At 63.2% G+C, this 54,278-nt stretch carries 61 protein-coding genes (1 of these 61 cut by a window edge); 35 read left to right on the forward strand and 26 right to left on the reverse strand.

The features are described 5' to 3' along the window. Positions 1-420 carry the 3' portion of an AAA family ATPase gene (locus SAZ10_RS02915; RefSeq protein ID WP_318607648.1) on the forward strand. 159 nt of this gene lie to the left of the window's left edge, so 420 of the gene's 579 nt are visible here — the last part of the coding sequence; its start codon lies beyond the left edge, outside the window; it ends in the stop codon at positions 418-420. A 112-nt stretch (positions 421-532) separates the two neighbouring features. On the opposite strand, the gene SAZ10_RS02920 is transcribed toward SAZ10_RS02915, so the two are convergent. Then, positions 533-1,747 (reverse strand): multidrug effflux MFS transporter, encoded by a 1,215-nt coding sequence (locus SAZ10_RS02920; protein ID WP_318607649.1) that lies wholly within the window; start codon positions 1,745-1,747, stop codon positions 533-535. Between the two features lie 197 nt (positions 1,748-1,944). Here SAZ10_RS02920 and SAZ10_RS02925 point away from each other — a divergent pair, with 197 nt between their 5' ends. From SAZ10_RS02925 to SAZ10_RS02940, 4 genes are all read left to right on the forward strand, one after another. Beyond that, the gene (locus SAZ10_RS02925) at positions 1,945-2,619 is read left to right on the forward strand and encodes a TetR/AcrR family transcriptional regulator (protein ID WP_318607650.1); all 675 of its coding nucleotides are present in this window, start codon (positions 1,945-1,947) and stop codon (positions 2,617-2,619) included. A 90-nt stretch (positions 2,620-2,709) separates the two neighbouring features. Beyond that, a complete protein-coding gene (locus SAZ10_RS02930) occupies positions 2,710-3,267 on the forward strand; it encodes an SspB family protein (RefSeq protein WP_318607651.1) in 558 nt (185 codons plus the stop codon). A gap of 8 nt (positions 3,268-3,275) precedes the next feature. After that, the gene (locus SAZ10_RS02935; RefSeq protein ID WP_318607652.1) at positions 3,276-3,455 is read left to right on the forward strand and encodes a DUF4169 family protein; all 180 of its coding nucleotides are present in this window, start codon (positions 3,276-3,278) and stop codon (positions 3,453-3,455) included. 103 nt (positions 3,456-3,558) lie between these two features. Beyond that, positions 3,559-3,771: a ribbon-helix-helix domain-containing protein gene (locus SAZ10_RS02940; RefSeq protein WP_318607653.1), complete on the forward strand. Its 213-nt coding sequence runs from the start codon at positions 3,559-3,561 to the stop codon at positions 3,769-3,771. A 39-nt stretch (positions 3,772-3,810) separates the two neighbouring features. Here the strand turns inward: SAZ10_RS02940 and SAZ10_RS02945 are convergent, their stop codons facing one another. The 6 genes from SAZ10_RS02945 to SAZ10_RS02970 all read right to left on the reverse strand — a co-directional run bounded on the left by SAZ10_RS02945 (position 3,811) and on the right by SAZ10_RS02970 (position 14,104). Further along, positions 3,811-7,764, reverse strand: coding sequence for an AsmA family protein (locus SAZ10_RS02945; protein ID WP_318607654.1), 3,954 nt, complete (start codon positions 7,762-7,764; stop codon positions 3,811-3,813). A gap of 110 nt (positions 7,765-7,874) precedes the next feature. After that, on the reverse strand, positions 7,875-8,798 hold the full coding sequence (locus SAZ10_RS02950) for an aminoglycoside phosphotransferase family protein (protein ID WP_318607655.1): 924 nt from the start codon (positions 8,796-8,798) through the stop codon (positions 7,875-7,877). Continuing rightward, positions 8,795-9,811, reverse strand: a complete 1,017-nt coding sequence (locus SAZ10_RS02955; RefSeq protein WP_318607656.1) for an ABC transporter permease — start codon at positions 9,809-9,811, stop codon at positions 8,795-8,797. Before SAZ10_RS02955 ends, SAZ10_RS02950 begins: the two co-directional genes overlap by 4 nt. Continuing rightward, positions 9,808-11,388, reverse strand: coding sequence for a sugar ABC transporter ATP-binding protein (locus SAZ10_RS02960; RefSeq protein WP_318607657.1), 1,581 nt, complete (start codon positions 11,386-11,388; stop codon positions 9,808-9,810). The genes SAZ10_RS02955 and SAZ10_RS02960 overlap by 4 nt, the downstream gene beginning before the upstream one ends. A gap of 94 nt (positions 11,389-11,482) precedes the next feature. Continuing rightward, positions 11,483-12,430 carry a substrate-binding domain-containing protein gene (locus SAZ10_RS02965; protein ID WP_318607658.1) on the reverse strand — a complete coding sequence of 316 codons (948 nt, stop codon included), beginning with the start codon at positions 12,428-12,430 and terminating at the stop codon, positions 11,483-11,485. Between the two features lie 258 nt (positions 12,431-12,688). Next, complete coding sequence (locus SAZ10_RS02970) at positions 12,689-14,104, reverse strand: FAD-binding oxidoreductase (RefSeq protein ID WP_318607659.1); 1,416 nt, start codon at positions 14,102-14,104, stop codon at positions 12,689-12,691. A 131-nt stretch (positions 14,105-14,235) separates the two neighbouring features. Between SAZ10_RS02970 and SAZ10_RS02975 the strand changes: the two genes are divergently transcribed. After that, positions 14,236-15,027, forward strand: a complete 792-nt coding sequence (locus tag SAZ10_RS02975) for a hypothetical protein (RefSeq protein WP_318607660.1) — start codon at positions 14,236-14,238, stop codon at positions 15,025-15,027. Between the two features lie 11 nt (positions 15,028-15,038). Continuing rightward, positions 15,039-15,521, forward strand: coding sequence for a thioesterase family protein (locus SAZ10_RS02980; protein WP_318607661.1), 483 nt, complete (start codon positions 15,039-15,041; stop codon positions 15,519-15,521). Here SAZ10_RS02980 and SAZ10_RS02985 read toward each other — a convergent pair. Then, the gene (locus SAZ10_RS02985; protein ID WP_318607662.1) at positions 15,505-16,029 is read right to left on the reverse strand and encodes a hypothetical protein; all 525 of its coding nucleotides are present in this window, start codon (positions 16,027-16,029) and stop codon (positions 15,505-15,507) included. The two genes, SAZ10_RS02980 and SAZ10_RS02985, sit on opposite strands and share 17 nt — an antisense overlap. Positions 16,030-16,076: 47 nt before the next feature. After that, on the reverse strand, positions 16,077-16,553 hold the full coding sequence (locus SAZ10_RS02990; RefSeq protein ID WP_318607663.1) for an Lrp/AsnC family transcriptional regulator: 477 nt from the start codon (positions 16,551-16,553) through the stop codon (positions 16,077-16,079). 89 nt (positions 16,554-16,642) lie between these two features. Here SAZ10_RS02990 and SAZ10_RS02995 point away from each other — a divergent pair, with 89 nt between their 5' ends. Then, a complete protein-coding gene (locus SAZ10_RS02995; RefSeq protein ID WP_318607664.1) occupies positions 16,643-17,533 on the forward strand; it encodes an EamA family transporter in 891 nt (296 codons plus the stop codon). A 3-nt stretch (positions 17,534-17,536) separates the two neighbouring features. Here SAZ10_RS02995 and SAZ10_RS03000 read toward each other — a convergent pair whose 3' ends face one another. Together SAZ10_RS03000 and SAZ10_RS03005 are read right to left on the reverse strand one after the other, a co-directional pair. Further along, entirely contained in the window at positions 17,537-17,875 is a 339-nt protein-coding gene (locus SAZ10_RS03000) for a DUF86 domain-containing protein (RefSeq protein ID WP_318607665.1), read from the reverse strand. Further along, positions 17,865-18,161 (reverse strand): nucleotidyltransferase family protein, encoded by a 297-nt coding sequence (locus SAZ10_RS03005; protein WP_318607666.1) that lies wholly within the window; start codon positions 18,159-18,161, stop codon positions 17,865-17,867. Before SAZ10_RS03005 ends, SAZ10_RS03000 begins: the two co-directional genes overlap by 11 nt. A 153-nt stretch (positions 18,162-18,314) precedes the next feature. Between SAZ10_RS03005 and SAZ10_RS03010 the strand changes: the two genes are divergently transcribed. The 6 genes from SAZ10_RS03010 (at position 18,315) to SAZ10_RS03035 (ending at position 21,521) form a co-directional block, all read left to right on the forward strand. Then, entirely contained in the window at positions 18,315-19,199 is an 885-nt protein-coding gene (locus SAZ10_RS03010) for an alpha/beta hydrolase (RefSeq protein WP_318607667.1), read from the forward strand. Positions 19,200-19,341: 142 nt separating this feature from the next. After that, positions 19,342-19,665 carry a metalloregulator ArsR/SmtB family transcription factor gene (locus SAZ10_RS03015; RefSeq protein ID WP_318607668.1) on the forward strand — a complete coding sequence of 108 codons (324 nt, stop codon included), beginning with the start codon at positions 19,342-19,344 and terminating at the stop codon, positions 19,663-19,665. Further along, positions 19,662-20,093: an SRPBCC domain-containing protein gene (locus tag SAZ10_RS03020; RefSeq protein WP_318607669.1), complete on the forward strand. Its 432-nt coding sequence runs from the start codon at positions 19,662-19,664 to the stop codon at positions 20,091-20,093. The genes SAZ10_RS03015 and SAZ10_RS03020 overlap by 4 nt, the downstream gene beginning before the upstream one ends. A gap of 58 nt (positions 20,094-20,151) precedes the next feature. Beyond that, a complete protein-coding gene (locus SAZ10_RS03025) occupies positions 20,152-20,379 on the forward strand; it encodes a hypothetical protein (RefSeq protein WP_318607670.1) in 228 nt (75 codons plus the stop codon). Between the two features lie 5 nt (positions 20,380-20,384). Further along, on the forward strand, positions 20,385-20,864 hold the full coding sequence (locus SAZ10_RS03030; RefSeq protein WP_318607671.1) for a DUF1801 domain-containing protein: 480 nt from the start codon (positions 20,385-20,387) through the stop codon (positions 20,862-20,864). 186 nt (positions 20,865-21,050) lie between these two features. Continuing rightward, positions 21,051-21,521 carry a DUF1801 domain-containing protein gene (locus SAZ10_RS03035; protein ID WP_318607672.1) on the forward strand — a complete coding sequence of 157 codons (471 nt, stop codon included), beginning with the start codon at positions 21,051-21,053 and terminating at the stop codon, positions 21,519-21,521. A 136-nt stretch (positions 21,522-21,657) separates the two neighbouring features. On the opposite strand, the gene SAZ10_RS03040 is transcribed toward SAZ10_RS03035, so the two are convergent. Then, complete coding sequence (locus tag SAZ10_RS03040) at positions 21,658-22,536, reverse strand: dienelactone hydrolase family protein (protein WP_318607673.1); 879 nt, start codon at positions 22,534-22,536, stop codon at positions 21,658-21,660. A gap of 89 nt (positions 22,537-22,625) precedes the next feature. Between SAZ10_RS03040 and SAZ10_RS03045 the strand changes: the two genes are divergently transcribed. Next, positions 22,626-23,702, forward strand: coding sequence for a serine/threonine protein kinase (locus SAZ10_RS03045; RefSeq protein WP_412535145.1), 1,077 nt, complete (start codon positions 22,626-22,628; stop codon positions 23,700-23,702). Here the strand turns inward: SAZ10_RS03045 and SAZ10_RS03050 are convergent. Next, positions 23,699-24,043, reverse strand: a complete 345-nt coding sequence (locus SAZ10_RS03050) for a hypothetical protein (protein WP_318607675.1) — start codon at positions 24,041-24,043, stop codon at positions 23,699-23,701. The two genes, SAZ10_RS03045 and SAZ10_RS03050, sit on opposite strands and share 4 nt — an antisense overlap. A 278-nt stretch (positions 24,044-24,321) precedes the next feature. On the opposite strand from SAZ10_RS03050, the gene SAZ10_RS03055 reads away from it, so the two are divergent. From SAZ10_RS03055 to SAZ10_RS03070, 3 genes are all read left to right on the forward strand, one after another. Beyond that, entirely contained in the window at positions 24,322-25,011 is a 690-nt protein-coding gene (locus SAZ10_RS03055) for a L,D-transpeptidase (protein WP_318607676.1), read from the forward strand. Positions 25,012-25,049: 38 nt separating this feature from the next. Then, positions 25,050-25,607, forward strand: a complete 558-nt coding sequence (locus SAZ10_RS03060; protein ID WP_318607677.1) for an OmpA family protein — start codon at positions 25,050-25,052, stop codon at positions 25,605-25,607. A 420-nt stretch (positions 25,608-26,027) separates the two neighbouring features. Next, positions 26,028-26,471, forward strand: coding sequence for a hypothetical protein (locus tag SAZ10_RS03070; RefSeq protein ID WP_318607678.1), 444 nt, complete (start codon positions 26,028-26,030; stop codon positions 26,469-26,471). Positions 26,472-26,596: 125 nt separating this feature from the next. On the opposite strand, the gene SAZ10_RS03075 is transcribed toward SAZ10_RS03070, so the two are convergent. Next, positions 26,597-28,912, reverse strand: coding sequence for a glucose/quinate/shikimate family membrane-bound PQQ-dependent dehydrogenase (locus tag SAZ10_RS03075; protein WP_318607679.1), 2,316 nt, complete (start codon positions 28,910-28,912; stop codon positions 26,597-26,599). A 202-nt stretch (positions 28,913-29,114) separates the two neighbouring features. Between SAZ10_RS03075 and SAZ10_RS03080 the strand changes: the two genes are divergently transcribed. Next, the gene (locus SAZ10_RS03080) at positions 29,115-31,802 is read left to right on the forward strand and encodes an ATP-dependent helicase (RefSeq protein ID WP_318607680.1); all 2,688 of its coding nucleotides are present in this window, start codon (positions 29,115-29,117) and stop codon (positions 31,800-31,802) included. 26 nt (positions 31,803-31,828) lie between these two features. On the opposite strand, the gene SAZ10_RS03085 is transcribed toward SAZ10_RS03080, so the two are convergent. From SAZ10_RS03085 to SAZ10_RS03120, 8 genes are all read right to left on the reverse strand, one after another. After that, complete coding sequence (locus tag SAZ10_RS03085) at positions 31,829-32,101, reverse strand: CopG family antitoxin (protein ID WP_318607681.1); 273 nt, start codon at positions 32,099-32,101, stop codon at positions 31,829-31,831. A 1-nt stretch (position 32,102) separates the two neighbouring features. Further along, entirely contained in the window at positions 32,103-32,381 is a 279-nt protein-coding gene (locus SAZ10_RS03090) for a toxin (RefSeq protein WP_318607682.1), read from the reverse strand. Between the two features lie 70 nt (positions 32,382-32,451). Then, positions 32,452-33,381, reverse strand: coding sequence for a phosphatidate cytidylyltransferase (locus SAZ10_RS03095; protein WP_318607683.1), 930 nt, complete (start codon positions 33,379-33,381; stop codon positions 32,452-32,454). Continuing rightward, positions 33,378-33,989: a lysophospholipid acyltransferase family protein gene (locus SAZ10_RS03100; protein WP_318607684.1), complete on the reverse strand. Its 612-nt coding sequence runs from the start codon at positions 33,987-33,989 to the stop codon at positions 33,378-33,380. Before SAZ10_RS03100 ends, SAZ10_RS03095 begins: the two co-directional genes overlap by 4 nt. Continuing rightward, the gene (locus SAZ10_RS03105; RefSeq protein WP_412535154.1) at positions 33,986-34,597 is read right to left on the reverse strand and encodes a CDP-alcohol phosphatidyltransferase family protein; all 612 of its coding nucleotides are present in this window, start codon (positions 34,595-34,597) and stop codon (positions 33,986-33,988) included. Before SAZ10_RS03105 ends, SAZ10_RS03100 begins: the two co-directional genes overlap by 4 nt. Positions 34,598-34,821: 224 nt before the next feature. Then, positions 34,822-35,397 (reverse strand): hypothetical protein, encoded by a 576-nt coding sequence (locus SAZ10_RS03110; RefSeq protein WP_318607685.1) that lies wholly within the window; start codon positions 35,395-35,397, stop codon positions 34,822-34,824. Between the two features lie 398 nt (positions 35,398-35,795). After that, entirely contained in the window at positions 35,796-35,975 is a 180-nt protein-coding gene (locus tag SAZ10_RS03115) for a hypothetical protein (protein ID WP_318607686.1), read from the reverse strand. Between the two features lie 151 nt (positions 35,976-36,126). Continuing rightward, positions 36,127-36,537, reverse strand: coding sequence for a hypothetical protein (locus tag SAZ10_RS03120; RefSeq protein ID WP_318607687.1), 411 nt, complete (start codon positions 36,535-36,537; stop codon positions 36,127-36,129). Between the two features lie 144 nt (positions 36,538-36,681). Between SAZ10_RS03120 and SAZ10_RS03125 the strand changes: the two genes are divergently transcribed. Beyond that, on the forward strand, positions 36,682-37,353 hold the full coding sequence (locus SAZ10_RS03125) for a Crp/Fnr family transcriptional regulator (protein ID WP_318607688.1): 672 nt from the start codon (positions 36,682-36,684) through the stop codon (positions 37,351-37,353). 458 nt (positions 37,354-37,811) lie between these two features. Continuing rightward, positions 37,812-38,279: a PIN domain-containing protein gene (locus SAZ10_RS03130; RefSeq protein WP_318607689.1), complete on the forward strand. Its 468-nt coding sequence runs from the start codon at positions 37,812-37,814 to the stop codon at positions 38,277-38,279. Positions 38,280-38,345: 66 nt separating this feature from the next. Here the strand turns inward: SAZ10_RS03130 and SAZ10_RS03135 are convergent, their stop codons facing one another. After that, a complete protein-coding gene (locus SAZ10_RS03135; RefSeq protein WP_318607690.1) occupies positions 38,346-38,624 on the reverse strand; it encodes a hypothetical protein in 279 nt (92 codons plus the stop codon). A 138-nt stretch (positions 38,625-38,762) separates the two neighbouring features. Here SAZ10_RS03135 and SAZ10_RS03140 point away from each other — a divergent pair, with 138 nt between their 5' ends. Beyond that, positions 38,763-39,635, forward strand: coding sequence for an SDR family NAD(P)-dependent oxidoreductase (locus tag SAZ10_RS03140; protein ID WP_318607691.1), 873 nt, complete (start codon positions 38,763-38,765; stop codon positions 39,633-39,635). Between the two features lie 7 nt (positions 39,636-39,642). On the opposite strand, the gene SAZ10_RS03145 is transcribed toward SAZ10_RS03140, so the two are convergent. Next, the gene (locus SAZ10_RS03145) at positions 39,643-40,275 is read right to left on the reverse strand and encodes a DapH/DapD/GlmU-related protein (protein WP_318607692.1); all 633 of its coding nucleotides are present in this window, start codon (positions 40,273-40,275) and stop codon (positions 39,643-39,645) included. A gap of 231 nt (positions 40,276-40,506) precedes the next feature. Continuing rightward, entirely contained in the window at positions 40,507-40,995 is a 489-nt protein-coding gene (locus SAZ10_RS03150) for a CreA family protein (protein ID WP_412535146.1), read from the reverse strand. A 223-nt stretch (positions 40,996-41,218) separates the two neighbouring features. On the opposite strand from SAZ10_RS03150, the gene SAZ10_RS03155 reads away from it, so the two are divergent. From SAZ10_RS03155 to SAZ10_RS03170, 4 genes are all read left to right on the forward strand, one after another. Next, complete coding sequence (locus SAZ10_RS03155; protein WP_318607693.1) at positions 41,219-41,797, forward strand: SCO family protein; 579 nt, start codon at positions 41,219-41,221, stop codon at positions 41,795-41,797. A 187-nt stretch (positions 41,798-41,984) separates the two neighbouring features. Then, positions 41,985-43,106: an NAD(P)/FAD-dependent oxidoreductase gene (locus SAZ10_RS03160; protein WP_318607694.1), complete on the forward strand. Its 1,122-nt coding sequence runs from the start codon at positions 41,985-41,987 to the stop codon at positions 43,104-43,106. Positions 43,107-43,138: 32 nt separating this feature from the next. Beyond that, complete coding sequence (locus tag SAZ10_RS03165) at positions 43,139-44,014, forward strand: 50S ribosomal protein L11 methyltransferase (RefSeq protein ID WP_318607695.1); 876 nt, start codon at positions 43,139-43,141, stop codon at positions 44,012-44,014. A 121-nt stretch (positions 44,015-44,135) separates the two neighbouring features. Beyond that, a complete protein-coding gene (locus SAZ10_RS03170) occupies positions 44,136-45,974 on the forward strand; it encodes an aminopeptidase P family protein (RefSeq protein ID WP_318607696.1) in 1,839 nt (612 codons plus the stop codon). On the opposite strand, the gene SAZ10_RS03175 is transcribed toward SAZ10_RS03170, so the two are convergent. Further along, positions 45,971-46,336, reverse strand: coding sequence for a hypothetical protein (locus tag SAZ10_RS03175; RefSeq protein ID WP_318607697.1), 366 nt, complete (start codon positions 46,334-46,336; stop codon positions 45,971-45,973). The two genes, SAZ10_RS03170 and SAZ10_RS03175, sit on opposite strands and share 4 nt — an antisense overlap. Positions 46,337-46,446: 110 nt before the next feature. Here SAZ10_RS03175 and SAZ10_RS03180 point away from each other — a divergent pair, with 110 nt between their 5' ends. From SAZ10_RS03180 to SAZ10_RS03220, 9 genes are all read left to right on the forward strand, one after another. Further along, positions 46,447-47,154: a FadR/GntR family transcriptional regulator gene (locus tag SAZ10_RS03180; protein WP_318607698.1), complete on the forward strand. Its 708-nt coding sequence runs from the start codon at positions 46,447-46,449 to the stop codon at positions 47,152-47,154. Continuing rightward, positions 47,154-48,170: a zinc-binding alcohol dehydrogenase family protein gene (locus SAZ10_RS03185; protein WP_318607699.1), complete on the forward strand. Its 1,017-nt coding sequence runs from the start codon at positions 47,154-47,156 to the stop codon at positions 48,168-48,170. The genes SAZ10_RS03180 and SAZ10_RS03185 overlap by 1 nt, the downstream gene beginning before the upstream one ends. Before the next feature lie 2 nt (positions 48,171-48,172). Next, positions 48,173-48,955: an SDR family NAD(P)-dependent oxidoreductase gene (locus tag SAZ10_RS03190; protein ID WP_318607700.1), complete on the forward strand. Its 783-nt coding sequence runs from the start codon at positions 48,173-48,175 to the stop codon at positions 48,953-48,955. 56 nt (positions 48,956-49,011) lie between these two features. Next, positions 49,012-49,986 carry a C4-dicarboxylate TRAP transporter substrate-binding protein gene (locus tag SAZ10_RS03195; protein ID WP_318607701.1) on the forward strand — a complete coding sequence of 325 codons (975 nt, stop codon included), beginning with the start codon at positions 49,012-49,014 and terminating at the stop codon, positions 49,984-49,986. Positions 49,987-50,104: 118 nt separating this feature from the next. Then, positions 50,105-50,575 carry a TRAP transporter small permease gene (locus SAZ10_RS03200; RefSeq protein ID WP_318607702.1) on the forward strand — a complete coding sequence of 157 codons (471 nt, stop codon included), beginning with the start codon at positions 50,105-50,107 and terminating at the stop codon, positions 50,573-50,575. After that, a complete protein-coding gene (locus SAZ10_RS03205) occupies positions 50,572-51,846 on the forward strand; it encodes a TRAP transporter large permease (protein WP_318607703.1) in 1,275 nt (424 codons plus the stop codon). The genes SAZ10_RS03200 and SAZ10_RS03205 overlap by 4 nt, the downstream gene beginning before the upstream one ends. 12 nt (positions 51,847-51,858) lie before the next feature. Next, on the forward strand, positions 51,859-52,557 hold the full coding sequence (locus SAZ10_RS03210) for an RraA family protein (protein WP_318607704.1): 699 nt from the start codon (positions 51,859-51,861) through the stop codon (positions 52,555-52,557). Beyond that, positions 52,557-52,895 (forward strand): UxaA family hydrolase, encoded by a 339-nt coding sequence (locus SAZ10_RS03215; RefSeq protein ID WP_318607705.1) that lies wholly within the window; start codon positions 52,557-52,559, stop codon positions 52,893-52,895. The genes SAZ10_RS03210 and SAZ10_RS03215 overlap by 1 nt, the downstream gene beginning before the upstream one ends. Continuing rightward, positions 52,892-54,106: a UxaA family hydrolase gene (locus SAZ10_RS03220; protein WP_318607706.1), complete on the forward strand. Its 1,215-nt coding sequence runs from the start codon at positions 52,892-52,894 to the stop codon at positions 54,104-54,106. Before SAZ10_RS03215 ends, SAZ10_RS03220 begins: the two co-directional genes overlap by 4 nt. Positions 54,107-54,278 lie beyond the last annotated feature (172 nt).

Raw genomic sequence — 54,278 nt, forward strand, 5'->3', positions numbered from 1 at the left:
CACCAGAACAATCCCGCGCTGTTCGCCGAGCTGATGCTATCCTTCGACATGCAATCATATCGACACGCGGTTGATGAAACAGGTCCGGTTTTCTTCGACCGGGGGATCACGGAGCTTGTCGGCTACCATGGCATGATGGGCATGCCCGTACCCGCTCACTTCCGGACCGCAGCCGAAAAATTCCGGTACAACGCAAAAGTCTTCGCAGCGCCACCCTGGCCCGAGATCTTCGCGAACGACAGCGAGCGGAAACAGTCGCTTGGCGAAGCCGTGCGGACCCACGATGCCGCGGTGAGGACCTATGCCGAGTTCGGCTACGAGATCGTGGCGCTGCCCGAGACCTCCGTCGAGGAGCGGTTGCGCTTCATCCTGGCCGAGACCGGTCTCGCAGCTCCATTTTGCGGCAGGAAGCCACTTTGAGACTGTGGGAGGCAGTGCGCGTCGCACTGCCTCCCTTGCGGTCGGCGATGGAACGGGAGGACCTATCGCCTGACGATCACGCGCGCCCTTATGCCAGCACGGACGTCTCCTTTTACTCAGCCGGCACCTCGGCCTCGATCTCCGCCACACGGCGCCGCCCGAGCGTCACTTGCGCAAATAGGAAGGCGATCACGGCACAACCGGCGATGCCTGCCACCATCGGCAAAGGCTTGCCGTTGAAGAAAAGGCTGGCGACCGCCATCGCGACCACGCCGGTAGCGAAGTGCAGCGTGCCCATGAGCGCAGACGCGGTGCCTGCGATCTCGCCGTGATCCTCCATCGCGAGCACCGACGTCGTCGGGATCACCAGGCCGAGGAAGCCGTAGCCGATGAAAAGCAGTGACGCCATGACCGCTAGGCTTTCGATGCCCGAAGCCATCACTGCCAACAGCACCACCATGGTCGTCGCATAGGCGGTGACCGCGGCCCGAACGACGCGCTTCAACCCGAAACGCTCTGTCAGCGCGCCGGTCAATTGCGACATCGAGAAGAAGGCGATCGCGTTGATCGAGAAGAAGACGCTATAGACCGTCGGAGACAGCCCATAATAGTCGATCAGGATAAAGGACGAGGTCGACAGGTAGACGAAGAAGCTCGAAATTCCGAAGCCCGCGATCAAGGTCAGTCCCAGGAAGTTGCCGTCGCCCATCAGGAAACGATAGCCGGCCAGCGCTTTGCCTAGCGAGCTGCCAGCGCGTTCCGTCGCAGGCCTGGTCTCCTCGAGCGAGGTCGCGATGAGGATCACTCCGATCACTGCCGCACCCGTGACGGCCCAGAACACGGCCCGCCAGCCGACCGTCTCGATGATCACACTTCCGGTCAGCGGCGCGAGAATAGGCGAGATGCTGAACACAAGCATCAGCAGCGACATCAGCCGCGCCGCATCGGTGCCGGTGTGCAGGTCGCGTACGATCGCACGCGGCACGGCCATGCCGGCGCAGGCGCCGAGCCCCTGGATAAAGCGAAAGGTGATCAGCCACTCGACCGAAGGCGCGAGCGCAGAACCGATGCCGCCGATGATGAACAGCAGCAGTCCACCATAGAGCGGCACCTTGCGCCCGATCATGTCGGAGATCGGGCCGACGATGATCTGCCCGAAGCCCATCGACAGGAAGAAAATCAGGAGGCTCATCTGAACGGCCGCCGTGCCGGCTTGCAGATCCTCACCGATGGAAGGCAGCGCAGGAAGGTACATGTCGATTGCAAAGGGGCCGATGGCCGACAACAGGCCGAGCACCACCGCATTGCGGAGGAATTTGCGCGTCATTGGCAATTGTCTTTCGATAGCCGTTGCGGCAGCAGCGGCGCCTGATTCGGTGGATGTCTTGTGCCTGGGTGCGACGATAGTTCCGCCTGCCCCCTATGACCATATTTCTAGACACGCTTGTCCAAAATGGTCAACCAGATGTATCATCAATTATGATGATTGCTGACAAGCGTGCCGCTGATGAGAACCGCAAATCCATGACTGTCATGCCTGCGCCGGGGAGCCATCTTGCCAAACGGCAGTCGATCCTCGACACCGCCGCCTGCGTGTTCTGCCGCGAGGGATACGGGGGCACTAATATCGACATGATCGCCTGCGAGGCAGGCGTGTCGCGACAGACGGTCTACAACCACCATGGCGACAAGGACAGCCTGTTCCGTGCCGTGGTCCACGAGGTGACGGAGCGCGTCAATCATCGCGTGTTCGAGACACTGGCCACGTTTCCCGACCAGCCGCGAGACCTCGGAGCGGACCTCGCCGCCTTCGCAGTGCGCTTCAATAAGAACTGCATCTACGACCGCGATGGCAAGTTCCTGCGGCGGCTGGTGGACACCGAAGGCGAGCGCTACCCTGAGCTTTTCGCGGAATGGCGCGAACAGGGGCCGGGCAAGACCTGGGCCGCGCTGGCTGCCCGTTTCGCCCGGCTGGCGCATGCCGGCTACCTGGAGATCGAGGACCCGGACCTTGTGGCGCGCCAGTTCCTCGCCTTGATAAACGCCGATTTCAAGGTCGCGACACTGCTTGGCGAGATGCCGAGTGATGAAGAAATCGAGCGCTCGTCGGCAAATGCCGTCTCCATGTTTCTGCGCGCTTATGCGTGCCGCCCATCCGGAACTGCTGCCGCGCGCGACAAATCGGCTCTCAAAGCTTGATGCCGCTTGCCGCGCACCACATCAAGGTTTACGGCGGCGCGTCGCTTGATTAAATCTAGGGCGACGATTCAACCGCCTCGGCAACGGTGCATGGCTGACGACCACATTCGCTACGATATTCTGGCCCAGGACGCATTGCGTGGCGTGATGCGCAAGGTTCTGGCTGAGGTCGCGCGCACCGGCCTGCCGGGCAACCATCATTTCTTCATCACTTTCCTGACGAACGCACCGGGCGTGCGCGTCTCGAACAGGCTGCGCGAGCGCTATCCCGAGCAGATGACGATCGTGCTGCAATTCCAGTACTGGGATCTGAAGGTGACCGAGACCGGCTTCGAGGTCGGGCTCTCCTTCTCCGATGTTCCGGAGAAGCTCGAGGTGCCGTTCGCGGCCGTGCGCGGTTTCTACGACCCGTCGGTCAATTTCGAGCTCGAGTTCGACGTGAAGCCGGAAAGCACTGCCAACCTGCCTGCAGAGGCGGCGCCGGAGCCCAAGCCCGAGCCGTCGTCGACAAAGGCCCCGGCAGCAAGCACGCGCAAATCCGAATCGAAGGCGAAGTCCGAGCCTGCAGAGAAGCCTGCCGAAACGACATCGGAAACCGGCCAGAAGGGCGCCGACGTCGTCTCGCTCGACGCCTTCCGCAAGAAATAGCTCGCCTGATGGCCGAGACTGTCAATCTCCGCCAGTTCCGCAGACAAAAGGCGCGGGCAGACGCTGAAAAGCGCGCCGAGCAGAACCGTGCCGTCTCAGGCCGCACAAAGGCGGAAAAGCAGCGCGATCGGCTTGAGAAGGATTCTGCACGCAGCTTCCTCGACGGCCATCGCCGCGATCGGTCCTAAGCAGGTTCCGCAAAAGTGTCCCACGATTTTGCGATGAGAACCTGCGACAAGGAACCTAAGCAGGCATTCGTGGGCTGTCCACGAATGCCTGCTTAGTCGACAAGTGAGCTACGTCGTTAAGCGGTCGGTCACGATCAAGGGCCACCGTACCAGCTTTTCGCTCGAGCAGCCTTTTTTCGAGGCGCTGACGGCGATTGCAGCCAGGCGCGCCCTTTCACTCGCCGCGCTCGTAGCCGAGATCGATAGCAACCGGCCTAAGGGTGCCAACCTTTCGTCGGCGCTCAGGGTATACGTGCTGGAGGACGCTCGCAGTTAGAGCGGCAGGCGATCCTATCCGGACGCGACGCTCTACCGCTCAATTGTCGAGCGACTTCAGGATATCGCTGATCGCGTCGGGGTTGAAAGGCTTCAGAGCCGGCTGCGAAGGGGCTTGCAGTGGCGGGAGCGGCGCACGTTCTATGTCCGATTTGCCGTCTGATTTCTGCTTGGCCGCGTCATTGGCGACGTCGGTTTCAGAGCCCGCCTTGATCTTCTGCTGCTCCTCGGCCTTGCGCTTTTCTTCCTCCACCCGGCGCCGAGCCTCAGCCTCCTGCTGGCGACGCGCCTCATCGGCAGCAGCCTTCGCGGCATCCTCGGCCCTCGCTGCCTCGTCTGCCCTGCGCTTGGCTTCTTCCTCAACAGCGGCCTTGGCCGCTTCTTCCGCAGCCTGAGCGGCTGCGGCTCTCGCTGCCTCCTCGGCCTTGCGCCTCTCCTCAGCTGCGCGGCGCGCCTCTTCCTCTGCTCTCCTCTGGGCTTCGGCAGCCCGGTCGCGCTCGAATTGCAGCGAAGCGTAGTAGCGGACCTCGCGCCGTAGCCGCTGCTTTTCGATCAGTGAGGCCTGCAGCGCCTCGACCCGCGCCTGCTCGCGTTCCAGAGCACGCTGTGTAAGGAACTGCGCCAGCGCTTCGGTGTCGTACCTGCCGGAAAGCGCAGCGAGAGGCCCTTCGACCGTGAAGCCGACAGACGGGTCGGAGCCGACCAGCGCCTCGTCTCCGGCCGAAAAGGTCACCGACCCTGTTGCGGCAATTTGACGTGTGGTGAAATCCACCTTGAGGTCGGACGAGATCTTTGCCTTGCCGGTATCGAGCGTGACCGGCGGCGCCCTGAGCACGCCTGCGGCCAAGCTGAAGGCAACCTCGACCGTCGGCGCAGCGAGCGTGCCGGAGGACACGATAGGTGGCGCAAAGGCGGCGGTGCGCTTCGCGTCGATGTCGCGGCCAATTTTATCGGCGCCGGCAAGCAAAGCAGGGAAGGCATCGGCGTTGATGTGCGGGATCTCGAGCTTCTCGAGCGTCGCGGTGCCCGAGCCGGATAGTGACGCAAACAGCGCCTCGACCGACTTGCCGGTAGCCGTCAGCGATGCGGTGAGGTCACCCTGCCCGCTTAAGCCGCTTCCCTCGAACAACTGACCGAGATCCGCACCGGCGAGCTTGAACTGCGTGGATACGAGCGCACTGCCATCGTTGTTTTTCGCCTCGAGCAGGCCCGTGAGCGCGCCCCCGTCCAGCTTACCGGTCAGATCGGAGAACCGGATGCCGTCCGGCAGGACGGCAGCCTGCACATGGGCATCCTCGATCTGACCGAACAGGCCTGCCGATACCGAGCTGAAGCTCAGATCGAGGTCCGCCGTGAACGGCAAGGCAGCCTTCGGCTGGAACGGCGTCGATGGCCAGCCGTTTGCCGCAGGATGCAGTGCCGCCTCACCGACCACCATCGCCGCGACCGGCTGCAGGTCCAGTGCGGCAACGGCCAGATCCCCGGAAAGGTGAGGCACACCCTCCTTCATCTCGGCATTGATATCGCCGGACACCGGGCCATCTGCCACCACGCCCTCGATCTTCGACATGACGAGCAGGCGTTTGTCGTAGTCGATGTCGGCCTTGAGCGATACCGGCGTGCCGTAGCCCATGCCGGGGAAACTCAGCCCAGTCATCATGAGCCACGGCTCCAGGTCTGCGGCCTCGATGCTTACGGCACCTTTGGCGGAGCCGAGCCCGTCCACCATCTTCAGCGTGCCGTCGAAGGTGGTCTGCATGTCCTCGCCGGTGAAGTCGAGCTTGGTCTTCAGGCCTGAGGCGAGCGTGCCTTCGGCAGTGAGCGTGGACTGCGCGCTGCCGGCGAGCTGGAGCGGCAAGGCGGGCAGGCCGTAGAGTGCCATTAGCGGGCCGGATTCGTCGTTCTCGGCCGAGAAGGAGAGCTTCATCGGCGCGTTGTCGATGGCGTCCAGCGCGCCGCTGCCGGAAGCTGTCAACGTGAAGGCGGTGCCTCCAGCCTTGCCGTTCGCGCTGATCGCAACGCCGTTGCTGCCGTCGTCATTGCGTGCCGCCGTCCCGACGAGATCGATCTCGGTGTCCTTGAAAAGGCGGGCATAGGATTTCGCCCGCTTGTCCAGTTCCGTAAGCAGCGGGTTACGCGGAAATTGGCCAGCCAGCTGCTCGATCATCGGCGCAAGATCCACCGAGATGACCGAGACGTCGATGTTGCCCTGCGGGCGATCGGCAAAGCTCGTCACCTTGCCGGTGGCGCTAACCGTCGCGCCGGCGAGCCCACCTATCGACAGCCTGTCGATCTCGAGGTCGCCCTCGTGGACCCGCAGCGCCGTGTCGATGCTGTCCGCCGTCAGACCATTGGCGCTCACCGGTCCCGCCTTGAGATTGATGTCGAGGTCGCGGTCAGCGAAGCGCTCGCCGCCGGTGTTGCTGACGAACAGCGACGAGAAGGCTGCCAGCCCTTCGACATCGAGTGCGTCGCCCGTCAGCGCTACGCGCATCGACGGGTTGGCATCTGCGGGACTGCTGTTTTCGATGTCGCCGTGGAACTTCGCCTTGCCGAGGATCAGCTCCAGATTGCTGAAGAGCTGCCGCTGCTCGGTGAGGTCGACCTTGGCGTTGAAGCCGGCGGCCGGCAGCCGCCTGATCGCCTCGTCGACATCCTTGGATAGCCATGCTGCGAAGCCCGAGGGCTGGCCGACGGCAAGCAGCATGGAGCCGTTGAAGCCGAAATGGTCCTCGTCGGATCTGAGCAGTCCCGAGACTTCAAGAGCCGTGCGGCCGGGCAGCGCCGCCGAAAGCGCTTTCAGGTTCCAGCCATCGGGCGCAGGCTCGGCCTGCAGCTTCACGTCGCGGATGGTGGTGTCGCCCGCGACTACCGCGGGCAGGTCGACATCTATCAATCCAGGGATTGTCGGTCGCGGCAGCTCCATCAGTGCCGTCCGCAGAGCCGCGACCCGGTCCTTGAGCGTGAGGCCGGCAGGCTTCTTGTCCGGCATGACCGCATCATCGAACTGGACTTGCGCACCGGTCGCCTTCACCTCGAAGCGGGATTCGGCAGTGAAGGCGAGGAATGCCGAGCCATCGGCTGTATAGGGATCGTTCAGCGGCCCCGTTTCAAAGCGGAACTCGTCGAAGGCGAGCCGCTGGTGGTCGAGATCGAGCTTGCCGCGCACGCGCCAGGCGGGCGGCTCGGCCTTCGCCGGCTCGGCGGGCGCTGCACCCCCTGCCGCTTTGTTCTCAGCCGTGCCTTTGGCCTTGGCCTCGCGCGCCTCGATGCGGAACGTGCCGGCATATTGCGCCGCGCCGTGATCGAGATGCACGTCGCCATCGGTTTCGACGGCGATCGGGTAGACCATCGGCTCGGCCCTCACCCTCAATCGCATCGAGCCCTTTTCGTCGACCTTGCCGGTCGACAGTCCGATCCCCGTGCGAATCCCGTCGAGCCTCAGCGATCCATCGACACGCCACGGTCCGTCGAGAGCCTTCGCCGAAACCTCGGTATTGATCTCCGTGAGCATGTGGTCGCGGCCGCTTGCCGCGTGCCTGATCTTCACCTGTCCTTCGGTAATCGTCAGCTTCTCGATGGAGATCTGCGATGGATTCAACGGACTCGAGGGCCTGACAGCCCAGTCGATCTTGCCGTCGCCATCGACCGCCACCGTCATTTTCGGGCGGACGAGCCGCATGTCGAAGATCAGGAATTCGCCACGCATGAAGGGCGCAAGCTCGGAATCCATCGAGAATTCCTCGACTGTCATTGCCGGCTCGCCGTTTTGCCCGCCGCCGACCGCCACGTCGGTAAAGGTGACGGACGGAAAGGGCAGCAGCCTTGCCGTAGCGTGACCCTGGACAGTGACGTTGCGACCCAGGATCGCGCTCGCCTCGCGCTCGAAATCGGCCCGGTAGCTGGTCCAATCGACGAAATAAGGCCCTACCAGCGCCAGGGTCAGCGCCAGCACCAGAAGGCCGCCAAAGATCACAAACAGCCGCGCGAGCAAGACGCTCCCCTTGTAGCTCCGTTGTCGGAGAAAACCAGCCGCACTCTAGCTGCATCAGTCTGTCGATAAAGTGGCACGTTGGGCAAGGGCTGCGGCCGCAAACACACGGATCATTTACCCCTGTGCTCATGATCGGCGATCACGTCTTCGATCACCTGGCGGGGCGTTTTCGCTTCCAGCGGGTTGACGTTCACCTGCCCGGCAAGCGTGATCAGCGCCTTCCAGAGTGTCCAGCCCCGTCCACGGGCCCAGGTCGCATCATTCAGCGGCAGGGCCTTGCGGAATGCGTCCCGGCTTTTCCTGTCAAACAGGGTCCAGGCGATCGCCAGGTCACAAGCGGGATCGCCCACGGCGGAGCAGCCGAAGTCTATGACGGCGGTTAGCCAGCCATGATTGACGAGCAAATTGCCCCAGGCAACGTCTCCATGCACCCAGACGGGCGAGCCGCGCCACGTGGCCGCGAGAGCGGCCTCCCAAACTGCGGTTGCAGCCTCGGCGTCGATCCTGCCGTCGAGCTCCGGGATCGCTCGCCGGGTCTCGGCATCATAGACCGAAAGCGATCCGCCGCGGAAGAAGCTGTGTGGGCCGGGCGGCGGTCCGCCGCCGGCATCGATCCTCTGCAATGCTGTCAGGAATCCCGCCAATTCGACCGCAAATTCGCCTAGGTTGGCGATCCGCCCGATAGTGGCGGTCTCGCCCTCGATCCAGCCATAGACAGACCAGGGCCAGGCATAGCCTTCGCCGGGCGCTCCCATCGCCAGGGGCACAGGAATAGGGAGAGGCAGACGAGGCGCGAGCCTCGGCAACCAGCGATGCTCCTTCTCGACCTGCGCCGCATAACGCTCCGCGCTCGGCATCCGCACGACCATGTGCGGGCCCAAGTGAAAGGTCCTGTTGTCCCAGCCGGCGGGTTCGACCGGCTTGATGGGGAGGTCCGCCCACTGGGGGAACTGCCTGACAATCAGCCTGGCGACCAACGAGACGTCGATGTCGATCCTGTCGGAGGTGGCCTTGGCCGCCTGCTCCGCTCTCATCGTCTCACGCGCGACTTCAGCCAGCGGTCGAAGGTGACGGCGAAGACCAGGATCAGGCCGATGACGATGCTCTGCGTGTAGGACGAGACATTGTTGAATTGCAGCCCGTTCTGCAGCACGCCGATCAGCGCCGCGCCGACCACGGTCCCGCCGACGCTGCCGATGCCGCCGAACAGCGACGTGCCGCCTATGACCACCGCCGAGATCACGGTGAGTTCGTAGCCGATACCGGCGACCGCCTCGGAGGAATTGAGCCTGGCTGACAGCACAAAGGCGGCGAGGCCGGAAAAAAAGCCGACGATCACATAGACCGAGACCAGGATGCGGTCGACGCGAAGGCCGGATAGCCGCGCCGCCTCGGCGTTGCCGCCGACGGCATAGACGGCTCGACCGTAGCGCGTGTAGCGCAAGACGATGTGGCAGAGCACCGCAGCGATTGCGAAGATGATGACGGGCACGGGCACGGGGCCGATCAGGCCGGTGCCGAACCAGCGCATCGCGGGATTGAAGCCCGAGATCGGGCCGCCATTGGAGATCGTCAGCGTCAGGCCCCGAAAGACGGTGAGGCCGCCGAGCGTGACGACGAAAGGCGGCACCTTCAGCCGGGTGATGGCCAACCCTTGCAATCCGCCGGCCGCCGCACCGACCGCCACAGCGGCGAGCAGCGCCGCGAACCAGCCAAATCCTTGCGCGCCGGAATTCTCGAGCGAGAGCGTATTGGCCGTGCCGCCCTTCGCGACAACAGCCGCGACCATGCCGCAGAGCGCGAGCAGCGAGCCCACCGACAGATCGATGCCGGCGGTCAGGATGACGAACGTCATGCCCAAGGCGATCAGCCCGGTTATGGAAATCTGCCTGAGAATGTTGAACAGGTTGATCGGGTCGATGAAGGTCGGCTTCATTGCCGTAAAGACGATCATCAGCGCGACGAGAAAGAGCAATGGGCCGAAATTCACCAGCAGGCGGGCGAAATTGATAGTGCCGCGTTCGACCGGCTCGGTCGTGTCAGTCATGCCGCCTCCCCTTGTGGCTGATCGAGCGCCATCAGTTCCATCAGCTTCTCCTCGGTCGCCTCGACGCCCGCCATCTCGCCGGTGATGCGGCCCTGCCGCATGGTCACGATACGATCGCTCACGGCAAGCACTTCGGGCAGTTCCGAGGAGATCATCATCACGGCTATGCCGCGCGCCGCAAGTTGCACCAGTATCTGGTGCACCTCGGCCTTGGCGCCGACATCGACGCCGCGCGTCGGCTCATCGACGATCAGCACCTTCGGATCGCGGGCCAGCCATCGTGCCAATATGACCTTCTGCTGGTTGCCGCCCGAGAGCCCCTCGATCGCCTGCTCGGGGGACGCCATGCGAATCGACAGCATCTTCCTGAAACCGGCCAGCGCCTCGCGCTCGCGCCGTTCCGCCATCAGGCCGAAGCGGTTCGAGAAGGCGCCAAGCGAAGCGATGGAGAAATTGTGCTGGATGCCGAGCGCGGCGAAAATCGCCTGCTGCTTGCGGTCCTCCGGAACCAGCCCGATGCCAAGTGCCACGGCTTCGCTGGGCGAGGCAGGCGCAATCGGCTTGCCATCCAGAACCATCGTGCCGGCCGCGATGCGGTCGGCGCCGAAGATGGCGCGTGCGAGTTCCGTTCGCCCGGAGCCGACAAGGCCGGCAACACCCAGAACTTCCCCTGCCCTCAGATCAAGGTCGACGCCGTCCAGCACGATGGCATGCGGCGCCTCGGGATCGCGGATCGTGCGCAAGCCGCGGACCGAGAGACGCACATCGCCGGCTCTCTGGCGCTCGGTCGGCTTCGCATAGAGTTCGGAGGCGGCCCGGCCAACCATCCGCTCGATGATCCTGGGCAGCGAAATAGGCCGCCCGCCGTCGCGGTCGAGATGGCCGGCGAGCCGACCGTCACGCAGCACGGTCATGCGATCGCAGATGGCCGAGGCTTCCTCCAGCCTGTGCGTAACGAACATGATCGAGACGCCGTCCTTGCGCAGCCGGCCCATGATCGACAGCAGGCGCTGCACCTCGGTTTCCGTCAGCGCCGAGGTCGGCTCGTCCATGATGATGAGCCGGCTCTCCAGCGACAATGCCCGCGCGATCTCCACCATCTGCTGCTCGGCGACCGAGAGCGCCGAAACAGGCGTCCGCGGATCGATGGCGAGGCCGACGCGCGCGAGAATGCTGCGCGAGGCCTCGCCCATGCGGCGCCAGTTTACCAGGCCCAGACGGCCAAGCGACGCGCGTCCCACAAATATGTTTTCGGCGACGGTGAGGGCCGGGATCAGACTCAATTCCTGATAGATCGTGACAATGCCGTGACGCTTCGCCTCCAGGGGATCGGAAGGCTTGTATTCCTGGCCGTCGAACAGAATCCGGCCGGTGGAGGGGGGCATCACTCCAGACAGGATCTTGAGCAGCGTCGACTTGCCGGCGCCGTTCTCGCCAAGCAGGCCGAGAATCTCGCCGCGCCGCACCTCGAGCGAGACGTCGCTCAGCGCCGTCACGCCCGGGAAATGCTTGGTGATACCCTCTACCGCAAGCAGCACATCGACCGAAGGCGCCACGGCGGCTTCTGATGAGGACAAGCGCTTCTCCGAAACGGATTATGACAATGGACGTTGCGGCCGAGCCGGCATGATCGCGCGACCCGGCCGCAAACGGATTATTGGAAAGACCGCTCTACTTGGTCTCGCCGATGCGCTCGGCCTTGTCGAGGTTGTCCTTGCTGATGACCTCCGGCGTCAGCAGCACGAGCTTGTTCTCCGGCTCCTTCTTGTCGCGGGCATAGGCAACGGCGATGCGCACGGCGGTGCGGGACTGTTCGCCCGGGAACTGCTCGACGGTGCCAGCGAGCTTGCCTTCCTTGACCGCGACCAGCGCCTCCGGCAATGCGTCGAAACCATAGATCTTCACGTCGTTGAAACCGCGTGCGGCGCAGGCCTCGGCAGCGCCGAGCGCCATGTCGTCATTGGCGCAGATGATGGCGTCTGGCTTGCCGTTGGCTGCGAGCCCCGCCTCGGTCACGCTCAGCGCCTCGGCACGGGCGAAGTTCGCCGTCTGCTCGTAGACGATCTGGTACTTGTCCTTCAGGGGATCGAGCACATTGTGCACGCCCTTGTTGCGGTCGATTGCCGGGCCGGCGCCGGGCTGCCCCTGCAGGTGGAACAGCTTGGCGCCGTTCGGGAAGTCCTTGACCATCGCCTGCGCTTCGGCCTCGCCGCCCTTCACGTTGTCGGCCCCCACATGGGCGAGGATGCCTTCGACGCCGTCGACGCGGCGGTCGATCGTCACCACCGGCACGCCGGCCTGCACGGCCTGCTCGAGCGCCGGCGCCAGCGCGTTGACGTCAAGCGGCGAGATCACGATGGCGTTGACCTTCTGCACGACGGCCGATTCGATGTCGGCGGTCTGCTTGGGTGCGGAGTTCTGCCCGTCGCTCTCGATCAGGTTGACGCCTTGCTCCTGAGCTTCCGCTTTGATCTGGTTCAGCATGTGTACGAAAAAAGGAAAGCTGAGGCTCGGTACCGAGCCGAGGATCGTCAGCTTGTCCTGGCCGAAGGCCGCGGGCGCCGCGACGGCAAGCGCACCGAAGGCCGCCGACGACATCAAAAACTCGCGTCTGTTCATATTTTTCCTCCCTGGCAACCGGCCCACGGCAACGGCTCCACCCTGTTCCACGCCGGCGGCCGACCGTAGCGCAAGGTCGAACGCCTGCGCAAGGACGCCAGAGCCGGTTGGACCAACAAGTCGGACAAATCGGAGCACGCCGCACTGCGCAGCCTGGGCTGTAGGTAGTGGGCACGATCTGCGAAGCCCTGCGAATCCGATCGGCAGTTCAGGACGATGGCACCGCCGGCACCACCAAACACTGTGATCGTCGACCGATTACACTTTACCCGGCAAAATCTTCCCTGGATTCATGATGTTCAGCGGGTCGAGCGCCTGCTTGATCATGCGCATGAAGTCGACGCCGGCGCCCATCTCCTCCTCGATGAAGGCGATTTTGCCCTGGCCTATGCCGTGCTCGCCCGTGCAGGTGCCGTCAAACGCGATCGCCCGCCTGTTGAGCCGCGCCACGAACGCCTCCGTCGCCTCGATATCCCCAGGGTTGCCAGGCTCCATCAATACCAGCACATGGAAGTTCCCGTCGCCGACATGGCCGACGATCGGTGCGATGAGACCGTGCTCGGAGATGTCGGCCTCGGTCTCGGCGATGCATTCGGCAAGCCGCGAGATTGGCACGCACACATCGGTCGAAAGCCCGGTCATGCCAGGCTTCAGCGACATCGACGCGAAATAGGCGTCGTGCCGCGCTTTCCAGAGCTTCGCGCGCTCCTCGGCCGCGGTCGCCGAAATGAACGGCCCGCCGCCATATTCGGCGACGATCTCGCCAAACACCGCCGCCTGCTCGGCGACGCCCGCTTCCGAACCATGAAACTCGACGAACAGGCAGGGCGTCTCGGGATAATCGAGCTTCGAATAGGCAATCATGGCTTTCATCTGCAGTTGGTTCGCAAGCTCAATGCGCGCGACCGGAATGCCCATCTGGATGGTCGCAATCACCGCCGAGCACGCGGCCTCCACGGACGGAAATGGGCACACGCCGCCGGCGATCGCCTGCGGGATGCCGTAGAGCTTCAGCGTGATCCCGGTGATGATGCCGAGTGTTCCCTCCGAGCCGATCAGGAGCCGCGTGAGGTCGTAACCGGCCGAGCTTTTCTTCGCCCGCTTGCCGGTCCTCACCACGCGCCCGTCGGCCATCACAGCCGTCAGCGACAGCACGTTCTCACGCATGGTCCCGTATCGCACGGCGTTGGTGCCGGAGGCGCGCGTCGCCGTCATGCCGCCCAGCGTGGCGTTTGCGCCGGGGTCGATGGGGAAGAACAGGCCGGTGTCGCGCAGGTAGCGGTTGAGCTCTTCGCGCGTCACGCCGGGCTCCACCGTGCAGTCGAGGTCGCCCGCATTCACTTCGAGGATGCGGTTCATGCGCGACGTGTCGAGCGAGATGCCGCCGCCGGGCGCATTCACATGGCCCTCGAGCGAGGTGCCGACGCCGAAGGCGATCACGGGCACGCGGTTCTCGGCACAGATCCGGACGATCTCCTGCACCTCCTCGGTGGATTCGGGCCACACCACGCCGTCTGGCGCCTGGGTGGGGATGTAGGAGGTCGTATGCGCATGCTGGGAACGGATCGTCTCACCGGTCTGGAAGCGCTCGCCGAAGCGCTGCTTCAATATGCCGAGCACCGCGGCTATGCCGGCCTCATTGCGTTCCACGGCGGTGATTGTCGCGAGAGACATGTCTACCCCTGCTATCTCATAGTGCGAGCTGATCTAGGCCGTCTGCCGCACCGCTGTCCAATGACAAATATGGGCTTTGGTTGCGCAGTTGTCCGGGTTAGCTATTCAGGCTGGTGGGTGGGGGTGCCCTGATGAATCGCAGAACTTTGATCGGATATTTAGTACTTGCCTTTTGCCTATTGCCCGCATGGGCTGTGAAGTCCGCGACAACTCAAAGTCGAATATCGTGGACGGGCGCGATATTGTTTTTCGCTTTCATAGTAATTGTCGGCAGTTTGGTCAGGAACGCTACCTCACCAGAATCGCTGCCGGGACCAGATTTTCGCCGCTACCAACCCTTTTTTATGCTCGCTGTTGGATTGAGTTTTCTGGCAGCTGAACTCCTTGCTATTGCATTCACCTATGCCGAATCTGGTGTAGGGCTAGCGGGTCGAGCGGGAGTTGTAATTTCGCAAATAGGGTCGACACACATTCCAGTCGTTAGCAAATATGCGACAGCAATGGAGCCACCTCTTTCACCGACCTCACTGTTCAGAGTCCAATCAATTGTGACTGTTTTTATGATCGCTGGACTTTTAACTTCAATAGCATACATTTTGCTCTATTGGAAAATGTCTGTTTCCGAGCGACTGCAACTATATCAATGGGGCCGCCAGAAGCGCCCTTCAAACGCCCTAGTGTTTGGAAGTTTTACTTTTGCGCTTCTGATGGCGCTTGCCGCCATCTTTGGTGGATCTGAATTTGGTGAGCCGACGCCCAAGTTTTGTCTGGTACAGGCTGTTTGCTATGCGCGCGGTGACGATCTTCTTGTCTTTGCAGCAGCTCTAGCAAAAGTAGTTGCGGTTTTTGGTTTTCCACTTGGTGCGTTTGCACTCTATGATGCAAATAGGGTACTCCCAGACTCCAACTCTGCAAATCTGTAGTTGAGGTACTGATGTCGATCCCTGCCCCGTTCACGTCCCGCGTCATGGAGATCGAGAAGGACTGGATCGACTATAACGGCCATCTCAACATGGCGTATTACAACGTGCTGTTCGATCGCGGCGCGGACGAAGGCTTCGAGTTGATGGGGATGGGGCCGAGCTACGCGAAGGAACGGCGGTTTACCTCCTACACGGCTGAAGTGCACATCTGCTACGTGCGCGAGCTCCATCTCGGCGACCGCGTGACCGCCTCGCTGCAGATCCTCGACAATGACGAGAAGCGCATCCGCTTCTTCCAGGAACTCAGGCATGTCGACGGCTGGCTCGCCGCTACTTCCGAGAATTTGATGCTGCATGTCAACATGGCCGGTCCGAAGGTCGCGCCCTTCCCGCCCGACATCCAGGCCAAGGTCGACGCGATGCGCGCCGCCCACGCCGCGCTGCCGGTACCGGAGCGCGCGGGGCGCTCAATCGGGATCAAGAGAAAGAGCTAGCTTCGCGCCAGATCTCCACCACCCCATCAGGCGTTCCGCTGATCGGATCTGTTTCGGGCAAAGCCAGTGCCGCGATCTCGCGGGCGATCCTGTCGTCCTGCATCTCGCCGGGCCTGACGATGTTGCCTTGCTGGCCGGGCGGGTAGCCGCCCGCCATCTGGAAATCGCTTGAGGCATCGAACTTCCGGTGGCCGACGCCGGCCGGGATCACACAGACGTCGCCGATCACGACATCGATCTTGATGCCCTGGTCGCCGCCGAAGCCGATCCGTGCGCTGCCGGACACGCAGGCGAGCACCTCGTGCCCACGCGTGTGGAAATGCCAGAACGGGTAGACCGTGTAGACCCAGGTGCCCTGCCAGCCGTTCTTGCGGTAAAGCGCCGTCGCCGCACTGCCGCTGCGCGTGCTGCCGGGCAGCCTGCCTCGCCAGAATACCAGCGGCAATTCGCTGTTCGGAACGCCGCCGTCGGGCTCGAAAACCTGAAGCATGACATCGTTGCCGGCCATCGCTCTTCCTCCGCAAACAACGGAAGATTGGGCGGGCGACCGCAGAGTCAATCCGACCCATTCCCCGGCAATGGCAGCCGTGACGGCACCGGCGACGACTGGACGATAGCGGTATTGGTCATCGCATACGGGATGATGCGATCGATCACCCGCTCCAGGTCAGCCACCGAGCGGACCTGAACGCGGGCGATGAAGCAGTCCTCGCCGGTGACGCGGTCGCAGGTCGCGACCTCGGGGATATCCCTCAGGATCTCTACGACCCGGCCGAGCTCTCCGGGCACCGGCCGAACCCGAAGCCAGGCCCCGAGCGGCAGGCCGAGCGCCGCCGGATTGATCGTCGCGGAATAGCCTTGGATCGTGCCGTTCTCCTCGAGCCGCCTCATACGCTCTGCCACGCTCGGCGCCGACATCTTCACCTTGCGCGCAATCTCGGCAACGCTGGTTCGCGCATCCTCGAGGAGTGTACGGACGATGCGCAGATCGACCGCGTCAAGCTGATCGTTTTCGATTGGAAGCCGCTTCATCGCGTTCCACCACACTTTCAAAGGCATATCCCGCGATCCGCCTTCCATTACCCATGTAACGCCAGGCGACCGGCTGCGATCATTGTCCCATGGAAGCTCAATCGCAAGCGAAACCTGAAACTTCCGGCATCGCGAATCTCGTGCCGCCGCCTGCCTGGTTCGGGGTGAGTGCCATCTTCCACTATCTCGGCCCGGCATTCGCCGTGCTGCTCTTCGACCATATCGGGGTGCTGGGTGTCGCCTGGTTGCGCATCACCTCGGCCGCGCTTGTTTTCGTGCCGCTCACCAGGCCGTGGCGCACCATTCTCCTCGCGAATTCCAGCCAGCGTGCGCTGCTGATCGCTTTCGCCGCCTGTCTCGCGCTGATGAACTGCTCGTTCTATCTGGCGCTTGACCGGCTGCCGATATCCCTGGTCGCGGCGATCGAGTTTGTCGGCACGATCGGTGTCGCGCTCTACGGCCTGCGCAGCGGTCGCAACTTGCTCGCGCTGGTCATTGCAGTCGGCGGCGCTTTGATCCTGATCGACATCAGATGGGGCAGCGATCCGGCGGGCCTGTTCTGGGCCTTCCTCAACGGAGCGCTGTTCGTCGGCTACATCGTGCTCGGACATCGGCTCGCCGCTACCGGCGCCTCGAATGGCGTCGCCAATCTCGGGGCCGCCATGGCGGTCGCCTCTGTGCTCGCCCTGCCGGTCGGCTTCAGCGAGGCAATCACCGCCTTCCCGTCGCCGGCCTTGCTCGCGGCAGCCTTCGGCGTCGGCATCTGCTCGTCGGTGATCCCCTATATCTGCGACCAGCTCGCAATGTCGCGGCTGCCGCGTGCAAGCTTCGCGCTTCTACTCTCTCTGCTACCGGCCACCGCCACCATCATTGGCGCAATCGTGCTGGCGCAGATACCCAGCCTGCGCGACCTGTTCGGCATCGCCCTGGTCATAGCCGGCGTCGCTATCCACAAGCCTCTGCCGGAGCATAATGAATGAGCCTTAAGTAGACTGTTCCTGCGCGACCGCGTGCTCTAAGGCGTCCAACTGCTCGCGCACTGTGATCCAGAGAATCCGCGCCAACACGTCCTCATAGTCGTGGCGGTAAATATTGCCGGCACCGGCGATCTGCGCCCATGGTACATTCGGGTGGCGCGCTTTCAGGTCGCTCGGAAGCCGACGGGAGGCTTCCGAGATGATCTCGAGGCAACGCGTCACCGCATACAGTGTGCGTTCGTCCTCAGCGAAAGCCTCGAAGCTCATGCCCTCCACAAACCGATGTGCCAGCCTGACGTTATAGGCGATCGCCGCCAGGACTCTGCGCGTGTCTCTAGAAGGCATACACTGCGTCTGTCAGCGCCAATGGCTTAACATAGGGCTTCAGCCCCTCGCGATTGACGACATCCACTGGCCCGTCGAACAAGCCTTCAATGTAATCCTTGAGGCTCACATATTCGTACATGCCCAGGTGAGCTTCGGGATCCAGATCGATCATGATGTCGATATCACTGCACGGTCCGGCATCACCTCGTGCAGCCGAGCCAAATAGGGCAACGTGCTTCACACCCTGCCGCTGCAACTCGGCCTGATGCCTCTTCAAAGTGGCGATGATGCTCTGGCGGTCCATGGGCAAAACATATAACGCCCTCCACCTCCGTGCCAGTGCAATGTCTGGCAAGCAGACCAAGCCAGTTCCTCCCGCAGAACTGGCCTGGCCGAACCATTGTTTAGTTTTTGCTGATAATCCATACTGCAACCGAGGGGGGGGTGGAAACCTTGCGTGGACACTAGCGAGATCGATGCCGTCCGCAGCCTGCTCAGCGCCAAGCCGAGGCCGGTCGGCTGGGCGGCGCGGCGTGCGCGTCTGGACGAAGTCGGGTCGGTCTGGCCTGTCGCCGAGGATATTCAGCTCGACGAGGCGGAGTTCGGCGCCATCAAGGGCGAATGGTCGATCGCGCCCGGCAGCGGCGCATCCCGCGTCCTGATGTTCTTTCACGGCGGCGGCTACTGCTCGGGTTCGATCCTCAGCCATCGCAGGATGGTGACCGAGGCCGGCCGGGCCGGAGCCATGCGGACCTTTGCGGTAGGTTACCGGCTCGCGCCAGAGCACCCTTTTCCTGCCGCGCTGGACGATGCCTTTGCGGCATGGCGCTTCGTCAGGGATCAGGGTTATCCGGCCGGCAACATCGCTGTCGGCGGCGACAGTGCCGGCGGCGGGCTGACGATTGCCCTGCTGAACCGGCTGCGCGAGGCCGGCGAGGAGCTTGCCGCCTGCGTCTGGCTTGTGTCCCCCTGGACAGACCTCACCATGTCCGGCGCCACGATCGCGACCAAAAGCGATGTCGATCCGCTCATCCACAAGGAATATCTCGAAGAACTGGCCCGCGCCTATGTGCCGGCCGCAATGGACCGCAAGGACCCGCGCTTCTCCGTGCTTTACGGGGATCTAAGAGATCTTCCGCCGATCCTCATTCAGGTCGGTTCGAACGAGACGCTCCTCGACGATTCGGTGCGTTTCGCATCTGCTGCCGGTGCGGCAGAGGTTGAGGTGACGCTCGAAATTTGGCCTCACATGATCCACGCTTGGCAAATTTGGAACGCGCATCTCGAGCCTGGCCGCCAAGCCTTGGCCCGCGCCGGTGAATTCATGCATCGCCATATGTGACGACCCGCCGATGACACTGGGCAATCCTGGTGAGTGACGCTGACGCACCCCCGGATTCTTGTGCCGGTCCATCTTCCCATTTGACGAACACATATCTCGCTGGCTATACGTCGATCAATAGCCAGAGAGTTATGGATCCTCGATGCCGACCGCTCATGATGCGCTCTTCAGAACGCTTGCCGACCCGACTCGGCGGGCCATCTTCGAGCGATTGTGCCGTGAAGGAGAGCAGACCGTCGGGGCTCTGACGGCTCAGGCCGGGATCTCGCAACCTGCTGTGTCGAAGCATCTCGGCGTTCTGAAGCGGGCCGGGCTCGTGCACGACCGCCATGAAGGGCGACAGACGCATTATAGCGCGGAGCTCGGCGCTCTGGCTCCGCTGATCGACTGGACAAGTCAGATGACCGGATTCTGGCAGAGCCGGTTCGACAAACTCGAAGATCTGCTCAAAAGGATGGACCAATGATCCAACCCGCAACTGAGTCACGTTCCGTCATCGTCGAGCGGGAGATAGCGTTTCCGCCGGAAAAGATCTGGCGCGCACTCACGCAGCCCCACCTGATCGAGGAATGGCTCATGAAGAGCGACTTCAAGCCGGTCATTGGGCACCGTTTCAATCTGCGCGGAGAATGGGGTGGGGTGCTCGATTGCGAAGTCCTCGCCATCGAGCCGGAAAAGACTCTCTCTTATACGTGGAATTTTGCGCACGACGACGACGCCTTCGATTTGAGAAGTGTGGTGACCTTCACGCTCACCCCGACAAGCAAGGGGACTCATTTGCGCATGGAGCAGGTCGGCTTCCGGCCCGATCAGAAGCAGGCCTATGGGGGCGCCAGAGTTGGCTGGCAGCAGTTCCTCGAGAACCTGGAGCAGCTTGTGGCCCGGATCGATTGAAGCCTTTCGCCGATACCTCAACCCAATCCGATCAGATTCATCTTCGAAGGAGGCCACATTGAACTGGAACAAATCGATTCGACAGATTCACCGATGGCTGTCGATTGCCTTTACGGCGACTGTGGCCGCCAACTTCATCGCAATGGCGCTTGGCGAACCTCCTGCCTGGATCGTCTACGCGCCATTGCCTCCGCTCTTCCTGCTCCTGTTCACCGGCCTCTATATGTTCGTGCTGCCCCACGCCACGCGATGGCGCAGCGGGCGACGCGTCGTCGAGCAGGGGTGAGCGGAATGGCCAGCGAGAGATCCCGGAAACCGACGAAACTCGCGGGAGGGCCGAGCAGGACGGCACCGAAGGCGCAGTCGGACGGGGTTGTCCTCCTCTCAGGCGGCAACCCTCAGATCGCAAAGGGTTATGGTGACGCGCCCGTGCAGGCCTATATCGCGGCAATGCCGGGCTGGAAAAGCGATGTCGGGCGCCGCATCGACGAGCTCGTCATGCGCATCGTCCCCGGCGTGCAAAAGGCCGTCAAGTGGAACTCGCCCTTCTACGGCGTCGAGGACCAGGGCTGGTTCCTCAATTTTCACTGCTTCACGAAGTACGTCAAAGTGGCCTTCTTCCGCGGCGCCTCATTATGTCCTGTTCCTCCCGGCCAGTCCAAGCATAAGGAAGTGCGCTATCTCGACATCCACGAGCAGGACCGGTTCGACGAGGCCCAGTTCGCGGCTTGGGTGAAGCAAGCCAGCCAACTGCCCGGCGAACGGATGTGATCAGCCGCTGTGAGCTGAGCTTGTGGCATGGCGTGGCCGATGCACCGAAAGTACGGCCAGGCTCAACATGCTGCGTTGGTGCGACACCGAGATATGATTGATGTGAGACGCAATAGCACCGGATGCTCGCTTGCGGGCCTCACCTGACGGAAAAGCAAGGGCGATCATGAACGGGGCGACACAGCCATGAAGCAGGCGAAGAGCGGCTTGGAAGAAGGAAAAGAAGAAGCTTCTCCCTCTCAGCTGATCGATTCGAAAATCAAGGGACTAAGCGATTGGCGCGGCGAGATGCTCGCTCGGCTCCGAACTCTCATCAAACAGGCCGACCCCGAAGTGATCGAGGAAGTGAAATGGAGAAAGCCGTCGAACCCGCTGGGCGTTCCGGTGTGGTCGCATGCCGGAATTATCTGTACCGGTGAGACATACAAGAACGCCGTGAAGCTGACCTTCGCCAACGGCGCCTCCTTGGAAGATCCTTCGGGGCTCTTCAACTCCAGCCTCGAAGGCAACACCCGTCGTGCCATTGATTTCCACGAGGGTGACAAGATTGATGAAGAGGCTTTCAAGGCGCTGATTCAGGCCGCCGTGGTACTGAACACATCGGCACGTCCTGCAGCTCCCGCGCGTGGATCTCGTAGGGGGCCGACGGTCGCTTGAGGAGCGCTCTGGCATTGCGCCAGTTTAGAGCCCACTGTTTTAGGTCGGCGCTGCCCCTCACCCTTACCCTCTCCCCGTAAAGGACGGGGAGAGGGTAAGGGTGAGGGGAAGCGCCTGCGTCAAACGAATTGCACCCCTAACTCAGCTTCTCCTTCAGGAACGCGATCGTGCGGCCCCAGGCGAGCTCCGCCGCTTGCTTGTCGTAGCGCGCTTCGGACGTGTCGTTGTTGAAGGCGTGCTGCGCGCCTTCATAGACATAGATCGTGTATTGCTTGCCGGCCGCATTCAGTGCCGCCTTGTAGGCGTCGATTCCGGCATTGGTGCGCTCGTCCTTACCGGCATAATGCAGGAGCAGCGGCGCCTTGATCTTGGCTATGTCCTCTTTTTTCTTGGGCTGGGCTCCGTAATAGGCGACCGCCGCTGCGAGGTCGGGGGAGGCAACAGCCAGATTGTTCGCCGCACCGCCGCCCCAGCAGAAGCCGACCACGCCGACCTTGCCGTTGGTCAATTCATTCTTCTCCAGGAAGGCCACCGTCGTCACGCCGTCGGCTGACACCTGCCCCGGGGTGAGCCGGTCGAACATTCCGCGTGCCCGATCCTCGTCCGGCGGGGTGCCGCCGAGCGGCGAAAGGAAGTCGGGCGCGAGGACGACGAAACCTTCCAGCGCGATGCGCCGCGCGACATCGCGGATATGCGGATTGAGCCCGCGGTTCTCGTGGATGACGATCACGGCCGGAAGCCTGCCGCTCCGGTCCGCGGGGTACACCAGATAGCCCTTCATATCGCCGGTCGATCCGGGATAGGTAATATCCTGCCCCTTCAACCGCTTGTCGTCCTCGGCCACGATGGCCGCCTTCGCCGAATTTGCGGCGAGCAGCGGCACGATAGCCGCAGCCGCAGCGCCCGATCCGGCGAGTTTCGTCAGTTTCCCCATGAAATCGCGACGGTCGAGCGTCAGATGCGTGTAGTCGTCATACGCGTCTATCATCGCCTGAGTGATGTGTGGCTTGTTCATGATTTCCTCCCTCGGCCGTCTGCCCCGAAACGATAGAGCCAGTCCCACTGCGGTCCACTCACAGATGGGTGAGTGATGAGTGAGCAGTCGTGATCCCCAGCCCTCGGTTGCGCTGCCCTCGCCGACAGCATATGACGCCGCCGATGGTCGAATTCGTCCCCGAAACCGTTCTGAAGCGCGATCTCTTCTCGGAGACCCGGAAGGGTCACTTCGCCGGCGCGCCGCACGCAGCGGTGATCCGTCGCGTCGTCACCGCTGCGCCGTTCTGGTCGCGGCCGATCGGCTGGGTGCTCGCGCGCCGAGAGATTGCCGTGCTTCGCGCGATCCGAGGCATGCGTGGCGTTCCCCAGCTCCATTCCGTCGACAGTGACGGGCTCTACCGCTCCTGGACCGACGGCACGCCACTGCACCTTGCCCGCCCTGCCCACCCCGCCTGGTATCGCGATGCGCACCGGCTGCTGCGCGAGTTCCGACGCCGTGGTGTCACCCACAACGACCTTGCCAAGCCGCAGAACTGGCTGATGACGCCGGACGGTCTCGCCGCCCTCATCGATTTCCAGCTCGCCAGCCGTCACCGCCGCAAGGGCTGGCTTTTCAGGCTGATGGCCTATGAGGATTTCCGCCATCTTCTGAAGCAGCAGCGCGCCTTCGCCCCGGATTTTATGACGCCGACCGGGCGCCGCGTGCTCGCCCGCCGGTCGCTGCCTTCGCGCATCTGGATGGCGACCGGCAAGAAGCTCTACAACCTGGTCACGCGCGGCTTCTTCCGCTGGTCCGATGGCGAAGGCACGCATGACCGCATCGATCGTGAGGGCCCAGGCATCATCGCCCGGCTGAGATCCCTGCCCGGCGTATCGGATGTGGCGCTCGCCCCGTTCCCTCTGCCGTCGAAGGGCGTCGGTATCTACGCCTTCGTCGAGACGGCAGAGCCCACAGCGCTCGCCAAGACCGACGGCGCCGACCTGGTGCAGCCCGTGGCCGCCCTGCCCCGCCGTGCGGACGGCACACCGCGCGCCGACATCCTGCAGCTCATCGCCATGAACCAGATGACCGAACTGGACGCGCTCGTGGAGGGCGATCCCGCACTTGCCGCGACTGCGCATGCGGTCGCTGCCGGTCGCCTCAACTTCTCCGACCGCCGTATCTCGCGGATGGAGGTCGGCTAAAACGGCAGCCCGGACCGAAGATGCCCTGTCCACCACGCCGCGTCGCTGGTGAAACGGATGAGCAGCAGGCCAACGCCGGCGACGAGACCGAGTCCGAACAAGATGTTCGCCCGGGTGACGCGCGGATAATTACGGCCATTTTCCGGGAAGAGCCGCGGCCGCAGCAAAAGCACGCTGGCGAGCAGCACGAGGTCGATGCCCATCGATACATAGTGCCAGGGCGATAGCGGCCACGCACCGCCCGGAACTATGACCGCCCAAAGGAGGCTCAGCAAAAGATAGCAGGATACGAGCTGGTAGGCCCGCCAGTTGACGGTGTCGGATCGAGTTGAAGTTGTCATGGTTCGTCCCCCTTCCCTAAGGGCACATTCCAGCGTCCATTTTGTCAAGCGGGTCCAGGCATCCGGTCATGGCAAGCAGTGCTGCATCACGACGCTGAGAATCCCACCGCCGTATCTCGTGCAGTGAGACGAACGTGGCCGAAAAGATACGTTAGGCGAGCATCAACGCGCTTCGATGGCTGTATTCTACGGTAACTGGCTTGAAAAAGCCGCTTAGTTTGAAGTTTGATGGCGATCGCTTACCAATTCATATTGGCATCGATTGGAGGGGATCGCCGATGATGAAGACGAGACGCGATGTGTTGGTCGCCGGGCTGACCGCACTCGCCGCTCCCGCCGTATCCACGAGCGCTTGGGCGGCAAAGCCGAAGAAGACCACGGGCTCATACTTCCTCGGCACCGCCGTGGACAACGGCGTCACCTACAGGACGACCAACTTCGACAGGATCGACCCGAAATGGCGCAAGCAGGTCGTCAAATATTTCAGCAATGAGCCTCAGGGCACTGTGGTGGTCGATACGCTTCACCACATGCTCTACTTGATCATGGAGAACAAGACGGCCATCCGCTACGGCATCGCCGTCGGCAAGGAGGGCTTCAAGTGGTACGGCCGCGCCACGATTGAAAACAAGGTGCTGTGGCCGAAATGGATCCCGCCGAAGGAGATGATCGCGCGCCACCCGGAGTTGCCGCCTTTCGTTGATGGCGGCTCCATGAAGAATCCGCTGAGCGCGCGCGCCATGTATCTGTTCAACGGCAACGCCGATACGGGTTACCGCATCCACGGGACGATAAATCCGGAAAGCATCGGCACCGATGCATCGAGCGGCTGCATCCGCATGTTCCCCGAGTATGTCATGGATCTCTACCAGCGCTGTCCAATCGGAACCGCCGTTTGGGTGTTGCCGCACATCGCCGACCAGGCAGCCGGGCTGAAGCTGCCGGTCGATCCAACGATCGGGCAGTAAGGACGGTTCGGAAGGGAAAATCGATGAGGGGACATCATATGAACGCCGTCAATGGACTGACGCGAGCTGCGGCTTGCGCCGGCCTTCTCATGCTCGCCGCCGCTTGCACATCCACAACCCTATCCACACCCACGAACAACGCCCCCGGAAACGATGCCGAACTGAAGGTTGTCACCAGCGGCCAGACCAACGAGGCGGCGCCGGGCTTCGAGAACCTGCAGCCGGGCAGCGAGGAGGACTTCGTCCTCAATGTCGGCCGTCGCACTTTCTTCCCACAAGGTTCGGCCACGCTGGATTCGACCGCCAAGGCGACACTCGACACCCAGATCGCATGGTTGAAGAAATACCCGCAGTGGCTTGTGAAACTTCAAGGTTTTGCTGATGACGGAAGCGGCGATTCACAGCAGGTCGCCCTTTCCCAGAAACGCGCCGATGCGGTGATGGCTTATCTCGCCGCCGGCGGCATCGACTCCAAACGCATGTGGGCCAAGGGCTACGGCAAGGACCGTCTGGTGCGCGACTGCCCGGACAGGTCCTGCAAGGTGCAAAATCGCCGTGTCGTAACCAACCTGCGAAACGAGCGCGACACGTCGTAACCTTCAGCCCTTCCAGTCACGGCAGTCGAGAGCCGCTCCGGGGAAGCACGTCGCCCAGCAGAAGCGCTCGAACACCCATATTGCCGGTTGCGACCAAGCATCCTTGTTGTCCAGCGCATGGCGCGCGACAAGACCTTGCCCATGCAGGAACTCATCCTGTCCGCGTTGCAGGTCAATCTGCGCGCCCACCGGCTGCCCGAGCCGAGGCGAACGGCCGGCGTTGCCTCAAGATCCCTCTCGACGCCTTGCCCCGCGTGGCCGGAGGTGAGTAGATCACTTACTGGTGTCCGCTGAGTTCTGAAATTCGCTGGGGGCCCTATATCCCACAATCCACCGCCACCATGATCTCGCCGCCTCGGTCGGCGATCAGGGTGGGTATGCTGCAATGCGCATCTGAAAGATCTGCATGGAGGTGCAGCCATGAACGCACAGGACATCATTGCTGAAATTTGTGAGAAGGTCGGAGTTGATCAAGCTGCAGGCGAGAAGGTCGTCGGTACGATCTTCTCCGTGCTCCAGCACGAAGCCCAGGGCAGTCGTGTAGGGGAGCTTCTGGCAAAGATACCGGGCGCCAGCGATCTTGCCGGGCAGTACGATGTGACGGCGCCGGCTGCGACCGGCGAAGGCGCTGCCGGCGGGCTTCTCAGCACACTGAGCTCTGCGCTCGGCAACGTGCTCGGTGGCCAGGCCGGGGCCCTGATCAACGGCATCTCCCAGCTGCGGGCGTCAGGCCTCGATGCCGAGCAGATCCGTGAGGCGGGTACGACGGTGATCCAGAAGGCGGAGGCGGCCGCAGGCCCGGACCTGGTCAAGGAGGTGGTAGACTCGGTGCCCGGCCTGAAGGGCCATCTTGGCCTCTCTTAAGCGCGAGACTGCCCAAGCGCAGCCTGGACTGGGAGGCGCCGGGGACAGTTTACCTTTTTCGCAGAAGAACAGCCGCGGTGGAGAACTGACGCAAGCGGAAAAAGCAAACTGCCCCGGTTCCCCGCTTACTTCGGCAGCGCGTAGGCCATGACATAGTCTCCGGCTTTGGTACCGATCGAGCCGTGCCCGCCGGCGACGATGACGACGAACTGGCGACCGTCGGAGGTCTCGTAGGTCATCGGCGTGGCCTGCCCGCCGGCAGGCAGCCGCGCCTGCCAGAGCTGCAGCCCGGTCGTCAGGTCGTAGGCCCTGAAGAAGTTATCGACCGCTGCCCCGAGAAAGACGACTCCGCCTGCCGTGATCATCGGCCCGCCAATGCCGGGCACGCCAACCCTAAAGGGCAGCGGCAGCGGCGACATGTCGTAAACCGTGCCGTTTCGGTGCTTGTAGGCGATGTTGCCGGTCCTCAGGTCCACACCTGCGACATAGCCCCAGGGTGGCGCCTGGCAGGGAACGCCGAGCGGTGAAAGGAAGGGACCCATCACCACCGCATAGGGCGCCCCTTCGTTGCGGTTCAGCCCCTGCTCGCTGCCCGCGCTGGCATTTTGCGGCGGTACATCCGCCCGCGGGATCAACCTGGAGACGAAGGCGAGATAGGTCGGCATGCCGAACATCACTTGCCGGACCGGGTCGACGGCGACACCGCCCCAGTTGAACGTACCGAAATTGCCGGGGTAGACGAGCGACCCCTGCAGAGACGGCGGCGTATAGCGGCCTTCGTAACGCAGCTTATGGAAGGCGATCCGGCAGGCGAGCTGGTCGAACATGGTGATGCCCCACATGTTGGCTTCCACCAGCGGCGGAGGATTGAAGGAGAGCCCCGACACCGGTTGTGTCGGTGCGGTGTGATCCCCTTCAATGGCACCGTCCGGCGCAGGCACCTCGTGCACGGGGATAATGGGCTCGCCGCTGCGGCGATCGAGCACGTAGATGTCGCCTTGCTTGGTCGGTCCGACCAGGGCCGGTACGAGTCCGTTCGCGGTCGTGATGTCGACCAGCGTGGGCTGCGCCGGCACGTCCATATCCCAGAGGTCGTGGTGAACAGTCTGGCGCACCCAGCGCACTTGCCCGGTGTTGAGGTCGAGCGCGGTGATCGATGACGAAAACCTCTCGACATTCTCGCTGCGGTTCATGCCGAGCTGGTCCGGAGTCTGGTTGCCGAGCGGCACATAGACCAATCCGAGCGCCTCGTCGGCGCTCGCCGTCGACCACATGTTGGGCGAGTTGTTCGTATAGAGCTGGCCGGCCGGCAGCGGCGTGGTCTGGTCCGGATTGCCGGAGTCCCAGTTCCAGATCAGCCGGCCGGTGTCGGCATCATAGGCACGGATGACGCCGGAAGGCTCCTGCGTCGAATAATCATCGTTCACCGCGCCGCCGACGATGATCTTGCCGCCGGCGATCAGGGGCGCCGAAGTGGAGTAGTAGTAACCGGATTTGTTCGCATAAGGCATATTCGCGAGCAAGTTCAGGGTCCCGCCCTCGGCAAAGCCCGGGCACACCTGGCCATTGGCGGCGTCGAGCGCGATCAGGCGCGCATCCGAAGTCGGCAGGTAGATGCGCTCAGCACACGGCTGTCCGGCCGCCACCTTGGTATCGTGAAAATAGGCTACCCCGCGGCAGGTCTGGTGTTGGCGCTGGCTTTCCGGTCTGATCTTTGCGTCGAATCGCCATTTCTCCTTTCCTGTCGCGGCGTCGAGGGCGATCGCCAGATCGTGCGGTGTGCAGATGTAGAGCGTGTCGCCGATCTTGAGCGGCGTTACTTGATAGGTTGTCTCTGGGACGTCGGCGGGCCCGCGAATGTCACCGGTGCGATAGGTCCAGGCCAGCGTAAGGTTGCCGACATTGTCGGTCGTGATCTTTGTGAGCGGCGAATAGCGCTGGCCGAACTGAGTGCGCCCGTAGAATTGCCATTCGCCGGCTGGCATCTGGCCGCCGAGATTTGGTGTCGCCGTGACCTTTTCCGTGCTGAGCTCGCCGGCCATGTTGTAGGGGTCGATCGTCAGCGAATAGGCGGCCACGCCCAGCGAGGCGAGCGTCGCTACGAGGAGCGCTGGGGTCCCGGACGCCCCCTTCAGCGTCCTGCGCACCCATGGCGTCAGCAGCCAGAGCCCCAGAAGCACGATCACGCCGCCTCGCGCGCCGAGCTGCCACCAGTCGAAGCCGATTTCCGAAACAGCCCAGATCAGCGTGCCGAGCATCAGCGCTGCGTAGAGCCAGAGCGCTGCGTGATTGCGGCGCCACAGCAAGACAGCGGTGATGATGAAAGCCAGCCCGGCGATCGCGTAATACCAGTTCCCGCCGAGCGCGACGAGCCAGATGCCGCCGGCGCCGATCGCAAGACCGACAATCAGGAAGATGAGGCAGGTGACAGCGATCGCCATGGCCGTGCTCCTTGGTGCGGTGGCGTTGCCTAACCCGCGAGCACGGAAAGCTGTTCCTGCGGCCGGCGCGCTCTCCAGTTCACTTTGTCGCGCTGTCAACGAAGGGACATGGCCGGGCGAGTGTCACCTGCGCGATGTCTAAATCCGGAACAAATCGGACACGCGGCTGGCCTTTCCTGCCCGAATCACTACATTCGGGGCGATGTCCGGCAATCCCGACGACATACCTTTCTTTGATGAACCGCCCGAGCCTGCCCCTGCCCGCTCGGGAGGCATTGCCGCGCGCGCCATGGCCGCCCGCGCCGCTGCCGCGCCGAGCTATCTCGAAGGGCTGAACCCGGAGCAGCGGCTAGCCGTCGAGACGACCGAGGGGCCGGTTCTGGTGCTTGCCGGCGCGGGCACGGGCAAGACGCGTGTGCTCACCACCCGCATCGCCCATATCCTGGCGACCGGCCGGGCCTTCCCATCCCAGATCCTTGCGGTGACCTTCACCAACAAAGCCGCGCGCGAGATGAAGCAGCGCATCGGCCTGTTGATAGGCGAGAACAATGTCGAGGGCATGCCCTGGCTCGGCACCTTCCACTCGATCGGCGTCAAGCTGCTTCGCCGCCACGCTGAGCTCGCCAATCTCAAGCGCGATTTCACGATCCTCGACACCGACGATCAGGTGCGGCTCCTGCGCCAGCTGATCCAGGCCGAGGGTCTCGACGACAAGCGCTGGCCGCCGCGCACCCTGGCGATGATGATCGACAATTGGAAAAACAAGGGGCTCGGGCCGAAGGACATTCCCGAGGGAGACGCCCGTTCATTCGGCAATGGCAAGGGCCGCGAGCTCTACCGCGCCTACCAGGACCGGCTCTCGACCCTGAACGCCTGCGATTTCGGCGACCTCCTGCTCCACCCTATTCGCATCTTCCGCGAGCACCACGACGTGCTCGCCGAATACCACCGCAAGTTCAAATACATCCTGGTCGACGAGTACCAGGATACCAACACCGCGCAGTACATGTGGCTGAGGCTGATTGCGCAGCGGCCGCAGGGACAGTCATCTTCTCCCCGTCCAAGGGAAGAAGGTGAGGGGCAATCGGCCGAAGGCCGCAAGCCCGACCGGGCGCCCGAGCCGTTGCGAGGCCCCCGCGGAGCGCCCGCGCCGGCCCGCGCGGAACAGCGCGTGAGCGAGAAAAAACCCACACAACAGATTAATATTTGTTGTGTCGGCGACGACGACCAGTCCATCTACGGCTGGCGCGGCGCCGAAGTGGACAACATCCTGCGCTTCGAGAAGGATTTCCCCGGCGCCACGGTGATCCGCCTGGAGCGCAATTATCGCTCCACCAAACACATTCTCGGCACCGCCTCCCATCTGATCGCCCACAATGAGGGCCGGCTCGGCAAGACCCTCTTCACAGACCGCGTCGACCCCGAGGACCCGAAGGTCTTCGTCCATGCCGCATGGGATTCGGAGGAAGAAGCGCGCGCCGTCGGCGACGAGATAGAGCGGCTGCAGCGCCAGGGCCACAATCTCAACGACATGGCGATCCTGGTGCGCGCCTCCTTCCAGATGCGCGAGTTCGAAGATCGCTTCGTCACGCTGGGCCTCAATTACCGCGTCATCGGCGGCCCGCGTTTCTACGAGCGAATGGAGATACGCGACGCGCTCGCCTATCTGCGCGTTGTCGCGCAGGGCGCCGACGACCTCGCCTTCGAGCGCATCATCAACGTGCCGAAGCGCGGCTTGGGCGAATCCACCGTTGCCCAGGTCCACGCCACCGCTCGCGCGCTGGGCGTCCCGATGCTGGAAGCTGCGGGAAACCTCGCCGAGAGCGACGAGCTGAAGCCGAAACCACGCGCCGCGCTCCGCGAGGTCGCCGCCAACTTCGCCCGCTGGCAGGGCCTGCTCGAATCGAAGCCACACACCGAGCTCGCCGAGATCATCCTCGAGGAGAGTGGCTACACCGAGATGTGGAAGAACGACCGCTCCGCCGAGGCGCCGGGCCGGCTCGAGAACCTCAAGGAGCTGATCCGCTCCATGGAGGAATATGAGTCGCTGCGCGCCTTCCTCGAGCATGTCGCGCTGGTCATGGACGCCGAGCAGAACTCCGACACGGACGCCGTCAACATCATGACTCTCCACTCCGCCAAGGGCCTGGAATTCGAGACCGTCTTCCTGCCCGGCTGGGAGGAAGGCCTCTTCCCGCATCAGCGGGCGCTCGACGAGGGTGGCCGCTCCGGGCTCGAGGAGGAGCGGCGGCTGGCCTATGTCGGCCTCACTCGAGCCAAGCGCAACCTGCACATATGGTTCGTCTCGAACCGCCGCATCCACGGGCTCTGGCAGTCGACCATCCCGTCCCGTTTCCTCGACGAATTGCCGGAAACCCATGTCGAGGTCGACGACACCAACTCATCCTATGGCGGCTACGGCACGGGCGGCTTCGGACGACAGAATCCCTACGGCGCCTCTCGCTTCGACAATCTCGGTTCGCCGAGCGGCGCCTATGCCGGGCGCGGCGACCAAGGGTCAGCTGGCGGCCGGTCCTTCTCCAACTCCTACGCCACGCCCGGCTGGGCACGCGCCCAGGCGAACCGCACCGAAGCGACCGACCGCAACTGGGGCACGCGGTCCGGCCATGCCGTCGAGCGCATCGGCTATGGCGAGCCGGATTCCGGCTATGGCGCCGGCCGCGGCTCGGTAAAGGGCCGTACCATCGAGGGCGAGTTGGTCGCCAAGTCCGTCGCCGACTCCCCCTCCCCCTTCAAGGTCGGCGACCGCGTGTTCCACCAGAAATTCGGCAACGGCAACATCGCGGCGATCGAAGGCAACAAGCTCACCATCGACTTCGACAAAGCGGGGCAGAAGAAGGTGCTGGACGGGTTTGTCCGGGCGGCGTGAAAGACTGAACTGGGAACTCTTGGATATCAGCCCTCTACATATTTGTGCAGGATGGAGTTGATCAGCGTCTGATAGGGCATCCCCTCCTCCGCCGCGCGTGCCTTGAGCCGAGCGAGGTCGCGTTCGGGAATGGAGATCGAGATGCGCTGACGCTTGCCGTCGAGAGCACCTCGGGCTACCTCGCGCCAGAAGTCGCGCCGCGCCTCGATGTTGCCGACCGAGACCCACTCGCCGCGCTCGGTGCTCTCGGTCAGATCACGCTCTTCGGGGTCGATGGCCAGTGCCTGTCTTTTGCCCATTTTAGCCTCCGAGATAGTCCCGCGTCGCCTTGCGACTCGGGAACATTGTCTTGAAGAAAATCGTCTCTCCGTCAGTCACGAACGGTACGATCCAGGCATAGCCCTCGATCGCCACGACGAGTTGACGCTGATGCCGATACTTGTCTGTGTTTGGATGCCCGCGCTCGTCGAGCAATGCACCTTCCGATAGAGCAACCAGCACGCGCTCAAAGCCAAAGCCGTGTCGCCTCTTCAATTCGGCATTCTTTTCGGGGCTCCACTCAATCGTCTGGTCCGTCATGCAATATGTATTCCATACATATCAAGATGCAATGCCCTCCCCCTGCGGAGGGAGATCGAGGTTCAATTCCTCACGCCGTAAACCAATACCGTGTCAGGTGGAAAAACAGCGGCGCCGCGAAGGTGAGCGAATCCACACGGTCGAGCACGCCGCCATGGCCCTCGATGATGTAGCCCCAGTCCTTGGTGTTGAGGTCGCGCTTGATGGCCGACAGCACAAAGCCGCCGAAAAAGCCTGCAATTACGATCACGGAGCTCATGCCGGCAGCCTGCAGCGGCGTGAAGGGCGTCATCTTGTGGAGCAGCGTGCCGACCAGGATCGCCGAGAGCCCGCCGCCGATCAGCCCTTCCACCGTCTTCGACGGGCTGATCGAGGGCGAAAGCCGCGTCTTGCCGATGAGCTTGCCCCAGACATACTGGAGCACATCCGAGAGCTGCACGACGACGATCAGATAAACGATCAGCAGCGCGCTCGGCACGCCTGTATCGAGCAGCAGGAGCGCGGGCGCGTGGCTGATCGCATAGACGGCCAGCATCAGCCCCCATTGTACTTTGGCGCTGCGCGCCAGGAATTCGCCGGTGTCGCCGGCGAGCGTCGCGATCGCCGGCAGCAGCAGGAACGCGTAGACGGGTATGAAGATGATGAAGAGGCCGTACCAGTCGTCGGCGAGCAGCAGGTAGTTGAGCGGGAGCACAACGAAGAAGGACAGGAACAGCGCCAGATGATCGCCGCGCCGCGAAGGCGTCAGTGTCCAGAATTCGCGCAGCGCGATGAATGAGATGAGCGCGAACAGCAGGATCGTGGCCGCCTCGCCGAGCGCGATCGCGCCGCCGACGAGAAAGACCATGACCCACCAGGAGCGGATGCGGGCGTTGAGGTTCTCGACCGTCTTCACGGTTTCGGCCTTGGTTGCCCGCCATTGCAGGACCAGACCGATCAGCGAGGCTGTCGCAAGCAGTCCGACAAGGCCGTAGAGCACGGTTTCGAGCGTTGCGTTCATCGCGCCTTCCCCAGCGCCTTCACGGCTGCGCGGGCCCTTTCGAGAAAGGCCTCCTTCTGCTCGCCCGGTTCGACGCGGAGCGGCGTACCGAAGCGCGCCGTGCAGGTGATCGGCACGACGAGCCAGCTTCCCTTGGGCAGGATGCGGCTCAGATTGTCGAGATAGACCGGAACCAATTCCACGTCGGGGAAGGCCAGCGCAAGCCGGTAGATCCCACTCTTGAAAGCCGCAATCTCGTCGCCTTCGGCGCGCGTGCCTTCCGGGAAGATCAGTATCGACCTTCCCTCCTCGAGCACATGCTCGAGCGGTGCGAGAGGCTGGCTGCCGGGCGCGGGCTGGCGGTCGATCAGCACCGCGCGCAGCAGCTTCTCCGCGATGAAGCGGCGCAGACGGCTTACGCCCCAATAATCGCGCGCCGCGACGGGATGGGTGCGCCGCCGCACTTCCCAGGGCAGCGCGGCCATCACTGCGACCGTGTCGAAATGGCTGCTGTGATTGGCGAAATAGATGCGTCGCCTGGTATCCGGCCGGCAGCCTTGCCATTCGCTGCGCGCGCCGACCAGGATGCGCACCAAGACGACGAGGAAGCGCCGAATGAGAGCGGTCATGCACGCTCCAGCTTCCGCGCGATTTTGATCGTGCGGGTTATGCAGGTGACAAGGGATCCGCCGGCGATGAGCACTGCCGCCATCAGCAGCGACCAGTGCGTGGCTGAGAAGAACCACTCCATGGTCTGCGCAACGAGCCCGACGGTCAGCGCCGCCATGCGCCGCTGCTTTGCCATGATGCCGGAAAAATCCTGGACGAGGCCGACTGCGCCGCCGAAGACCCGGACATAGGCCGTGAGCGCTGCAAGCAAAGCCGAGGCCCAGCCGAGCCACGGCTCCCCAGCCGCATAGCCGAGCGGCACGAGCAAGAACGTGTCGGCAATGCGATCCGGAAACTCGTTATAGATCGGCCCGGTTTTGGTCTTGAGGCCGCCCTCGATCGCCACCATCCCGTCGAGCAGGTTTGAGACGAGGCGCAGTTGCACGCATGCCGCCGCGATGAGCCACCCGACCGGGTGGGCGGTCAGCCCGATCAGCAGCCCGCCGATCGCGCCAAATATGATGGAACCCACCGAGATCGCGTTCGGCGTAACGCCGGCGCGCGCCAACCGCGCGCTGAGCGCGACTGCCCATGCAGAAGAGCGCGCCGCAATCGGGCGCCTGGCCATTGTCTCGTCGGGCAAGATCCCAACCCTCCCGATTCCGGATCATATTACGAAATCGGGCGCCGCTGAACTGGGATCGATCACCGACAAGGCCCCTCTTGCGCGAGGGCAGACAGCACTCGCAATCTGTCGCGAGGAAGCCCGACAAAGCACCCGCCGGGCATTTGTTTGTTATTGCTTCGGCAAGAGTTTGCTCCAGCCGAAAAGTGAACGTCCCCCGCGCCTCACTAGTTCTCGTTCAGCTTGGCCACTTTCGCATCACCCTGCTTGTAGCTCACCTGGATCAGGTCGCTGTTGCTGTCAGTCCTATGCTGATGCTTCGGCTTCACCGTCCTGACCTCCCGCTTGGCGACCGGGGCCGCCGCGCAATTGCCGCTTGTCTTTGTCTCGACGCGCGGAGGCCTGCCGTTGCCGACGGAGAAATATCGCGTGGTGCGCGTGCAGAGACCGTGGCCAGAGAGTGTCGAGACCATCGTGTAGCCCTGAACTCCGGGAGGCAGGCCATCGAGCTCGAATGGTCGGTCCGGATTGCCATAGGTCATGCGGTCGAACACGGCCGACATACGCTCCAGATCTGCAAATGGCGACCAGAAGTCGTCGAAGGCGGGCAGGAAGATCGCGTCGCCGGCAGCAGGCGCGATATCGACCGCAGGCGGCTGGTCGCCCGTATAGCGGATCTTTTCGAGCGAACCGTCCGGCAGACGAACGGTCAGAACGTGCGTCTTGGCGGGCTCGGCTGCCGCCGTGCCGGCGATTGCAGCTATCGCGACGCCGGCGAGGATCAAGGTGCGGAACTTTTGCACAGTGGTCTCCTGAAGGCTTGATAACTTCATCGACCGTCACACCGCTAAGTCTGCGCTGCGACGGGTGACCAAGTCACGCCGGCAATGCTCCATGCTGGTTTGGCCGGTTTGTGGCAGCGGGTCAGCCAGTTCGCTCAACACGCCGATCACAACTGCGTCAGAAGAAACACTGGCCGAATATGTGTGCAGACATGTCCGGCCCCTGGGCCCTTTCGCTGCAGAAAAGCAGTGAACATCGGAGCTTCGCATAATCGGAAAGAGTGAACTGCCTTTAGCATCGCCCCGGGCGGCGTGACGGATACGCCTTTACATCAATCCGTCACGCCGCCTGCCAGGATGAAGGTTGCCTCGTGTGACGCAGGCAACCTTCTTAGGCCTCGCCCATCCTCGTGCGGCGGTCAACGCACGTTTGTCGGGTCGATGGCCTGGAATCTCTGACGGGTGCCTTCAAGCATGCCCATGCGGCGTGCATAGGCTGGCCCCGGGCCGCGCATGTAATAGAGCTCAGGCCGGTAGCGCGGCGCGACCAAGTCGCGGAAAGCCGATTTCAGCTGGGTGATATGGGGCCAGAGTTCCATGAAATTATCCCTTCCAATCAAGGGCCGGAACCTCACCGGCCTCAACGTTATGATGGAAGGATAGGAAGGTTGTTCTTCTACGGATGTGAGAATTCGCACAGCTGCGAAAAACTTTGAACAAGACCTGTTTTTTGGCTGGCCGGAGGTACGGCTATCGTTGCGCCGCGAGGTCGGGGGTGGCTTGTGCCTTCGTCACTACGAGCTTGCCGCCGAACCGCGTGAATTCAACGGTCTCACTAGGCTCGCCCAATTTGCCGGGGACTGAAATTGCAATCTTCTGGCCCTCGGCGAGGGTGGCTACCAAGCGCAGGGGCAAGCCTCCTTCGCTGGCAGCGATGGTGGCGACCACCCGATAGCCGTCATTCTCATCGGTATAGTAGACGACGCCGTGAATGCTGCTGAGCTCGACGCTTCCGCCTTGCAAGGCAACGAGTTCATCGGCTGGGGCGGAGCTTGCCGCCACACAAAGCGCCACAATGGCAGTGTATCTGTACATGATGTTGCCCACCCGAGAGAGGTCGAGGTTGGAGCACTGCGGGGAGGATATCATCGCCGCCGCCATCGTCTGTGGGGATTCGCACAGTTTTCCGAAAGTCTGCTCAGCCCTATCGCCCTTTTTCGCTCGCCGACGGTGCTGGACAGCCGCGAATTTCCTTTGGAAATTGAGCTGGCCTAACTAAAGTCGGGCCAGAGGAGGGATGCCGTCGTGGCCGTTTCGCGGGCCTTTCTGTCAAGACTGGGCGAGGCCGACCTCGCAGCGCTGGCCGAGCGCTGGTCGGCGCGCACCTATCGCCAGAACGAGCTGATCATTGCGCATGGCGATACCGGCAGGGACGTCTTCTTCCTGATCGAGGGCCGCGCGCGCGTCACCTTGTTTTCGGAGGACGGCCGGGAGATCGCCTACCGTGACGTCGAGCCCGGCGACATCTTCGGCGAGCTGGCAGGCATCGACGGCAAGGCTCGTTCAGCAAGCATCGTCGCGCTGGAACAGAGCCGTGCAGCCCGGTTGCCGGCCGCGGCGTTCCGCGACATCGTGAGAACCCGTCCCGATTTCGCCTGGACGCTGCTGGAGCACCTTTCGGCCCAGCTCAGGCGCATGACCGAACGCGTTTTCGAGTTCAGCACGCTTGTCGTGCGCCAGCGCCTCATTCACGAGCTGCTTCGTCGGGCAGAAGAACACGAGCAGGGCGGCGAGGAAGTCGAGATATGCCCAGCGCCGACGCATTTCGAGCTGGCGGCGACTATCAGCACGCATCGCGAAGCGGTCTCGCGCGAGATGAGCACGCTTGCCAAGAGAGGGCTGGTCGCGAAACGCGGCAACCGGCTGGTCCTGCGCGATCTGGCCGCGCTCGAAATACTGGCGGGTCAGGAGGACTAGCCCTGATTGCTGCATGATCTCAGCCGAGGAATTCGGTCCTGGACCATGCTCGCGCCGGCTGCGACGCTTCGGGCGTCGAGCGCGAGAGCAGATCGCTCGTCTCGCAACAAATAGCACGCGCCGATGTTGAACCTGCTCAGCACGGGCCGGCGGCCACGACAGTCGTGCATGCCTGCTCGCTGACCGGCGGTTGTGCGTGTCGCGCACGGTTCCGTCTTCCAGGAACACCCTTCCTTTCCGTGAGTTAGGCCCTTGGGCGGCAAGCATTTCAAGGAAGGAAACCAGAATGGCAAACGGGCATGACAACCGCTCGCCATATTGCTGGCGATATCCGCCGTGCGGGCGCGCGTCTCTCACGTCCCTTCCCTCGGATGGCTGTTGACGCACTCCCCCCTCGAGGAGGGAGACATTCCGGAGCGGAGCGGGAAGCCCGCCCGCGCTTTGAAGGAAGACCTGTTTTGAGCCTGTATCTTCTCGATACCAACGTCATTTCAGCAATCGCGCCAACGAAACGGCGCACGGCTTCTGACGAGAAGCTGGCTGCATGGATCGAGGCCAATACAGACAGCCTCCGGCTCTCCGTCGTTTCGCATGCTGAAGTTGCGGCAGGTATTCACAAGGCCCGCCGGACAGGTGCGGCCGACAAGGCCGAGCTCCTTGCCGAATGGTGGTCCGCCATCCGGCACTATTGGCGGGAGCGGTTCCTGCCCAGCGACCTCCAAGTTGCCGAGCAAGCCGGACGGCTGCTCGATGTCGCCCGCGCCACTGGCAGCGATCCGGGTTTTGAAGAGCTGGCAATCGCCGCGACGGCAGCCGCTCACGGGTTGACTGTGCTGACGCGCAACACGCGCCACTTCCAGCCGCTCGGGATCGACTTCCTGAATCCGTTCGAGGCCCTGCCCCCGGAGACCTCTCCTGTCCCGTAGCGGCCCCGCCGCGGCTTCACGCACTGCCCTTCCGAGGAGGCAACCGACTGCACAGCCCACGCGGCTTTACTGCATTTCCTTCGCCTTCACCGCCGCCCTCTCGGCGAGCTCGGCATAGAGGCACTCCAGTCGCTCTGCGGAGGCGACGACATCAGGCTCGTAGCCTGCCTCATCCAGCACGCGAACCAGCTTCTCTACAAAACCCGCCTGCTTCTCCAGCGCAGCAAACAGCGCCATTACCTGCTCGCGGTCGATCGCCGGCTCGGCGAGCATCTGCTCCACCGCGCGTCGCGTTTGCTCGCCCTCCAGGCGCTGTCCTTTCAGGATATCCAGCCAGTCTGTCATGAAACCTCCGGCCCGAGCATGCGAATCCGACCTTGGCCCGTCAAGGCGGAGGCAGACGGCAGGGCGCGAAAACGAAATCGTCCACTCCAAGCTCGAATTGCCTTAGACTGGGTCGATCAGTCAGATGGAGACCGAAAGATGCCCGCACCAGCCGGAACCGAAACCATCGCCGCAGCGCTCGCTGAGCGCGGCACCGCCGTCATCACCGGAGCGGCCAGCGGCATCGGCTTTGCCACTGCGAAGAAACTCGCGGCGCGCGGGCTGAAGGTCGTCATCGCAGACCGGGAAAGCGCAGCCCTCTACCAGGCGATCCGCGACGTGGCCGCTCTCGCTGAGGGCGGCGAGGAGGAGGTGCTCGGCTTCGCCTGCGACGTGTCGCGGCCGGATGACGTCGTCAAGCTCGCTGAAGCGACGTTCGACAAGTTCGGCGAGGTCTCCTTCCTGATGAACAATGCCGGGGTCGGCAACAATCCCGGCAAGCCATGGGAAAACCTTGCGGACTGGCGCGCGCTGATCGATGTCAATTTCTGGGGCGCGGTGAACGGCGTCAACGCATTCGTGCCGAGGATGATCGGCGCCGCCAAGCCGGCTGTCGTCGTCAATACCGGCTCCAAGCAAGGCATCACGACGCCACCCGGCAATCTCGCTTACAACGTCTCCAAATCCGCGCTGAAGACCTACACGGAAGGCCTCGCGCACGAGTTCCGCAACATCGAAGGCACGCAGCTCACCGCACACCTGCTCATTCCGGGCTTCACCTATACCGGCCTCACAGTCGGCGCGGCCTCCAAGCCGGCCGGCGCCTGGACGCCGGAGCAGGTCGCCGATTTCTTGTTCGAGAGCCTCGCTCGCGGCGACTTCTATATCCTCTGCCCCGACAACGAGACCGAGCGCGCGATGGACGAGCGGCGCATGGCCTGGGCGGTCGGCGACATCATCGAGAACCGCCCGGCATTGTCGCGCTGGCATCCCGACTACAAGGACAAGTTCGCCGAGTTCGTGAAGCGCTGAAACGAGATCATCCGCCCCATCGGTCGAGGAACTCTTCGATCGGCAGGTTCTGCATATCCGGGATCGCCTCGAATAGCCTGTCCTCCGGCCAGTCCCACCAGGCGAGTGCCTCGATCCGCTGCGCGACCTTCGCGTCGAACCTCGGGCGCACCGCCTTGGCGGGGCTCCCCGCGACGATCGAGAACGCAGGCACGTCCCGGGTGACAACCGAATTGGCGCCGACGGCTGCGCCATTGCCGATCGTGATGCCCGGCATAATGACAGCCCCATGGCCGATCCAGACGTCATGGCCGATCGTCACGCGCTTGCCCTGCCTGCGCTTGCGGAAGGTTTCATCGACACCGAGATACCGGAAATATTCGTTCGGCCGGTAACTGACCTTGTGTTGTGTCACACGTTCGAGCGGGTGCTCGAGGGCGTTGATGCGGGTGTTCGCGGCGATCGAGCAGAACTTGCCGATTGTCGTGTAGATCGCTTCGGCGTGGCGCTCGAAATAGGAATAGTCCCCAACCACGGCCTCGCGCAGGATGACCCGCTCGCCGACGGCCGCATAGCGGCCGAGCTTGCAGGATTTCAGCTCAGCGGTCGGATGGATGCGCGGCTGAGGGTCGGTGAAGCGCAGATCTGCGGGCTCGTTCATGTGCCCGGATTACAGGGCAATCGCCTATGAAGTCGACCCCCACTCCGGTTCGCTTCGCGAACCACCTCTCCCCCGGTCGACGGGGGAGAGGAAGCGCCGGCCGCAGAATCCAGGCGCCCTTCCTCTCCCCTTTTGAGGCTTTTGAGGGGGAGAGGTGCCGAGCGAAGCGAGGCGGAGCGGGGGTCTGCCGTGCCATATGCGATCGCCCTGGTCCGCATTACTCTAGCACCTTCATTTAGGCTTGCCGTTCTTCCAAGTGACGTTCTGACCGTAAAGCGGTACCGTCGAGAGCGACATCTTGGCCGAGCCGTTCTGCACCTGGCGGGAGTGAGACAAGTAGATCAGCGTATCGTTGGCCTTGTCATAGATGCGGTTCACCACCTGCTTCTTCCAGATGAGACTGATACCTTGCTTGAATACCTCCTCGCCTTCCGCGCTGAGGTCGATGTCGCCGATCGTGATCGGGCCGGTCTGGCGGCAGGCGATCGAGGAATCGGACGGATCCTCGAACCAGTTGCCCTTCGACAGCCGATCGATCACGCCGCGATCGAAATAGGAGACGTGACAGGTCACGCCTTCTACTGCCGGATCCTTGATGGCCTCGACGATGATGTCGTTGCCGAGCCAGTCCACTCCGACTTTGCCGACTTGTTCGGCAAAGGCCGGACCGCCAAAGCCGAGCGTGGCCCCAAGAACGAGAACCGAGATCGGGCGCAGCAAATTTTCCTCCTGCAGCGGATGAGATGCAGGCGCTCAATTGGGTCGGCAGACCGCCGTTTACAAGCGACAACGTGGATGTCTCGCAGCGTCAAGATGCCCCTTTGTCGGCGATTTGCCAGGCGGTAGAATGACCGCCATGAACCTGAATGGATCGATGAGGCTCCCGGCATCGAATGTTGCCGGTCGCCTCTGACATTCGATGAGCTCTACGGAATTCTGCCCCATGATGCGCTACATTCTTGCCGGCATCCTCGTCGTCATGGCGGCTGCGATCGGCTTCGTAACTTTACAATGGTATCAGGTGCGCTACGGCGGGCAGGCCTATGGCGCGCCCTTCACCCTGGTCGATCAGACCGGCGCACCGATCACCGAAGCCGCGTTCCGTGGCCACCCCACCGCGCTCTTCTTCGGCTTCACCAACTGCCCGGAAGTCTGCCCGACGACGCTCTACGAACTCGACGGCTGGCTGAAACAGATCGGTGACCAGGGTAAGGACATCCACGCCTATTTCATCACGATCGATCCCGAGCGCGACACGGTAGGCGTGCTGAAGAACTACGTCAGCAACGTCTCCGAGCGCATTGTCGGCATCACCGGCGATGCCGACAAGGTGGGCGAAATGGCGAAGAACTTTGGCATCTATTTCAAGAAGGTGGAAACGGAAGGCGGCGGCTACACGATGGATCACACCGCATCAGTCCTGCTGCTCAACCGCAAGGGCGAATTCGCCGGCACCATCGCTTATGGCGAGAGCCCGGAAGCGGCCGTCGCCAAGCTGAAGCGCCTCGCCGCCGAAGGCTGATCAAGCTCATCACTAGTGTCCCGGTTCTGAAATTCGTCAGAGTTGGATATAGGGCTCAGAGCGAATTTCAGAACCGAAGGGACACTAGCAACTCATTGATTTCTAGTGTCGTTTTGATTTCGAAGTTCGCTCCGAGCCTGATCTCAAGAATGGGGCGAACTTCGAAATCACGACACTAGGGGGAGCGATGGCGAATGCCGACCGGAAAATCCTGATCGTCGGCGCCGGCCCGGTCGGCCTTGCCGCCGCCGTCGAATTCGCGCGTCGCGGCTTCCGGCCGCGCATCGTCGAGACGAAGGACGGTCCTGTTCCGCTGAACGAGAGCCGGGCGCTCGCAGTCAATCTGCGCACGTTGAAGCTGCTGGAGCCCGCGGGCCTCAGCGACAAGATCGTGGGGGAAGCGCAGCAGATAGCAGAGATGCGCCTTTTCGATCGGGACCGTCCGCTCGCGAGAATAAGCACCACTGAGATCGCCAGCGGAAAATACCGCGGCATGCATGTTCTGCGCCAGGGCGACACGCAGCGTCTCCTGCTCGAGCGCCTCGCCGAGTTCGGTATCGTCCCGGATTGGCGGACCGGCCTGGAAAGAATCGCTTTGTCCGACACACAGCCGACAGCCACGCTGCTCAGGGCGGATGGCGCTCGCGAGGAAGCCGCGTTCGACATCGTCGTCGGCGCTGACGGCGCGCACTCGACTGTACGCAGGGCGGCCGGCTTCTCCTTCGCCGGCCAAGCGCTCGCCGACACCTTCTACCTCGCCGACTACCGCTACACGGAAGATCTCGACACCTCCTACGTCGAGGCGCATCTCTTCAATCCCGGCGCCATCGCGCGCTTTCCGGTGGATCGGCGCACGGTGCGCTTCGTGTCGACCCTTGCCGATTTTCGCGACGGGATCAGGCACGTCGGCGTAGTCGAGAACGTGACATGGCAGGCCGAGTTCAAGGTATCGTTCCGCCACGTCGAACGCATGTCCAGGGGCAGTGTTTTCCTCATCGGCGATGCCGCGCATATCCATTCGCCGATCGGTGGGCGAGGCATGAATCTCGGCATTGAGGATGCCTGCTGGCTCGCCTGGCTCGTCTCCGAGGGCCGCGAGGGAGAGTTCTCCGACCTCAGGCTGCCGCCTGTGCGGCTGGTGGTCGGCGAAACGCACGGCTTGACACGCATGGTGCTCTTGAGGAACCCCATAGCGCTGCTCCTGCGCAACATGGCCGTGCCACTGCTCACTCATGTTCCGTGGTTCACCCGGCGCACGGCCGCAAGCATGCTCGGGCTCGACACGCCGCCTCCGCCGTGGCTTGAGTGAGCGGCGCAACAGCGAACAACAGAGCATCACGATTGAACCAGACACGCATTCATTTGACCGCGGCGCGCCAAACCGCCGAGATGATCTATGCCGAACTCGAGCGGGCCTTCGAGGACGATGGCTTTCCAGTAGCGATACTCGAGCTGGACGAAGCGCGCGATCTGCACGAGGTGTCGCTCTATGTGCCAGCCGAGGGGCTCGGCGATGCCGAAGCAACGATGCGCGAAATCGCATCGCGCTTTGAACCGAAGCTCTCGGTCGAAGCGGAGGAAGTGCCCGATATCGACTGGGTGGCGCATTCCCTGGAAGGGTTGAAGCCGGTCCGCGCGGGCCGCTTCTTCGTGCACGGCTCGCATGATCGGAGCCTGCGACCATCGAGCGGAATTGCCATCGAGATCGAAGCTGGCCTTGCCTTCGGCACCGGCCATCACGGCACGACGGCGGGCTGCCTCGAAGTGATCGAACGCGTAGTGCGGCGGGAAAAGCCGCGTAGCGCGCTCGATCTGGGAACAGGGAGCGGTGTGCTGGCGATCGCCATCGCGAAACTGGCGCAGATACCGGTGCTCGCTACTGATATCGACCCGATCGCGACGCGCGTCGCAGGAGAGAATGTCAGGCTGAACAACGCGTCCCGCCTCGTTCATACCGTTACGGCGACCGGCTTTCACAACCCGGCTTTCTCGGCCGCGGGACCGTTCGACCTGATCGTCGCCAACATTCTCGCGCGGCCGCTGATGAAGCTCGCGCCCGACATGGCGAGAAATCTTTCGGTGGGCGGGTCGCTGGTGCTCTCAGGCATTCTCGACAGCCAACGCGACGCCGTGCTCGCCGCCTATGTCGGCCAACGGTTCCGTCATGTGAGCACGCTGCACCGGGAAGGCTGGTCGACGCTGCATCTGAAGCGGTGACGATCGAAACCTCCGCATGGTCCCCATTTGGGGGCCAATTGCCCCAGAAGTGGCACCATTGCCAGCCGGCTTCCCCGCCTTTACGGTCCGGCCTCCCCGCAAGCAGGCATGAGGCGCTGTCATGTTCCAATCCTTCGATTCCCACGGCGACCCGACAGCCGGACGCGCGCGAGTCACCCTTTTGCGCGAGTGGCTCGATGCGAACGAGTTGGACGGCTTTCTCGTGCCTCGGTCCGACGAGCATCAAGGCGAGTATGTCGCGCCCGGCTCCGAACGCCTGCGTTGGCTGACGGGCTTTGCCGGCTCAGCCGGCGTTGCCCTGATTCTGCGGGAACGCGCGCACATATTCGTGGACGGGCGTTACACGCTGCAGGTACGGGACCAGGTCGACCTCTCGGTCTTCACGCCCGAAAGCCTGATTGAGACTCCACTTCCGGCCTGGATAGTCAAGAATATCGGCAAGGGCGCGCGCATCGGCTTCGACCCCTGGCTGCACACGATTGCCGATGCCAAGGCCCTGCGCAAGGCGACCGAGAGGGTCGGCGCCACGCTGGTCGCCGTTGAGAAGAACCCCATCGATGAATTGTGGTCCGACCGCCCTGCCCAGCCGCTCGGCAAGGTCGAGATCCAGCCCATCGCCTATGCCGGCGAGCTTGCCAGGGACAAGCTCGCGCGGCTCGCGGCCGGTCTCACGGACGAGGGTGTCATCCATACCGTGCTGACCGACCCGGCATCGATTGCCTGGGCCTTCAACATCCGCGGCAGCGACGTGCCGCATACGCCGCTCCCGCTGTCCTTCGCGATCCTCTCGGCGCAGGGGTCGCACTACCTCTTCATCGACGGACGAAAGCTCGGCATCGAGCAGAAGGCCTATCTGACCCAGCTCGCCGACCTTCGCCCACCCTCGGCGCTCGATGCCGAGCTTGCGCGCCTCGCCGCCCGAGGCGGAAAGATCGGGCTCGACCCGGCGCTCGCAGCCGAACACCTTCGCACGCATGTCGAGGCAAGCGGCGGCGAGGTGGTGATGCTTGCCGACCCGACCCGATTGCCGCGCGCGACCAAGAACCAAGCAGAGATCGCCGGCACGAGGGCTGCCCACCGCCGCGATGGCGCGGCGGTTACGAAGATGCTTGCCTGGCTCGACCGGCAGCAGCCGGGAACCGTCGATGAAATAAGGGCAGTCACCGCGCTCGAAGAGTTCCGTCGGTCGACCGGTGAGGAAACCCAGATGCCGCTCCGCGACATCTCCTTCGACACGATTTCCGGAGCCGGGCCGAACGGCGCGATCATCCACTACCGCGTCTCGACCGCGACGAACCGCAAACTGCAGGCCGGCGAACTGTTCCTGCTCGATTCCGGCGCGCAGTTTCAGGACGGCACGACCGACATCACCCGCACCGTCGCTGTCGGCGAGCCGACGGAGGAGATGCGCGAGCGCTACACGATTGTGCTCAAGGGCATGATCGCGATCACGCTGCTGCGCTTCCCGCCCGGCACGCGCGGCTCAGACATCGACGCGATCGCCCGCGTGGCGCACTGGAAGGCCGGGCTCGACTATGCGCACGGCACCGGCCATGGCGTCGGCTCCTTCCTTTCCGTCCATGAGGGCCCGCAACGCATCGCCAAGTCCGGCACTGAGAGGCTCGCCGCCGGCATGATCATCTCCAACGAGCCGGGCTATTACCGTACGGGTGCCTACGGAATCCGCATCGAGAACCTGATCCTCGTCACGCCGCCGGAAGCCCTTCCCGGCGGCGATATCGCCATGCACGGCTTCGAGACGCTGACGCTGGTTCCCTTTGACAGGCGGCTCATCAAGACCGAGCTTCTTTCCCGCGAAGAACTGGTCTGGCTCGACGCCTACAATGCGAGGGTGCTTTCGGAGATCGGCCCAATGGTCGACGGCGAGACGCTGAAATGGCTGGAAGCAGCCACCGCGCCGTTCAGCCACGGCGTCTAGACCAAGAACTGCCTTAGCACGATCGGTGTCGCGGCGCGCCGGCGGGGAAACCTCCCTACCATGCCGCGCAGCCCCACCGGACCGGGAGCGACGGGCCCGGTCCACTCGATCCAGTTGCCTTGCATGGCGGCGGGGCCGGCCAGCGCCGTGAGTACGGCGGCCGGCATGGTGTTGAACGCGCCCTCGGCGCGCGGATGGACATGCGCGAAGCGCGACAGCACAGCGTAGCCGGTGATGGGAGAGCTAGATCCTCTGGCAGATCGCCCGTCGTCGCCAGGCGCCACACCGCGATCATCCACACGTAAAGCCCGCGGTTGCACCGAGACGGTCTCGGCGATGCCGGAGCCATGATCCCCCCGCATACGGTCCCCAGAATTCGCCTGTGAGAATCCGGGTCACCTATCGACAGAACAGACACGCATGTGTTAATCGCCCCTCACATTGGTCCGATTGTTGGACCAAGGGAGGAAATATGACTCGCACCAGCGCCGTGCAGAGCGTCGTGGATATTTTGCGCACCGAGATTCCCCAGAGCTACCAGCCCGGCGACCTGCTGCAGAACGAACGGCTCATTGCGGAGAGGCTCGGCGTCAGCCGCAACACAGTGCGCGAGGCGCTCATCCACCTTGAAGCGTTCGGGATTATCGAGAAGACGCAGCGCGGTCCGCGCATCTGCGCGCCGAATATTGGCGCAGTCTTCCACATCATGGACCAGTATTTCGACCGCAGCTTGAAGACCTGCTTGGATCTGCTCGACTTCCGGCGCATGATCGATATCGGCGCGTTGCCACAGGTGGTTGAGCGCATCACCGACAATGACATCGCGCTTCTGGAAAGGCATGTCGGTCAGGTCGAGCGAGCCTTGACTGCGCACGAGGACGCGCTCGCCGACTACGCCTTCCACAACGAAATCATTCGTATTTCCGGCAACAGCGTGCTGGAGAAGCTCTACAAGGTACTGTCGCACACGCTGGTCTTCTACATGGAGATCGGCAAGAGCAACCCGGTCAACCGCGACAAGACGATCAGTGATCACCGCGCCATTATCCGGGCGCTTGGCGCACGCTCGCTAGATGCTGCGATCAGAGCCTTCTCCCAGCATTATGACTACAGCGAGCGCAGCGTGCGCGCAGCTTATGAAAAGGCCGCGCCGCAGAAACGCGAGATGGAGAACCTGTGATGCGAGCGCTCAGGATCGAAAAGGAAAACGTCACCCGTTTCCATGAGGTGGAGCCGCCAGTCCTCGGCGGGGGGCAGGTGCGTGTTTGCGTGCGCCATGTCGGCCTGTGCGGCAGTGACCTGAACACCTTCAAGGGCTTGAACCCGCTGGTGGAGCTGCCGCGCATTCCCGGGCATGAGATCGGCGGCGAGATCATCGCCGTCGGCCCGGACGTCGCCGCGGATTACCGCTCTGGCCGCCGCGTCATCGTCATGCCCTACACCAATTGCGGCCAATGCCCCTCCTGCCGCAAGGGCAGGCTCAACGCCTGTCGCCACAACAGGACGCTCGGCGTGCAGCAGGAAGGCGGACTGGCCGAGGAGATCGTGCTGCCGGCCGAAAAGCTCATCCTCAACGACACGCTCGCGCCCCGCCATTTGGCCCTGGTCGAGCCGTTGTCGGTCGGCTTCCACGCCGTTGAGCGCGGGCGCGTGGCCAACGGCGACACCGTGTCCGTGCTCGGATGCGGCATGATCGGCATGGGCGTACTGATCGGCGCGGTGGCGAAGGGCGCGCGTGTGATCGCCATCGATCCGAGCAAGGAGAAGCGCAATCTCGCGCTGAAGTTCGGCGCCTGGCAGGCGCTTCCGGCCGGCGGCGAGGAGCTTGTGCGCGAGGTGGCCGAGCTGACGGGCAACGACTTCGTCGACGTTGCCTTCGAGGCAGTCGGCCTACCGGCGACCTTCACGCAGGCAATCGATCTCGCCGGCTTCGCCGGGCGCGTCGTCTATGTCGGGTATTCCAAGGCGCCGGTCACCTACCAGACCCAGTTCTTCAACCTCAAGGAACTCGACATCATGGGCTCGCGCAATGCCACGCTGCAGGATTTCCGCAATGTGGTCGCCCATCTGGAGAAGATCGGCGACGCAGCCGACCTGCTCATCTCGAAAGTCTTCCGATTCGACGAGGCCGAGGCGGCATTGCCCTATTGGGACGGCCACCGCGATGTCCTCAAGATCGTCATAGAGCGGAGCTGAGGATGACCGGACCTTCGCAATCGCCACTCGAGAGAGCCTTCGGCCTCGCCGGCAAGCACGCACTCGTCACCGGCGGCGGCAGCGGGCTCGGCCTCGCCATCGCCAAGGCATTTGCCGCGGCTGGTGCGGGCGTCACCATCGCCGGCCGCAGGCTGGAGCTGCTTGAGCAGGCCGCTGCTGAGATCGGCCCGAACGCCCGCATCGCGCGGCTCGACCTGCGCGACATAGGCTCAATCAAAGGCTTCGCCGCTGCGGTGGAGGCCGAGCACGGGCAGGTGGACATCCTCGTCAACAATGCCGGCAACACCGTCAAGAAGCCGTTCGAGGAACAGACCGCGGAAGACCTGGACCAGGTCTTCGACGTACATGTGCGCGGCGCGCTGGAGCTGACGCGCTCGATCATTCCCGGCCAAGCCGCACGCGGCTGCGGCTCGGTGCTGTTCATCGCCTCAATGACCTCCTTCATCGGCCAGCCCCTCGTCATCGGTTACACCGCGGCCAAATCCGCCCTGACCGGCGTGGTGCGCGGGCTCTCGGCCGAATATTCGGGTCGCAACGTCCGCGTCAACGCGATCGCGCCCGGCTGGATCGACACCGACCTCTTCCGTGCCGCCACTTCCAACGACAAGACGCGCTACGACAAGATCATCGGCCGCATCCAGATGGGCCGGGTCGGCAAGCCCGAGGATATTGGCTGGGCCTCCGTCTTCCTCGCATCGCCCGCCGCGGCCTACGTCACCGGCCAGACGCTTGTCGTCGACGGCGGCGCCCTCGTCGGCTTCTGAGCCGGCTCCCCTCAACCCAAGTCCCCGTTCAATCAAATCCCAAGGGAGGGATCATCGTGAAACTGCTTATGAAATGCCTCGTCGCAGCCGGCTCGCTGCTGGCCTCGAGCGCCATCGCGCTTGCGGCCAACGTGACCATTAAGGTCGCCTATGAGAACAATCCCGGCGAACCGGTCGATCAGGTGATGCACCATTGGAAAGAGGATCTGGAGAAGCGCTCGAACGGGGAGATCACGCTGGAGCTCTATCCATCCTCACAGCTCGGCTCCAAGAAGGACGTGACCGAGCAGGCCATGATGGGCCTCAATGTCATTACCATCACCGACGTGGGCTTTCTCGCCGATTACGATCCGGACCTCGGCGTGCTGTTCGGCCCGTACCTTGCCGACGACCCGGCCAAGCTGTTCAAGATCTATGACGGCGAGTGGTTCAAGAAGAAGTCCGAGGCGCTGAAGGCCAAGGGAATCCATATCGTCCTGCCGAATTATCTCTATGGCGTGCGCCAACTCATCACCCGCAAGCCGGTGCGCACCCCGGACGATCTCAAGGGCATGAAGATCCGCGTGCCGAACAACAACATGCAGATAAAGATTTTCGAGGCGATGGGCGCTACCCCGACGCCAATGCCACTGGGCGAGACCTTCCCGGCGCTGGCACAGGGCGTGATCGACGGCGTGGAGAATCCGATCTCGGTGCTCTACGGCCAGAAGTTCCAGGAGGAAGCCAAGTATCTCAGCATGATCGGCTATCTCACCAACACAGCCATGTTCGTCGGCGGCGAGGCGTTCTTCAGCACCCTGCCGCAGGACCAGCTCAAGCTCATCGAGGAGACCGCCTATGAGGCCGGCCTCTACAGCCAGAAGCTGACCACCGAGCAGGACGAACAGATGATCGCCAAGATGAAGGAAGCCGGCGTCGAGGTGATCGAGGTGAACAAGGAGCCTTTCAAGGAGCTGACCAAGAAGGTCTACACCGAGTTCCCCGAATGGAGCCCTGGTCTCTACGAACAGATCCAGGCCGAACTGAAATAGGCATCATTTCGGACCGCGGAGAGGGCGGTATGACCCGCCCCCTCCCTCCACCACGAACGTCAACCACGGCCGCTTTCCCGTCCGACCGGACGAGGCAAGAGGCCCGGGAACACCTCCTATGAAACTTATAGCCCGCCTTACGGACTGGCTGGCCGCTCTGCCGCTGTTCGTGCTGCTCGCGATCTTCAACGTCGCTGTGGTGATGCGGTATTTCGTCGACCGACCGCTGCAATGGACCGAGGAAATCGCCGGCCTGCTGATGGTTTGGATCATCATGCTCGGCGGCATCTCGGCCGAGCGTGACAACCAGCATCTTGCGATCCCGGTGCTTGTCGACCTTCTGTCGCCGAAGGTCACGGCCGCCCTCAATCTGCTCGTTTCGCTGCTGTCGGCGGCGTTTCTTCTCTATGTGTCATATGTCGGCCTGATGCTCGCGCTCAGCGTGAAGTTCAAGGTCACCGACATATTGCGGATTTCCTATTTCTGGATCGACATCGCCATCCCGGTCGGTTTCGTCGTCATCGCCGCCTACATGGTCGTTTCCGGCGTCGATCAGGCCCGCAAGGCGATTGCGGAGGCCGCACGATGAACCTGACCGTCATTTTCCTCGTGATGCTCGCCCTACTGGCGCTCAACATGCGCCTCTACGTGGGCATCCTCATGGCGGTGTTCGCCTACTTCGTCTTCTTCAACCACATCCCGATCGCGATCGCCGTGCAGCGCTTCATCAGCCCGGCGCAGAATACTTCACTGCTGGCCATCCCATTTTTCATCATGCTGGGCACGGTGATGTCGCATACGGGCATAGCCGAGCGCATCATCAAGGTCTCGGACCTGCTGGTCGGGCGCCTGCGCGGCGGCATGGCGCTCACCAACATTATGGTTTCCACCCTTATGGGTGGCGTCAGCGCCTCCAACCTCGCCGACAGCGCCATGCTGACGCGCATGATGGTGCCAGAGATGGAGAAGCGCGGTTACGACCGCGCCTTTTCCTGCGCCGTCACTGCCGCCGGCTCGCTGATCACGCCGATCATCCCGCCCGGAATCGCGCTCATCATCTACGGACTGATCGCCGACGTTTCCATCGGCAAGATGTTCATGGCCGGCATCATCCCAGGCCTCGTCGGCGCCGCCCTGCTGATGGCCGCGGCTTATGCCACCTCGGTCAGGCGCGGCTACAGGCCGAGCCGCGAACGCCCGCTGACCGGCACGGAGGTGCTCCAGACGCTCGGCTCCGCCTGGACCGCCGTGCTGCTCATTGTCGCAATACTTGGCGGCATCCGCGCCAACATCTTCACACCCACCGAGGCCGGCGCGGTCGCCGTCAGCCTCGTGCTCGTCATCGGCTTCTTCATCTACCGCGAGATGAAGGTGAAGCATGTCGTGGAATCGCTGATCGAGACCGCCAAGTCCACCTCCTCCGTGCTTTTGGTCATCATGGCCTCGTCGGCTCTAGCCTGGGTCTTCTCTCTCGAGCAAGCCGGGCAGTCGCTGGCACAGGTCATCTCAGCGCTGACTTCGAACCCCTACCTGTTCCTGCTGGTGGTCAATGTCGTGCTCCTGTTCCTCGGGATGCTGATCGAGGGCACGGCGCTGATGATCGTGCTGGTGCCCCTGCTCATGCCCACCGTGAAGGCGATGGGGATCGACCCGGTCCATTTCGGCATCGTCATCATCATCAATCTGTCCATCGGCACGCTGACCCCGCCCGTCGGCACGGTGATGCTGATGGTGTGCAACATCGCCAAGGTGAAGGTCAGCGATTTCACGCGGCAGGCTTTCAGCATGTATGCGGGGCTCTTTGCTTTCCTTCTCCTGGTCACATACGTGCCGATCCTCTCCACATTGCTAGCCAAGTAAAGGATTGTCCTCATGTCCAATCAGAAACCGTCTTCCGACAAGGCCATTTTCGAAGCTCTGCGGACGGAACTATTTACCGCCGTTGTCGGCGACGTGCTCGACGTACTCGGCTATCGCCACCAGTTCCTGCCGGCCGGCATTGCGCCGCTCCAGCCGGCTATGAAAGTGGTCGGCCGCGCCATGCCGGTGTTGGAGGCCGACGTGTTCAGCGACGGCTCGCCCTCGGCCAAGGGTCCGCTGGCGAACAAGCCCTTCGGGCTGATGATGGAAGCGCTGGACGACCTGAAGGAGGATGAGGTTTACATCGCCACCGGCGCCTCGCTGCGTTACGCCCTTTGGGGCGGGCTGATGTCGACGCGCGCCCTGCATCTCAAGGCGGCGGGTGCCATCCTGGACGGCTATATCCGCGACACTGACGAGATTGAGAAGCTCGGCTTCAACGTCTTCTCGCGCGGTATCTACGCCCAGGACCAGGGTCCGCGCGGCAAGGTGATCGACTATCGCTGCGCCATCGAGATCACGGGCATCCGCGTCGAGCCGGGCGATCTCGTCTTCGGCGACCGCGAGGGTGTTCTGATCATTCCCCGCGCGGTGGAGGCCGAGGCGATCGAGCGCGCGCTGGAGAAGGTGCGCACGGAAAACGAAGTCGCCATCGCCATCCGCAACGGAATGAGCGCCTGCGAGGCGTTCTCGACCTTCGGTGTGATGTGATGGCCGGGCCGGACGCCCCGCCCGCCGACCAGACCGACGGGCGCCTGCTGCTGCTTTCGGATGCGGACAATGTGCTCGTAGCCCGCCGGCCCATCGCGGCGGGCGAGACCATCTTCGTCTCGGGCGTCCCGGTGCGGACCAGCAAGGAAATCCTGCTCGGGCACAAGGTCGCCCGCCAGGCCATCGCCGAGAACGATAAAGTGCGCAAATACGGCGCGCCGATCGGTTCGGCCATCAGGGCGATCGCGGTGGGCGAGCATGTGCACATCCACAATATGAAGAGCGACTACACCAGGACGCATGTCATCGATGCGTCGGACGAGGAGAAGTCGAGATGAGCGAGGCAGCCAAGCTCAGGGGCTATCTGCGTTCGGACGGCCGCAAGGGCATCCGCAACGTCGTGGTCGTGGCCTATCTCGTCGAATGCGCTCATCACGTCGGGCGCGAGATCGTCGGCAATTTCCGCGGCAGGGACGTGCATCTGATCGGCTTCCCCGGCTGCTTTCCGAATGAATACGCACAGCGCATGATGGAGCGGCTCTGCACGCATCCCAATGTCGGCGCGGTGCTTCTGCTCTCGCTCGGCTGCGAAAGCTTCAACAAGTTCTCGCTGTCCAAAGCGGTGGCCGCCAGCGGCCGCCCAGTGGCCACGCTCACCATCCAGAACAATGGCGGCACACTTTCTACCATCGCGGACGGAACCGCTTGGGTCGGCGAGCAGCTCGAGGCGCTGAAAGCGGCCGAAACCGTGCCGATGGGGCTCGACGAGCTGGTCGTCGGCACGGTCTGCGGTGGCTCCGATGGCACCAGCGGGCTTACCGGCAATCCGGCAGTGGGCCGCGCCTTCGACCGGCTGGTCGAGGCGGGCGCCACCTGCATTTTCGAGGAGACGGGCGAACTGATCGGCTGTGAGGAAATCATGGCCGAGCGCGCCGTGACACCCGAACTCGCCGACGAATTGCGCGCCTCCGTGGCCAAGGCCGCGCGCTATTACGCCACGCTGGGCTACGGCAGCTTCGCGCCGGGCAATGCCGATGGCGGCCTCTCCACAATCGAGGAGAAGTCGATGGGCGCCTATGCCAAGTCCGGCTCGTCGCGGATTTCCGGCATCATCAAGCCAGGCGACATCCCTCCGAGCGGCGGATTGTTCTTGATGGATGTGGTGCCCGACGGCGAGGTGCGCTTCGGCTTCCCCAACATCTCCGACAATGCCGAGATCGTGGAGATGATCGCCTCGGGCTGCCACCTCACTTTGTTCGTCACCGGGCGCGGCTCGGTCTCCGGCTCGGCGATCTCGCCGGTCGTCAAGGTTTGCGCCAACCCGGACACCTACCGCAAGCTCAAGGGCGACATGGATATCGACGCCGGCAAGATCCTGGAAGGCCATGCCACCCTGGACGATGTGGGCGGTGAGATCCTCGACTTGATCAAGGACGTGGCACGCGGCGAAACGACCAAGTCGGAGCATCTCGGCCACCGCGAATTCATATTGACCTACAAGAGTTTCGAGCCGATCGGCCCGGCCTGCCTGCCCACGGCTGCCGCCTGATCGTCACGGCGGCTGCCCGGAACAGAGCGTCGCGCACGCGAACACGCTAGACCAAAGGTCTGGCCAATCCAGGACGTAGTGTCCGGCGTAGCTTGGCTGAGGCGAGCCCAGTTCCTGACGCCACTATCGGCATGCATGCGGCAGGCCTGCCGATCTCGCGATCGAGCATCCG

This window comes from Mesorhizobium sp. BAC0120 (assembly GCF_033542235.1).
GTDB lineage: Bacteria > Pseudomonadota > Alphaproteobacteria > Rhizobiales > Rhizobiaceae > JAWRCU01.

What these genes read in the sequence shown, in the direction of transcription:
- SAZ10_RS03175 (WP_318607697.1), bottom strand. Translation starts at nt 46,336, where the DNA reads ATGCGGGGGGATCATGGCTCCGGCATCGCCGAGACCGTCTCGGTGCAA.
- SAZ10_RS02925 (WP_318607650.1), top strand. Translation starts at nt 1,945, where the DNA reads ATGACTGTCATGCCTGCGCCGGGGAGCCATCTTGCCAAACGGCAGTCG.
- SAZ10_RS02955 (WP_318607656.1), bottom strand. Translation starts at nt 9,811, where the DNA reads ATGACTGACACGACCGAGCCGGTCGAACGCGGCACTATCAATTTCGCC.
- SAZ10_RS03080 (WP_318607680.1), top strand. Translation starts at nt 29,115, where the DNA reads ATGTCCGGCAATCCCGACGACATACCTTTCTTTGATGAACCGCCCGAG.
- SAZ10_RS03155 (WP_318607693.1), top strand. Translation starts at nt 41,219, where the DNA reads ATGATGCGCTACATTCTTGCCGGCATCCTCGTCGTCATGGCGGCTGCG.
- SAZ10_RS03015 (WP_318607668.1), top strand. Translation starts at nt 19,342, where the DNA reads ATGCCGACCGCTCATGATGCGCTCTTCAGAACGCTTGCCGACCCGACT.
- SAZ10_RS03055 (WP_318607676.1), top strand. Translation starts at nt 24,322, where the DNA reads ATGATGAAGACGAGACGCGATGTGTTGGTCGCCGGGCTGACCGCACTC.
- SAZ10_RS03170 (WP_318607696.1), top strand. Translation starts at nt 44,136, where the DNA reads ATGTTCCAATCCTTCGATTCCCACGGCGACCCGACAGCCGGACGCGCG.
- SAZ10_RS02965 (WP_318607658.1), bottom strand. Translation starts at nt 12,430, where the DNA reads ATGAACAGACGCGAGTTTTTGATGTCGTCGGCGGCCTTCGGTGCGCTT.
- SAZ10_RS02930 (WP_318607651.1), top strand. Translation starts at nt 2,710, where the DNA reads ATGGCTGACGACCACATTCGCTACGATATTCTGGCCCAGGACGCATTG.
- SAZ10_RS02975 (WP_318607660.1), top strand. Translation starts at nt 14,236, where the DNA reads ATGAATCGCAGAACTTTGATCGGATATTTAGTACTTGCCTTTTGCCTA.
- SAZ10_RS02970 (WP_318607659.1), bottom strand. Translation starts at nt 14,104, where the DNA reads ATGTCTCTCGCGACAATCACCGCCGTGGAACGCAATGAGGCCGGCATA.
- SAZ10_RS03135 (WP_318607690.1), bottom strand. Translation starts at nt 38,624, where the DNA reads ATGACAGACTGGCTGGATATCCTGAAAGGACAGCGCCTGGAGGGCGAG.
- SAZ10_RS02985 (WP_318607662.1), bottom strand. Translation starts at nt 16,029, where the DNA reads ATGGCCGGCAACGATGTCATGCTTCAGGTTTTCGAGCCCGACGGCGGC.
- SAZ10_RS03020 (WP_318607669.1), top strand. Translation starts at nt 19,662, where the DNA reads ATGATCCAACCCGCAACTGAGTCACGTTCCGTCATCGTCGAGCGGGAG.
- SAZ10_RS03030 (WP_318607671.1), top strand. Translation starts at nt 20,385, where the DNA reads ATGGCCAGCGAGAGATCCCGGAAACCGACGAAACTCGCGGGAGGGCCG.
- SAZ10_RS02920 (WP_318607649.1), bottom strand. Translation starts at nt 1,747, where the DNA reads ATGACGCGCAAATTCCTCCGCAATGCGGTGGTGCTCGGCCTGTTGTCG.
- SAZ10_RS03035 (WP_318607672.1), top strand. Translation starts at nt 21,051, where the DNA reads ATGAAGCAGGCGAAGAGCGGCTTGGAAGAAGGAAAAGAAGAAGCTTCT.
- SAZ10_RS02935 (WP_318607652.1), top strand. Translation starts at nt 3,276, where the DNA reads ATGGCCGAGACTGTCAATCTCCGCCAGTTCCGCAGACAAAAGGCGCGG.
- SAZ10_RS03105 (WP_412535154.1), bottom strand. Translation starts at nt 34,597, where the DNA reads ATGGCCAGGCGCCCGATTGCGGCGCGCTCTTCTGCATGGGCAGTCGCG.
- SAZ10_RS02995 (WP_318607664.1), top strand. Translation starts at nt 16,643, where the DNA reads ATGGAAGCTCAATCGCAAGCGAAACCTGAAACTTCCGGCATCGCGAAT.
- SAZ10_RS03090 (WP_318607682.1), bottom strand. Translation starts at nt 32,381, where the DNA reads ATGACGGACCAGACGATTGAGTGGAGCCCCGAAAAGAATGCCGAATTG.
- SAZ10_RS02980 (WP_318607661.1), top strand. Translation starts at nt 15,039, where the DNA reads ATGTCGATCCCTGCCCCGTTCACGTCCCGCGTCATGGAGATCGAGAAG.
- SAZ10_RS03140 (WP_318607691.1), top strand. Translation starts at nt 38,763, where the DNA reads ATGCCCGCACCAGCCGGAACCGAAACCATCGCCGCAGCGCTCGCTGAG.
- SAZ10_RS03160 (WP_318607694.1), top strand. Translation starts at nt 41,985, where the DNA reads ATGGCGAATGCCGACCGGAAAATCCTGATCGTCGGCGCCGGCCCGGTC.
- SAZ10_RS03205 (WP_318607703.1), top strand. Translation starts at nt 50,572, where the DNA reads ATGAACCTGACCGTCATTTTCCTCGTGATGCTCGCCCTACTGGCGCTC.
- SAZ10_RS03220 (WP_318607706.1), top strand. Translation starts at nt 52,892, where the DNA reads ATGAGCGAGGCAGCCAAGCTCAGGGGCTATCTGCGTTCGGACGGCCGC.
- SAZ10_RS03180 (WP_318607698.1), top strand. Translation starts at nt 46,447, where the DNA reads ATGACTCGCACCAGCGCCGTGCAGAGCGTCGTGGATATTTTGCGCACC.
- SAZ10_RS03190 (WP_318607700.1), top strand. Translation starts at nt 48,173, where the DNA reads ATGACCGGACCTTCGCAATCGCCACTCGAGAGAGCCTTCGGCCTCGCC.
- SAZ10_RS03215 (WP_318607705.1), top strand. Translation starts at nt 52,557, where the DNA reads ATGGCCGGGCCGGACGCCCCGCCCGCCGACCAGACCGACGGGCGCCTG.
- SAZ10_RS03210 (WP_318607704.1), top strand. Translation starts at nt 51,859, where the DNA reads ATGTCCAATCAGAAACCGTCTTCCGACAAGGCCATTTTCGAAGCTCTG.
- SAZ10_RS03040 (WP_318607673.1), bottom strand. Translation starts at nt 22,536, where the DNA reads ATGAACAAGCCACACATCACTCAGGCGATGATAGACGCGTATGACGAC.
- SAZ10_RS03060 (WP_318607677.1), top strand. Translation starts at nt 25,050, where the DNA reads ATGAACGCCGTCAATGGACTGACGCGAGCTGCGGCTTGCGCCGGCCTT.
- SAZ10_RS03115 (WP_318607686.1), bottom strand. Translation starts at nt 35,975, where the DNA reads ATGGAACTCTGGCCCCATATCACCCAGCTGAAATCGGCTTTCCGCGAC.
- SAZ10_RS03120 (WP_318607687.1), bottom strand. Translation starts at nt 36,537, where the DNA reads ATGGCGGCGGCGATGATATCCTCCCCGCAGTGCTCCAACCTCGACCTC.
- SAZ10_RS03070 (WP_318607678.1), top strand. Translation starts at nt 26,028, where the DNA reads ATGAACGCACAGGACATCATTGCTGAAATTTGTGAGAAGGTCGGAGTT.
- SAZ10_RS03200 (WP_318607702.1), top strand. Translation starts at nt 50,105, where the DNA reads ATGAAACTTATAGCCCGCCTTACGGACTGGCTGGCCGCTCTGCCGCTG.
- SAZ10_RS03095 (WP_318607683.1), bottom strand. Translation starts at nt 33,381, where the DNA reads ATGAACGCAACGCTCGAAACCGTGCTCTACGGCCTTGTCGGACTGCTT.
- SAZ10_RS03075 (WP_318607679.1), bottom strand. Translation starts at nt 28,912, where the DNA reads ATGGCGATCGCTGTCACCTGCCTCATCTTCCTGATTGTCGGTCTTGCG.
- SAZ10_RS03000 (WP_318607665.1), bottom strand. Translation starts at nt 17,875, where the DNA reads ATGCCTTCTAGAGACACGCGCAGAGTCCTGGCGGCGATCGCCTATAAC.
- SAZ10_RS03050 (WP_318607675.1), bottom strand. Translation starts at nt 24,043, where the DNA reads ATGACAACTTCAACTCGATCCGACACCGTCAACTGGCGGGCCTACCAG.
- SAZ10_RS03085 (WP_318607681.1), bottom strand. Translation starts at nt 32,101, where the DNA reads ATGGGCAAAAGACAGGCACTGGCCATCGACCCCGAAGAGCGTGATCTG.
- SAZ10_RS02950 (WP_318607655.1), bottom strand. Translation starts at nt 8,798, where the DNA reads ATGAGAGCGGAGCAGGCGGCCAAGGCCACCTCCGACAGGATCGACATC.
- SAZ10_RS03185 (WP_318607699.1), top strand. Translation starts at nt 47,154, where the DNA reads ATGCGAGCGCTCAGGATCGAAAAGGAAAACGTCACCCGTTTCCATGAG.
- SAZ10_RS03145 (WP_318607692.1), bottom strand. Translation starts at nt 40,275, where the DNA reads ATGAACGAGCCCGCAGATCTGCGCTTCACCGACCCTCAGCCGCGCATC.
- SAZ10_RS02990 (WP_318607663.1), bottom strand. Translation starts at nt 16,553, where the DNA reads ATGAAGCGGCTTCCAATCGAAAACGATCAGCTTGACGCGGTCGATCTG.
- SAZ10_RS03100 (WP_318607684.1), bottom strand. Translation starts at nt 33,989, where the DNA reads ATGACCGCTCTCATTCGGCGCTTCCTCGTCGTCTTGGTGCGCATCCTG.
- SAZ10_RS03005 (WP_318607666.1), bottom strand. Translation starts at nt 18,161, where the DNA reads ATGGACCGCCAGAGCATCATCGCCACTTTGAAGAGGCATCAGGCCGAG.